Annotated in this window: 66 protein-coding genes and 1 tRNA gene (1 of these 67 cut by a window edge); 22 read left to right on the top strand and 45 right to left on the bottom strand. The window is 34.3% G+C overall.

Annotated elements, in window-relative coordinates:
* The 22 genes from infA to rplC all read right to left on the bottom strand — a co-directional run.
* On the bottom strand, window positions 1-12 hold the 5' end (the start) of the coding sequence (infA, locus tag AC0NBN_RS06450; protein WP_029297754.1) for a translation initiation factor IF-1. It extends 204 nt beyond the left edge of the window; only the first 12 of its 216 coding nucleotides appear in the window; the start codon lies at window positions 10-12; its stop codon lies beyond the left edge, outside the window.
* Between the two features lie 3 nt (window positions 13-15).
* Window positions 16-1,395, bottom strand: a complete 1,380-nt coding sequence (secY, locus tag AC0NBN_RS06445; RefSeq protein WP_089745109.1) for a preprotein translocase subunit SecY — start codon at window positions 1,393-1,395, stop codon at window positions 16-18.
* A gap of 9 nt (window positions 1,396-1,404) precedes the next feature.
* A complete protein-coding gene (gene rplO / locus AC0NBN_RS06440; protein WP_143884923.1) occupies window positions 1,405-1,854 on the bottom strand; it encodes a 50S ribosomal protein L15 in 450 nt (149 codons plus the stop codon).
* Between the two features lie 19 nt (window positions 1,855-1,873).
* Complete coding sequence (gene rpmD, locus AC0NBN_RS06435; RefSeq protein ID WP_007839493.1) at window positions 1,874-2,050, bottom strand: 50S ribosomal protein L30; 177 nt, start codon at window positions 2,048-2,050, stop codon at window positions 1,874-1,876.
* 11 nt (window positions 2,051-2,061) lie between these two features.
* Complete coding sequence (rpsE, locus tag AC0NBN_RS06430) at window positions 2,062-2,583, bottom strand: 30S ribosomal protein S5 (protein ID WP_034678028.1); 522 nt, start codon at window positions 2,581-2,583, stop codon at window positions 2,062-2,064.
* A gap of 18 nt (window positions 2,584-2,601) precedes the next feature.
* Complete coding sequence (gene rplR, locus AC0NBN_RS06425; protein WP_089745111.1) at window positions 2,602-2,955, bottom strand: 50S ribosomal protein L18; 354 nt, start codon at window positions 2,953-2,955, stop codon at window positions 2,602-2,604.
* Between the two features lie 14 nt (window positions 2,956-2,969).
* The gene (gene rplF, locus AC0NBN_RS06420) at window positions 2,970-3,515 is read right to left on the bottom strand and encodes a 50S ribosomal protein L6 (RefSeq protein ID WP_143884924.1); all 546 of its coding nucleotides are present in this window, start codon (window positions 3,513-3,515) and stop codon (window positions 2,970-2,972) included.
* A 17-nt stretch (window positions 3,516-3,532) separates the two neighbouring features.
* Window positions 3,533-3,931 (bottom strand): 30S ribosomal protein S8, encoded by a 399-nt coding sequence (gene rpsH, locus AC0NBN_RS06415; protein WP_089745113.1) that lies wholly within the window; start codon window positions 3,929-3,931, stop codon window positions 3,533-3,535.
* A gap of 145 nt (window positions 3,932-4,076) precedes the next feature.
* A complete protein-coding gene (gene rpsN / locus AC0NBN_RS06410; protein WP_027383308.1) occupies window positions 4,077-4,346 on the bottom strand; it encodes a 30S ribosomal protein S14 in 270 nt (89 codons plus the stop codon).
* Window positions 4,347-4,349: 3 nt separating this feature from the next.
* Window positions 4,350-4,901 (bottom strand): 50S ribosomal protein L5, encoded by a 552-nt coding sequence (gene rplE / locus AC0NBN_RS06405; protein WP_143884925.1) that lies wholly within the window; start codon window positions 4,899-4,901, stop codon window positions 4,350-4,352.
* Window positions 4,902-4,914: 13 nt separating this feature from the next.
* The gene (gene rplX / locus AC0NBN_RS06400; RefSeq protein ID WP_089745115.1) at window positions 4,915-5,241 is read right to left on the bottom strand and encodes a 50S ribosomal protein L24; all 327 of its coding nucleotides are present in this window, start codon (window positions 5,239-5,241) and stop codon (window positions 4,915-4,917) included.
* An 18-nt stretch (window positions 5,242-5,259) separates the two neighbouring features.
* Window positions 5,260-5,628 (bottom strand): 50S ribosomal protein L14, encoded by a 369-nt coding sequence (rplN, locus tag AC0NBN_RS06395; RefSeq protein ID WP_007839504.1) that lies wholly within the window; start codon window positions 5,626-5,628, stop codon window positions 5,260-5,262.
* 2 nt (window positions 5,629-5,630) lie between these two features.
* A complete protein-coding gene (gene rpsQ / locus AC0NBN_RS06390; protein WP_029297775.1) occupies window positions 5,631-5,885 on the bottom strand; it encodes a 30S ribosomal protein S17 in 255 nt (84 codons plus the stop codon).
* Window positions 5,886-5,897: 12 nt separating this feature from the next.
* Window positions 5,898-6,083, bottom strand: a complete 186-nt coding sequence (gene rpmC / locus AC0NBN_RS06385; protein WP_089745117.1) for a 50S ribosomal protein L29 — start codon at window positions 6,081-6,083, stop codon at window positions 5,898-5,900.
* Between the two features lie 12 nt (window positions 6,084-6,095).
* A complete protein-coding gene (gene rplP / locus AC0NBN_RS06380; protein ID WP_089745118.1) occupies window positions 6,096-6,521 on the bottom strand; it encodes a 50S ribosomal protein L16 in 426 nt (141 codons plus the stop codon).
* Between the two features lie 104 nt (window positions 6,522-6,625).
* Window positions 6,626-7,360 (bottom strand): 30S ribosomal protein S3, encoded by a 735-nt coding sequence (gene rpsC, locus AC0NBN_RS06375; RefSeq protein ID WP_089745119.1) that lies wholly within the window; start codon window positions 7,358-7,360, stop codon window positions 6,626-6,628.
* Between the two features lie 8 nt (window positions 7,361-7,368).
* The gene (gene rplV / locus AC0NBN_RS06370) at window positions 7,369-7,767 is read right to left on the bottom strand and encodes a 50S ribosomal protein L22 (protein ID WP_089745120.1); all 399 of its coding nucleotides are present in this window, start codon (window positions 7,765-7,767) and stop codon (window positions 7,369-7,371) included.
* 2 nt (window positions 7,768-7,769) lie between these two features.
* Entirely contained in the window at window positions 7,770-8,048 is a 279-nt protein-coding gene (rpsS, locus tag AC0NBN_RS06365) for a 30S ribosomal protein S19 (RefSeq protein ID WP_002983209.1), read from the bottom strand.
* Between the two features lie 2 nt (window positions 8,049-8,050).
* Complete coding sequence (gene rplB / locus AC0NBN_RS06360) at window positions 8,051-8,872, bottom strand: 50S ribosomal protein L2 (RefSeq protein WP_072953574.1); 822 nt, start codon at window positions 8,870-8,872, stop codon at window positions 8,051-8,053.
* Window positions 8,873-8,894: 22 nt separating this feature from the next.
* Window positions 8,895-9,185: a 50S ribosomal protein L23 gene (gene rplW, locus AC0NBN_RS06355; protein ID WP_089754637.1), complete on the bottom strand. Its 291-nt coding sequence runs from the start codon at window positions 9,183-9,185 to the stop codon at window positions 8,895-8,897.
* Between the two features lie 3 nt (window positions 9,186-9,188).
* Window positions 9,189-9,818 (bottom strand): 50S ribosomal protein L4, encoded by a 630-nt coding sequence (gene rplD, locus AC0NBN_RS06350; protein ID WP_143884927.1) that lies wholly within the window; start codon window positions 9,816-9,818, stop codon window positions 9,189-9,191.
* On the bottom strand, window positions 9,809-10,435 hold the full coding sequence (gene rplC / locus AC0NBN_RS06345) for a 50S ribosomal protein L3 (protein WP_042720943.1): 627 nt from the start codon (window positions 10,433-10,435) through the stop codon (window positions 9,809-9,811). Before rplC ends, rplD begins: the two co-directional genes overlap by 10 nt.
* A 246-nt stretch (window positions 10,436-10,681) precedes the next feature.
* On the opposite strand from rplC, the gene AC0NBN_RS06340 reads away from it, so the two are divergent.
* Together AC0NBN_RS06340 and AC0NBN_RS06335 are read left to right on the top strand one after the other, a co-directional pair.
* Complete coding sequence (locus AC0NBN_RS06340; protein ID WP_160813158.1) at window positions 10,682-11,653, top strand: hypothetical protein; 972 nt, start codon at window positions 10,682-10,684, stop codon at window positions 11,651-11,653.
* A 132-nt stretch (window positions 11,654-11,785) separates the two neighbouring features.
* Window positions 11,786-14,494: a hypothetical protein gene (locus tag AC0NBN_RS06335; protein WP_160813159.1), complete on the top strand. Its 2,709-nt coding sequence runs from the start codon at window positions 11,786-11,788 to the stop codon at window positions 14,492-14,494.
* 27 nt (window positions 14,495-14,521) lie between these two features.
* Here AC0NBN_RS06335 and AC0NBN_RS06330 read toward each other — a convergent pair whose 3' ends face one another.
* The 8 genes from AC0NBN_RS06330 to AC0NBN_RS06295 form a co-directional block, all read right to left on the bottom strand.
* Complete coding sequence (locus AC0NBN_RS06330; RefSeq protein WP_160813160.1) at window positions 14,522-15,022, bottom strand: low affinity iron permease family protein; 501 nt, start codon at window positions 15,020-15,022, stop codon at window positions 14,522-14,524.
* Window positions 15,023-15,077: 55 nt separating this feature from the next.
* Window positions 15,078-15,911 carry a GLPGLI family protein gene (locus tag AC0NBN_RS06325; RefSeq protein WP_160813161.1) on the bottom strand — a complete coding sequence of 278 codons (834 nt, stop codon included), beginning with the start codon at window positions 15,909-15,911 and terminating at the stop codon, window positions 15,078-15,080.
* 100 nt (window positions 15,912-16,011) lie between these two features.
* Window positions 16,012-16,833, bottom strand: a complete 822-nt coding sequence (locus tag AC0NBN_RS06320; RefSeq protein ID WP_160813162.1) for a GLPGLI family protein — start codon at window positions 16,831-16,833, stop codon at window positions 16,012-16,014.
* Between the two features lie 110 nt (window positions 16,834-16,943).
* Complete coding sequence (rpsJ, locus tag AC0NBN_RS06315) at window positions 16,944-17,249, bottom strand: 30S ribosomal protein S10 (RefSeq protein ID WP_002661363.1); 306 nt, start codon at window positions 17,247-17,249, stop codon at window positions 16,944-16,946.
* A gap of 18 nt (window positions 17,250-17,267) precedes the next feature.
* Entirely contained in the window at window positions 17,268-19,385 is a 2,118-nt protein-coding gene (gene fusA / locus AC0NBN_RS06310) for an elongation factor G (protein ID WP_144283676.1), read from the bottom strand.
* A 6-nt stretch (window positions 19,386-19,391) separates the two neighbouring features.
* Complete coding sequence (gene rpsG, locus AC0NBN_RS06305; protein ID WP_042722989.1) at window positions 19,392-19,868, bottom strand: 30S ribosomal protein S7; 477 nt, start codon at window positions 19,866-19,868, stop codon at window positions 19,392-19,394.
* Window positions 19,869-19,891: 23 nt separating this feature from the next.
* On the bottom strand, window positions 19,892-20,305 hold the full coding sequence (gene rpsL, locus AC0NBN_RS06300) for a 30S ribosomal protein S12 (protein ID WP_002983146.1): 414 nt from the start codon (window positions 20,303-20,305) through the stop codon (window positions 19,892-19,894).
* Between the two features lie 109 nt (window positions 20,306-20,414).
* Window positions 20,415-21,992 carry a glycosyltransferase family protein gene (locus AC0NBN_RS06295; protein ID WP_160813163.1) on the bottom strand — a complete coding sequence of 526 codons (1,578 nt, stop codon included), beginning with the start codon at window positions 21,990-21,992 and terminating at the stop codon, window positions 20,415-20,417.
* Window positions 21,993-22,174: 182 nt separating this feature from the next.
* Between AC0NBN_RS06295 and AC0NBN_RS06290 the strand changes: the two genes are divergently transcribed.
* The 5 genes from AC0NBN_RS06290 to AC0NBN_RS06270 all read left to right on the top strand — a co-directional run bounded on the left by AC0NBN_RS06290 (window position 22,175) and on the right by AC0NBN_RS06270 (window position 25,865).
* Window positions 22,175-22,651 (top strand): Dps family protein, encoded by a 477-nt coding sequence (locus AC0NBN_RS06290; protein ID WP_160813164.1) that lies wholly within the window; start codon window positions 22,175-22,177, stop codon window positions 22,649-22,651.
* An 87-nt stretch (window positions 22,652-22,738) separates the two neighbouring features.
* A complete protein-coding gene (gene pncB, locus AC0NBN_RS06285) occupies window positions 22,739-23,917 on the top strand; it encodes a nicotinate phosphoribosyltransferase (RefSeq protein ID WP_143884936.1) in 1,179 nt (392 codons plus the stop codon).
* Between the two features lie 11 nt (window positions 23,918-23,928).
* Window positions 23,929-24,456 (top strand): YciI family protein, encoded by a 528-nt coding sequence (locus AC0NBN_RS06280; protein WP_474467573.1) that lies wholly within the window; start codon window positions 23,929-23,931, stop codon window positions 24,454-24,456.
* 2 nt (window positions 24,457-24,458) lie between these two features.
* A complete protein-coding gene (locus AC0NBN_RS06275; RefSeq protein WP_160813165.1) occupies window positions 24,459-25,049 on the top strand; it encodes a hypothetical protein in 591 nt (196 codons plus the stop codon).
* A gap of 60 nt (window positions 25,050-25,109) precedes the next feature.
* Complete coding sequence (locus AC0NBN_RS06270) at window positions 25,110-25,865, top strand: DUF5995 family protein (RefSeq protein WP_160813166.1); 756 nt, start codon at window positions 25,110-25,112, stop codon at window positions 25,863-25,865.
* Window position 25,866: 1 nt separating this feature from the next.
* Here the strand turns inward: AC0NBN_RS06270 and AC0NBN_RS06265 are convergent, their stop codons facing one another.
* A complete protein-coding gene (locus AC0NBN_RS06265; RefSeq protein ID WP_160813167.1) occupies window positions 25,867-26,526 on the bottom strand; it encodes an SGNH/GDSL hydrolase family protein in 660 nt (219 codons plus the stop codon).
* 162 nt (window positions 26,527-26,688) lie between these two features.
* Between AC0NBN_RS06265 and AC0NBN_RS06260 the strand changes: the two genes are divergently transcribed.
* Window positions 26,689-28,140 carry a DNA recombination protein RmuC gene (locus AC0NBN_RS06260; RefSeq protein ID WP_160813168.1) on the top strand — a complete coding sequence of 484 codons (1,452 nt, stop codon included), beginning with the start codon at window positions 26,689-26,691 and terminating at the stop codon, window positions 28,138-28,140.
* Window positions 28,141-28,173: 33 nt separating this feature from the next.
* The gene (locus tag AC0NBN_RS06255) at window positions 28,174-28,947 is read left to right on the top strand and encodes a TrmH family RNA methyltransferase (protein ID WP_160813169.1); all 774 of its coding nucleotides are present in this window, start codon (window positions 28,174-28,176) and stop codon (window positions 28,945-28,947) included.
* A 57-nt stretch (window positions 28,948-29,004) separates the two neighbouring features.
* On the opposite strand, the gene AC0NBN_RS06250 is transcribed toward AC0NBN_RS06255, so the two are convergent.
* On the bottom strand, window positions 29,005-29,235 hold the full coding sequence (locus tag AC0NBN_RS06250; protein ID WP_474467567.1) for a hypothetical protein: 231 nt from the start codon (window positions 29,233-29,235) through the stop codon (window positions 29,005-29,007).
* A 185-nt stretch (window positions 29,236-29,420) separates the two neighbouring features.
* Here AC0NBN_RS06250 and AC0NBN_RS06245 point away from each other — a divergent pair, with 185 nt between their 5' ends.
* Window positions 29,421-30,587 (top strand): hypothetical protein, encoded by a 1,167-nt coding sequence (locus AC0NBN_RS06245; RefSeq protein WP_160813170.1) that lies wholly within the window; start codon window positions 29,421-29,423, stop codon window positions 30,585-30,587.
* Window positions 30,571-31,146, top strand: coding sequence for a hypothetical protein (locus tag AC0NBN_RS06240; RefSeq protein WP_160813171.1), 576 nt, complete (start codon window positions 30,571-30,573; stop codon window positions 31,144-31,146). Before AC0NBN_RS06245 ends, AC0NBN_RS06240 begins: the two co-directional genes overlap by 17 nt.
* On the opposite strand, the gene AC0NBN_RS06235 is transcribed toward AC0NBN_RS06240, so the two are convergent.
* Window positions 31,098-31,670 carry a 5-formyltetrahydrofolate cyclo-ligase gene (locus AC0NBN_RS06235; RefSeq protein ID WP_160813172.1) on the bottom strand — a complete coding sequence of 191 codons (573 nt, stop codon included), beginning with the start codon at window positions 31,668-31,670 and terminating at the stop codon, window positions 31,098-31,100. The two genes, AC0NBN_RS06240 and AC0NBN_RS06235, sit on opposite strands and share 49 nt — an antisense overlap.
* 11 nt (window positions 31,671-31,681) lie before the next feature.
* Window positions 31,682-33,043, bottom strand: a complete 1,362-nt coding sequence (trhO, locus tag AC0NBN_RS06230; RefSeq protein ID WP_160813173.1) for an oxygen-dependent tRNA uridine(34) hydroxylase TrhO — start codon at window positions 33,041-33,043, stop codon at window positions 31,682-31,684.
* A 307-nt stretch (window positions 33,044-33,350) separates the two neighbouring features.
* On the opposite strand from trhO, the gene AC0NBN_RS06225 reads away from it, so the two are divergent.
* The gene (locus AC0NBN_RS06225; protein WP_143884946.1) at window positions 33,351-34,877 is read left to right on the top strand and encodes a trypsin-like peptidase domain-containing protein; all 1,527 of its coding nucleotides are present in this window, start codon (window positions 33,351-33,353) and stop codon (window positions 34,875-34,877) included.
* A 69-nt stretch (window positions 34,878-34,946) separates the two neighbouring features.
* On the opposite strand, the gene AC0NBN_RS06220 is transcribed toward AC0NBN_RS06225, so the two are convergent.
* The 3 genes from AC0NBN_RS06220 to AC0NBN_RS06210 form a co-directional block, all read right to left on the bottom strand.
* On the bottom strand, window positions 34,947-35,396 hold the full coding sequence (locus AC0NBN_RS06220) for a hypothetical protein (protein WP_160813174.1): 450 nt from the start codon (window positions 35,394-35,396) through the stop codon (window positions 34,947-34,949).
* Window positions 35,397-35,399: 3 nt separating this feature from the next.
* Window positions 35,400-35,780, bottom strand: coding sequence for a RidA family protein (locus AC0NBN_RS06215; protein WP_160813175.1), 381 nt, complete (start codon window positions 35,778-35,780; stop codon window positions 35,400-35,402).
* A gap of 194 nt (window positions 35,781-35,974) precedes the next feature.
* Window positions 35,975-38,563, bottom strand: coding sequence for a putative LPS assembly protein LptD (locus tag AC0NBN_RS06210; RefSeq protein WP_160813176.1), 2,589 nt, complete (start codon window positions 38,561-38,563; stop codon window positions 35,975-35,977).
* A gap of 53 nt (window positions 38,564-38,616) precedes the next feature.
* Between AC0NBN_RS06210 and AC0NBN_RS06205 the strand changes: the two genes are divergently transcribed.
* Together AC0NBN_RS06205 and AC0NBN_RS06200 are read left to right on the top strand one after the other, a co-directional pair.
* Window positions 38,617-39,909 carry an N-acetylmuramoyl-L-alanine amidase gene (locus AC0NBN_RS06205; protein ID WP_160813177.1) on the top strand — a complete coding sequence of 431 codons (1,293 nt, stop codon included), beginning with the start codon at window positions 38,617-38,619 and terminating at the stop codon, window positions 39,907-39,909.
* Window positions 39,910-39,964: 55 nt separating this feature from the next.
* Window positions 39,965-40,036: transfer RNA gene (locus tag AC0NBN_RS06200), tRNA-Glu, on the top strand.
* 256 nt (window positions 40,037-40,292) lie between these two features.
* Here the strand turns inward: AC0NBN_RS06200 and AC0NBN_RS06195 are convergent.
* From AC0NBN_RS06195 to AC0NBN_RS06170, 6 genes are all read right to left on the bottom strand, one after another.
* A complete protein-coding gene (locus tag AC0NBN_RS06195; protein ID WP_474467559.1) occupies window positions 40,293-41,870 on the bottom strand; it encodes a BamA/TamA family outer membrane protein in 1,578 nt (525 codons plus the stop codon).
* A 160-nt stretch (window positions 41,871-42,030) separates the two neighbouring features.
* Window positions 42,031-42,825 (bottom strand): SDR family oxidoreductase, encoded by a 795-nt coding sequence (locus tag AC0NBN_RS06190; RefSeq protein ID WP_160813179.1) that lies wholly within the window; start codon window positions 42,823-42,825, stop codon window positions 42,031-42,033.
* 90 nt (window positions 42,826-42,915) lie between these two features.
* Window positions 42,916-43,494 carry a Uma2 family endonuclease gene (locus AC0NBN_RS06185; protein WP_160813180.1) on the bottom strand — a complete coding sequence of 193 codons (579 nt, stop codon included), beginning with the start codon at window positions 43,492-43,494 and terminating at the stop codon, window positions 42,916-42,918.
* Between the two features lie 39 nt (window positions 43,495-43,533).
* Window positions 43,534-44,760 (bottom strand): 3-phosphoshikimate 1-carboxyvinyltransferase, encoded by a 1,227-nt coding sequence (locus AC0NBN_RS06180; protein ID WP_160813181.1) that lies wholly within the window; start codon window positions 44,758-44,760, stop codon window positions 43,534-43,536.
* Window positions 44,761-44,819: 59 nt separating this feature from the next.
* The gene (locus AC0NBN_RS06175; protein ID WP_160813182.1) at window positions 44,820-45,146 is read right to left on the bottom strand and encodes a nucleotide pyrophosphohydrolase; all 327 of its coding nucleotides are present in this window, start codon (window positions 45,144-45,146) and stop codon (window positions 44,820-44,822) included.
* Between the two features lie 46 nt (window positions 45,147-45,192).
* Window positions 45,193-46,608: a hypothetical protein gene (locus AC0NBN_RS06170; protein ID WP_160813183.1), complete on the bottom strand. Its 1,416-nt coding sequence runs from the start codon at window positions 46,606-46,608 to the stop codon at window positions 45,193-45,195.
* Window positions 46,609-46,872: 264 nt separating this feature from the next.
* Between AC0NBN_RS06170 and AC0NBN_RS06165 the strand changes: the two genes are divergently transcribed.
* The 7 genes from AC0NBN_RS06165 to guaB all read left to right on the top strand — a co-directional run bounded on the left by AC0NBN_RS06165 (window position 46,873) and on the right by guaB (window position 53,321).
* Window positions 46,873-47,124: a type B 50S ribosomal protein L31 gene (locus tag AC0NBN_RS06165; RefSeq protein ID WP_089745156.1), complete on the top strand. Its 252-nt coding sequence runs from the start codon at window positions 46,873-46,875 to the stop codon at window positions 47,122-47,124.
* A gap of 178 nt (window positions 47,125-47,302) precedes the next feature.
* Window positions 47,303-48,463, top strand: coding sequence for a GlmU family protein (locus AC0NBN_RS06160; RefSeq protein WP_160813184.1), 1,161 nt, complete (start codon window positions 47,303-47,305; stop codon window positions 48,461-48,463).
* A 252-nt stretch (window positions 48,464-48,715) separates the two neighbouring features.
* Complete coding sequence (locus AC0NBN_RS06155; protein WP_143884958.1) at window positions 48,716-49,225, top strand: RNA polymerase sigma factor; 510 nt, start codon at window positions 48,716-48,718, stop codon at window positions 49,223-49,225.
* Window positions 49,200-49,862, top strand: a complete 663-nt coding sequence (locus AC0NBN_RS06150; RefSeq protein ID WP_160813185.1) for a hypothetical protein — start codon at window positions 49,200-49,202, stop codon at window positions 49,860-49,862. Before AC0NBN_RS06155 ends, AC0NBN_RS06150 begins: the two co-directional genes overlap by 26 nt.
* A gap of 61 nt (window positions 49,863-49,923) precedes the next feature.
* The gene (locus AC0NBN_RS06145; RefSeq protein WP_160813186.1) at window positions 49,924-51,207 is read left to right on the top strand and encodes a DUF4252 domain-containing protein; all 1,284 of its coding nucleotides are present in this window, start codon (window positions 49,924-49,926) and stop codon (window positions 51,205-51,207) included.
* Window positions 51,208-51,219: 12 nt separating this feature from the next.
* The gene (locus AC0NBN_RS06140) at window positions 51,220-51,717 is read left to right on the top strand and encodes a DUF4252 domain-containing protein (protein WP_160813187.1); all 498 of its coding nucleotides are present in this window, start codon (window positions 51,220-51,222) and stop codon (window positions 51,715-51,717) included.
* Window positions 51,718-51,860: 143 nt separating this feature from the next.
* The gene (gene guaB / locus AC0NBN_RS06135; RefSeq protein WP_160813188.1) at window positions 51,861-53,321 is read left to right on the top strand and encodes an IMP dehydrogenase; all 1,461 of its coding nucleotides are present in this window, start codon (window positions 51,861-51,863) and stop codon (window positions 53,319-53,321) included.
* 53 nt (window positions 53,322-53,374) lie between these two features.
* Here guaB and AC0NBN_RS06130 read toward each other — a convergent pair whose 3' ends face one another.
* Both AC0NBN_RS06130 and AC0NBN_RS06125 read right to left on the bottom strand, forming a co-directional pair.
* Window positions 53,375-53,572: a KTSC domain-containing protein gene (locus tag AC0NBN_RS06130; protein ID WP_160813189.1), complete on the bottom strand. Its 198-nt coding sequence runs from the start codon at window positions 53,570-53,572 to the stop codon at window positions 53,375-53,377.
* A 64-nt stretch (window positions 53,573-53,636) separates the two neighbouring features.
* Complete coding sequence (locus AC0NBN_RS06125) at window positions 53,637-54,707, bottom strand: DUF4407 domain-containing protein (protein ID WP_160813190.1); 1,071 nt, start codon at window positions 54,705-54,707, stop codon at window positions 53,637-53,639.
* A gap of 153 nt (window positions 54,708-54,860) precedes the next feature.
* On the opposite strand from AC0NBN_RS06125, the gene AC0NBN_RS06120 reads away from it, so the two are divergent.
* The gene (locus AC0NBN_RS06120; protein ID WP_160813191.1) at window positions 54,861-55,265 is read left to right on the top strand and encodes a hypothetical protein; all 405 of its coding nucleotides are present in this window, start codon (window positions 54,861-54,863) and stop codon (window positions 55,263-55,265) included.
* Window positions 55,266-55,489 lie beyond the last annotated feature (224 nt).

The following is a 55,489-nucleotide window of genomic DNA, read 5'->3' as shown; positions in this document are numbered from 1 at the left end:
TTGTTTTGCCATAAATTAATATCCTGTCGATCTTGATAATTTTGACTGCATTAAGCCATCATAATGATGATTCAGCAGATAAGTGTTAATCTGTTGAACAGTATCAAGTACTACTCCAACCATAATTAGCAACGATGTACCCCCGAAAAACAGGGCAAACGCATCTGTCTGAACAAGACTTCCATGCACTATTGCCGGAAGGACTGCAAAGATAGATAAAAATATTGCACCTGGCAAGGTAATTTTTGATAAAATATCATCAAGGTAATCTGCAGTCTCTTTACCAGGTCTTACTTTAGGTACCAAACCACCGTTTCTCTTAAGATCATCGGCCATCTGGTTTACCGGAATTGTAATTGCGGTATAGAAAAATGAGAAGATAATAATTAATAAAGCAAACAATACATTGTATTGCCAGCTGAATACATTTTTAAAACCTGCAAGAAAAGTATTTGATTCATCAAACTTTGTTAATAATCCCGGTACGAACATCAATGCCTGAGCAAAGATAATCGGCATTACACCGGCAGCATTTACTTTTAATGGAATCCACTGTCTTGCTCCCTGCATAAGATTTCTGTTTACACCTCCTCTTGCCTGAGCTCTGCTCACATACTGGATAGGTATTTTTCTTACAGCAACAGATAATACTACTGCTAAAAGAACCACCAACATCCAGAATATAACTTCAACAAGAATCATGATAGAACCTAGTCCTCCTTTTCCGTTTTGTACTGCAACTTCCTGTACAAATGCTTCTGGTAATCTAGACAAAATTCCAACCATAATAAGGATAGAAATACCGTTACCGATACCTTTGTCTGTGATTTTTTCACCTAACCACATTGCAAATACTGATCCTGCAACCAAGATTACAATACTCGGTAACCAAAACATTACTGAGTTCGGATCAATAAGATAAGCAGACTGGAACTGAGCATAAGGTAAAAATAACCCTGTAATAGATCCAAGATACGAAGGCGCCTGTACAAGACAAACACCAATAGTTAACCATCTGGTAATCTGATTAAGAGTATTTCTTCCTGATTCTCCGTCTTTTTGAAGTTTCTGAAGATAAGGAATTGCCATCCCCATCAACTGAACAATAATAGAAGCAGAAATGTAAGGCATGATTCCTAACGCCATTACAGAAGCATGACTGAAAGCCCCTCCTGTAAACGACGAAAGCAAGCCAAGGAGACCTGCTCCTTGCTTGTTACCGCCCTGACTTTTATAATGCTCTAAGAGATCTCCCACCTCTGCAAGGTTAATTGCAGGAAGAGAGATAAAAGATGCGAATCTATACACAAGGATAATACCTAAAGTAAATAGAATTTTATCTCTAAGTTCCTTAAGGCTCCAAATATTTTTGAGGGTTTGTATAAATTCTTTCATTAGTAATTATTATAAGGTAATTGCTTTTCCACCTGCTTTAGAAATTAATTCTTCAGCAGATTTAGTGAATTTGTCAGCAGAAATTGAAACCGCAGATTTCAATTCTCCTCTCCCCATAATTTTCACTAATTCATTTTTAGAAGCTAATCCGTTTTGTACCAAAACTTCTTTTGTAATATCTCCTGTAATAGATTTATTCTCAATTAAAGTCTGAATACTGTCTAGATTAATTGCTCTGAATTCTTTTCTGTTTACGTTTTTGAAACCAAATTTAGGTAGTCTTCTCTGTAAAGGCATCTGACCTCCCTCAAAACCGATCTTCTGAGAATAACCAGCTCTTGCTTTCTGACCTTTGTGACCTTTCGTAGAAGTACCACCTTTTCCGCTACCTTGTCCTCTACCAATTCTTTTTGAATTGAAAGTAGATCCTGCAGCTGGCTTTATGTTGTTTAAATTCATTTTAAAATTATTTTAAAAATTATTTCTGAACTTCAAGTAAGTGACTAACTGCAGCTATCATTCCTAAGATAGAAGGAGTAGCTTCGTGCTCTACAACTTGGTGAAGTTTCTTAAATCCTAATGCTTCAAGCGTTCTCTTTTGGGTTTTTGTTCTACCAATAGCGCTTCTTACTTGTTTTACTTTAATTGTTGCCATTGTTTTAATTATTAACCGTTAAACACTTTAGTTAGAGAAACTCCTCTCATTCTTGCGATTTCTTCTGGTCTTCTGATGTCTAACAATGCTTTGAAAGTTGCTTTTACCACATTGTGAGGGTTTGAAGATCCTTTAGATTTTGAAAGGATATCGTGAATACCAGCAGATTCTAGTACCGCTCTTACCGCACCACCGGCGATAAGCCCTGTACCATGAGAAGCAGGTCTCAAGAAGATATCTGCACCACCGTATCTAGCAGTAGTCTGGTGAGGAATCGTGTGGTTCATTACAGGAACTTTTACTAAGTTTTTCTTAGCATCTTCTACCGCCTTAGCAATAGCAGAAGCAACTTCCTTAGATTTTCCTAAACCAAAACCGATAGTTCCAGCTTCATCTCCTACCACAACGATAGCAGAAAAACCGAAAGCTCTACCTCCTTTAGTTACTTTTGTTACTCTATTAACAGCTACGAGACGATCTTTAAGTTCTAATCCTCCCGGTTTTACTCTTTCTATATTATCTAGTCCTAACATATTTCCGAAATTTAATGATTAGAATTTAAGTCCACCTTCTCTCGCACCGTCAGCAAGAGCTTTCACTCTACCATGGTAAACGAATCCGTTTCTATCAAATACAATATTTTCAATTCCTGCAGCAAGAGCTTTAGCAGCAATTGCCTTTCCTACAGCCGCAGAAACTTCAGTTTTTGTTCCGTTAGCATCTACTCCTTTCTCTCTTGAAGAAGCAGAAACTAAAGTTTTACCGTCTTTATCGTTGATTAACTGAGCGTAAATTTCTTTATTACTTTTATATACAGATAATCTTGGCAATTCAGAAGATCCTGAGATTTTTCCTCTTACTCTTCTTTTTATTCTTATTCTTTTTTCTAACTTACTTAGTGCCATTTTCTTAAATTTTATTAAGCAGATTTACCAGCTTTACGTCTAACATTTTCACCAACGAATCTCACACCTTTTCCTTTGTACGGCTCAGGCTTTCTGAATGAACGGATTTTTGCAGCCACCATTCCAAGAAGTTGCTTATCGTAAGACGTTAAAGTAATAATTGGGTTTTTACCTTTTTCAGTCAATGTATCAACTTTCACTTCGCTTGGAAGCTCTAATACGATACCGTGAGAGAAACCTAAAGCCAACTCAAGTTTTTGACCTGAGTGAGAAGCTCTGTAACCTACTCCCACTAATTCTAGTTTCTTTTCGAAACCTTCAGATACACCAACAATCATATTGTTGATTAACGCTCGGTATAAACCGTGAAGCGCTCTGTGTTGTTTAGCATCAGATGGTCTGTTAACTGTAAGTTCTCCATCTTTCTGCTCTAAAGTAATTCCCTCTGTAAGCTCCTGAGAAAGTTCTCCTTTAGAACCTTTTACCGTTACTACACCTTCTTTCTCAGTGATGGTAACACCAGCGGGAATTGTTATAATTGCTTTACCAATTCTTGACATTTTCCTTTGATTAAAAATTAATAAACATAGCAGATTACTTCACCGCCTACTTTTTCTTCTCTAGCTTTCTTGTCAGTCATTACTCCTTTGGAAGTAGAGATGATAGAAATACCCAAACCGTTCAATACTCTTGGAAGTTCCGCAGAACCTTTGTACTGTCTTAAACCTGGTCTAGAAGCTCTTTGAATAGACTTGATAGCCGGTTTGTTGGTTTGCTTGTCGTACTTTAAAGCGATTTTGATCGTTCCCTGAACAGCGTTATCCTCAAACTTGTAGTTTAAGATATACCCCTGATCAAATAAGATCTTAGTAATCTCCTTTTTGATTTTCGATGCAGGAATTTCCACCACTTTGTGGCCTGCGCTTTGTGCGTTCCTTACTCTTGTTAGGAAATCTGAAATTGGATCTGTTACCATTTTTCTATTTTAAATTATTGGTTAAAGACAATCAGTATTGAAAGGACTTGAAGATAAAATATCAGACTTCAGAAAACTTAGGTCTGATATTTTTATTCTTTAGTATCCAGACAACTTAATTGCCCCGATTTTTAATTAGTAATTATTACCAACTGGCTTTTTTAACTCCCGGGATAAGACCGTTGTTTGCCATTTCTCTGAAAGTTACTCTGGAAATTCCGAACGTTCTCATATATCCTCTTGGTCTTCCTGTCAATTTACATCTGTTGTGTAATCTTACAGGAGAAGCGTTTTTAGGCAACTTCTGAAGAGCTTCATAATCACCTGCTTCTTTCAAAGCTTTTCTTTTTTCAGCGTATTTAGCTACTGTAGCTTCTCTTTTGCGCTCACGCGCTTTCATTGATTCTTTTGCCATTTCTTAGTTCTTTTTGAATGGTAAACCGAAGTGAGTTAATAATGCTTTAGCTTCTTTATCTGTCTTCGCAGTTGTAACAAAAGTAATGTCCATCCCTTGGATTTTCTTTACTTTATCAATTACGATTTCAGGGAAGATAATTTGCTCAGTAATACCTAAGTTATAATTACCTCTACCATCGAAACCTTCAGCCTTGATTCCAGAGAAATCTCTGATACGTGGCAAAGCAGAAGAAGTCAATCTGTCTAAGAATTCGTACATTTTGTTTGCTCTAAGAGTTACCTTAGCACCTACAGGCATACCTTTTCTTAATTTGAAAGCAGCTTCATCTTTCTTAGAGATCGTACCAACAGCCTTTTGACCAGTGATATTCGTTAATTCTTCAACAGCATAATCGATGATTTTTTTATCAGCAGTAGCGTCTCCTAGACCTTGAGATAAGATAATTTTCTCAAGTTTTGGTACCTGCATTACTGATTTGTATCCGAATTCTTCCATCATTGCAGGAACAATCGTTTCTTTATATGCTTTTTTGGGTCTTGCTATATATTCCATGTGTTATTTAAAATTATAAAGTTTCACCCGTTTTCTTGTTGATTCTTACTTTCTTATCTCCTTCGATTTTGTAACCTACTTTGATAGCTTTTCCGTCTTTACCAACTAAAGCTACGTTTGAGATATGAATAGAAGCTTCCTTCTCAGTGATTCCTCCTTGAGGATTAGAAGCTGAAGGCTTAACGTGTTTTTTAACGATATTAAGTCCTGCAACGATAACTCTAGGGTCTCTTCCTTCTTTTTTGATCACTTCAATAACTTCACCAGTTTTACCCTTGATCTCTTTTTTACCAGTGGTAATGATTACGTTATCTCCTCTTTTTATTTTTAACTTTGACATTTTTTAAAATTTTAAATATTAAAGTACTTCAGGAGCTAATGAAATGATTTTCATATATTCTTTGTCTCTCAACTCACGGGCAACCGGTCCGAAAACACGAGTTCCTCTCATTTCTCCCGCTGCGTTTAGCAATACACAAGCATTGTCTTCGAATTTGATGTACGAACCATCTTTTCTTCTTACAGCTTTTTTAGTTCTTACTACTACAGCTTTAGATACCTGACCTTTTTTAGCGTTTCCTGATGGTGTAGAATCTTTGATAGTAACAACGATTTTATCACCAACTGAAGCATATCTTCTTCTGGTTCCTCCCAGAACTCTGATAACCAATACTTCTTTAGCACCTGTGTTATCAGCAACTTTTAATCTTGATTCTGTTTGTAACATTATTACTTAGCTTTTTCAATGATTCTTACTAATCTCCATCTCTTGTTCTTGCTCAAAGGTCTAGTTTCCTGGATCAAAACTGTATCTCCTTCTGCGCATTCGTTGTTTTCGTCGTGTGCAGTATATTTTTTCGTTTTCAAAACGAATTTACCGTACATCGGGTGTTTTACTCTCGTAGTTTCGCTAACAACAATAGTTTTTTCCATTTTATTGCTGGAAACCACTCCGATTCTTTCTTTTCTTAAATTTCTATCCATTGTAAAATGAAATTATTGTTTGTTAGTTAACTCAGTGTTTAATCTTGCGATTGTTTTTCTCAAATCTCTGATTTGAATCGGGTTCTCAAGCGGACTGATTTTGTGAGCCAATTTCATTTTTGTGAATTCAGCTTTAGCTTCAGCCAGTTTATTTTGAAGATCTCCCGCGCTTAGATTTTTAATTTCAGCTTTTTTCATTGTATTCAGAGATTAAAGAGGTTTAACAAAATCGTTAGCAACTACAAATTTGGTCACTACAGGTAATTTTTGTGCAGCAAGTCTAAGAGCTTCTTTCGCTACTTCGTAAGGAACTCCGCCTACTTCAAACATAATTTTACCAGGTTTTACTACAGCTACCCAATATTCCACAGCACCTTTACCTTTACCCATACGTACTTCCGCAGGTTTTTTAGTAATTGGCTTATCCGGGAAGATTTTGATCCATAGCTGACCTTCTCTCTTCATATATCTTGTCGCAGCGATACGCGCAGCTTCAATTTGTCTTGCAGTGATCCAAGCACCTTCTGTTGCTTTGATTCCGAAAGTTCCATAAGCAAGTTGATTACCTCTTTGGGCATTCCCCTTCATTTTCATCTTATGAACTCTACGGAATTTGGTTCTTTTTGGTTGTAACATAATTTAATAAGATGTTAGATGTTAGATGTTAGATGTTAGATAAAATTTAAATCAGTTCTTGTAACGGAAGATCTAATTTCTAATTCCTATCTTCTAACTTCTAATTAATTATTTTTTTTATCTCTTGAAGGTCTTCTGTTTTCTCTATCTCCTCTGTTTCCACCTCCTGAAGGCCCTTTCTTTTGTTGTCCCACTAATGGAGAAAGTTCTCTTTTACCATAAACTTCTCCTTTCATGATCCAAACTTTAACTCCCAACTTACCGTACTGAGTCAATGCCTCACCGATATGGTAATCAATATCTGCTCTGAAAGTTGATAATGGAATTCTTCCGTCTTTGAAAGACTCAGATCTTGCCATTTCAGCTCCGTTTAATCTACCAGAGATCTGAACTTTAATACCTTCAGCACCCATTCTCATCGTAGAAGCGATTGCCATCTTCACAGCTCTTCTGTAAGAGATTCTGTTTTCGATTTGTTTAGCAATGCTGTCAGCAACTAATACTGCATCAAGCTCAGGTCTTTTGATTTCAAAGATGTTGATCTGAATATCCTTTTTAGTCAATTTTTTCAACTCTTCTTTCAATTTATCAACTTCCTGACCTCCTTTACCGATGATTAATCCCGGTCTTGCAGTAGTGATCGTTACGGTTACTAATTTTAATGTTCTTTCAATATAAATTCTTGAAATCCCACCTTTAGATAATCTTGCTTCAAGGTATCTTCTGATTTTGTAGTCTTCCGCGATTCTGTCTCCATAATCGTTTCCGCCAAACCAGTTAGAATCCCATCCTCTGATGATACCTAATCTGTTACCAATTGGATTTGTCTTCTGTCCCATACCTTGAATTAATTTTCTTTATTACCTAAGATTAATGTAACGTGGTTTGATCTTTTTCTGATTCTGTACCCTCTACCTTGTGGAGCTGGTCTCAGTCTCTTCAATTGTCTTGCACTGTCCACGAATATTTCTTTCACGATTAGGTTTGCTTCCTCAATGTCAGCTCCTTCGTTTTTCACCTGCCAGTTTGCCATAGCAGAAAGAAGTAATTTCTCCAATTTGTTAGAGGCTTCTTTTTTAGAATATTTTAGGATGTAAAGTGCTTTATCAACCTGCTCTCCTCTGATGATATCCGCTACTAATCTCATTTTTCTCGGAGAAGACGGGCAGTTGTTTAATGAAGCTTTAACAACGTCTTTGTTAGCTTCTTTTCTTGCGATTGCGCTATCTTGTTTTCTAGATCCCATGATTATCTACTTCCTTTGTTTTTGTTACCACCATGACCTCTGAAAGATCTTGTTGGAGAAAATTCGCCTAACTTGTGACCCACCATGTTTTCTGTAACATAAACAGGGATAAAAGATTTCCCGTTGTGTACAGCAATAGTTTGTCCTACAAAGTCCGGAGAGATCATAGACGCTCTAGACCAAGTTTTGATAACTGTCTTCTTACCAGACTCTATATTTGCCTGAACCTTCTTATCTAAAGTATGATGAATGAATGGTCCTTTTTTAAGTGATCTTGCCATAATTATTTTCTTTTAGATACGATGTAACGGTTAGACACTTTATTTTTCTTTCTAGTTTTGTAACCTTTAGATGGCTTACCGTTTCTAGATCTTGGGTGACCTCCGGAAGAACGTCCTTCACCACCACCCATCGGGTGATCTACAGGGTTCATTACTACCGCTCTTGTTCTTGGTCTTCTACCTAACCATCTGCTTCTACCAGCTTTACCTGATACCGTTAATTGGTGATCAGAGTTAGAAACCGAACCAATCATTGCCATACATTCAGTAAGGATCATTCTGGATTCTCCTGAAGGCAATTTGATGATTGCATATTTTCCGTCTCTTGAAGTCAATTGAGCTGAAGAACCAGCACTTCTTGCTAAAATAGCACCTTGTCCAGGCTTCATTTCAACACAAGAAATCACAGTACCCAATGGAATATTTTTCAATTTCATTGCGTTACCTACATTTGGTTCTACGCTTTCACCTGAAACTACTTTCTGATCTACTTTGATACCGTTCGGAGCGATGATATATCTCTTCTCTCCGTCTGCGTATTCTAATAAAGCGATAAATGCAGTTCTGTTTGGATCGTATTCTACAGATTTTACAGTTGCTTCAACGTTTGCTTTGTTTCTTTTGAAGTCAATAATTCTGTATTTCTTTTTGTGTCCACCTCCGGTGTAACGCATGGTCATTTTACCTGTTTGGTTACGTCCACCTGACTTTTTAATACCAACTGTAAGAGATTTCTCTGGTTTGTTGGTAGTAATTTCCTCAAAATTGTTTACAATTCTGAATCTCTGTCCCGGGGTGATAGGTTTTAATTTTCTAACAGACATTACTATTATTTATAATTAATAATTAATTTACAGCAAAAATATCGATAACCTCACCTTCAGCAAGTTTGATTACCGCTTTTTTCAATTTGTTTGTCTTTCCTACTTGAAGACCTTTTTTAGTGTATTTTGAAGAAACCTTCGGAGCATAAATCATTGTATTAACGTCTGCTACTTTTACACCGTAAGCCGCTTCTACAGCCTTTTTGATCTGGATTTTATTCGCCTTAGTATCTACCAAGAAAGAATAAGAACCTCTTAAATCTGTAAGGTAATTAGCCTTTTCTGAAATAACTGGTTTAATAATAACTGACATGATTTATTTCTTTAAATTTTCCTGGAATTTTTCAACTGCACCTTCAAAGAATACAATCTCACCTGCATTGATCAAATCGTAAGAACTAACTTCATTGAAGTTCATTACTTTAGTTTTAGGTAAGTTTCTTGAAGATAAATATACATTCTTGTTAGCTTCAGGAAGAATGAATAAAGATTTTTTACCGTTTAGTGTCAATGCATCTAATAAAGTAATGAAATCTTTAGTCTTAGGAGCATTTAAGCTCATATCTTCTAAAACTTTAATGCTGTTATCTCTCATTTTCTGAGATAAAACAGATTTTTTAGCCAATCTCTTAAGAGCTTTGTTCAATTTGAATCTGTAATCTCTTGGTTTTGGCCCAAATACTCTACCCCCACCTCTGAAAGTTGGAGATTTAATATCACCATATCTAGCAGAACCAGATCCTTTTTGCTTCTTAAGTTTTTTGGTAGAAGCAGTAATTTCGCTTCTTTCTTTTGCTTTATGAGTTCCTTGTCTTTGTGCAGCAAGGTACTGTTTAACCTCTAAGTAAACCGCGTGCTGATTTGGCTCAATTCCGAATACTGATTCGTCAAGAGTTACTTTTCTTCCGGTCTCTTTTCCTGATGTATTTAATACTACTAGTTCCATTTTCTGATAATTACATAAGAATTTTTAGCTCCCGGAACAGCACCTTTTACTACTAAAAGATTTTGTTCTTGATCCACTTTTAACACCTGAAGGTTTTGTACAGTTACCTGCTTACCTCCCATTCTTCCAGCCATTCTCATCCCTTTGAATACTCTTGAAGGGTCTGAACCAGCACCGATAGAACCTGGAGCTCTAAGTCTGTTGTGCTGACCATGAGTTGCCTGCATTACACCTCCAAATCCGTGTCTTTTAACAACACCCTGAAAGCCTTTACCTTTTGAAGTACCTGTTACGTCTACGAATTCTCCTTCGTTGAACAAGTCTACCTTTACTTCTTCTCCTACTTTTACTTCGTCTACGAACTCTCTGTAGAATTCTACCAACTTAGCCTTAGGAGCTGAACCAGCCTTTTTGAAATGACCAGCTAACGCTTTACCAACGTTCTTCTCACTCTTGTCATCGAAACCTAACTGAACTGACTTATAACCGTCTTTTTCAATGGTTCTGACCTGTAAAACCGAGCACGGACCAGCCTGAATAACTGTACAAGGAATGTTTTTCCCTTCTTCGTTAAACAAAGATGTCATACCGATTTTTTTACCAATAATACCTGACATTATTTATATAATATGTTATAAAATTTTCTTGTATCTGTTCTCATTTTTCGAGTTCTCAAGTAATTACTAAGTCTGAATTAGGCATACTCCTCCCCTAAAATGAGTGTGCAAATTTATGAATAATTTTTAATCTGACAAATATTTGAGCTAAAATATTTTGATTTATAGAAAGTTAAACGATTTTAGATCTTATTTGGAAAAAAATGATGACAGTATTTTGTAAATTTAAAACCTGAAAGTAAACTCATGAAAAAACACATCACCTGTCTTTTGCTGTTTCTATTTATCTCCTGCTCAAAAAAACCAAACCATCCCTATACTTTTTATTACTGGAAAACAAATCTCAGTCTGAATACTACCGAAAGAGAAAACTTAAGTAAAGCTGACATACCGCTTTTGTACACAAGGTTTTTTGATGTTGATAAGATTAATAATAAATTTGAGCCTGTAGCTGTTATTACTAAAGACAAAAGCTTTAAAGAACAAAAAAAAATTGTTCCGACGGTTTTTATCACCAATCGAAGTTTTATAAACATTGAAAAAGGTGAAATTACCTTTCTTGCAGAAAAAGTAAATGATTTAATAAAAAAGAAAATCGATGATTACAATCTCAAAGTCAATGATGAAATACAAATTGACTGCGACTGGACTTTGGGAACCAAAGACGATTATTTTGAATTCTTACAACAATTAAAAAAGATTTCGAAAAAACAAATTACCTGTACCTTACGCCTCCATCAGGTAAAAGATAAAGATCTCACAGGAATTCCACCGGTTGAAAAAGTATACTTAATGTGCTACTCTACTTCTTCACCTTTAGAACATTCAGATAAAAATTCTATTCTTGATTTGAATATTATGAAAAGCTATCTGGCTCAGCTTGAAAATTATCCCATAGAAAAAATTGATGTCGCGCTTCCCATTTATTCATGGGGAATTGTTACCAATCATTTGGGAAAACACAAACTCATTAATGCGCTTTCTACAAAGGATCTTGATCATGCAGGTTTCAAAAAAATCTCTGAAAATAAAATTGAAGTTATAAAAGACGGTTTTTATTTTGGACATTTTCTCAGCAAAGGTTTTACCGTAAAAGTGGAAGAAATTTCTGAAAAACACTTGGATGAAGCGATCCAGCTTTTAGATAAAAAAATCGGTGAATATAATATTATATATTATCAATTAGATGCTAAATTTGTGGAAGGACGAAATTTTTGAGCGAAACCGAATGATAGATTTAAAAGTTTAGTTTCACAAACAAAAAAATTGTAAATCCGGGCATAATTTTTTCACACTTACCAATGCTTGAATGCATTAAAAAAATAAGAACAATAAAAACACCTGAACAATATGAAAAAGTATATACTGAGCATTGCAGCTGCATCGCTATTCTATACAAGTACTGAAGCCTGCGCTTGGTCTGATCCTGATTATGATTACTTTAATCTTTTTACTCAAAGCATTATAAAAGACAAATCATATCTTCCTTTTTTACATAATTATTCATCAAGATTTTATACTGATTTCAAAGCATCACAGAATCCCAATGAAAATATAGAATCGTGGCGGAAATTTTTTGGTAATCAGCTAAGCTACCCGGAAACCGACTATCTTGTGAATACTCTAAGCATGAATGATCTGAATGCCTTAAAAAAAGGAACACCAAACAATAAGCTTTTAAATAAACTAGGAACAGGTTTTTATGCTAAATACAGAGAAGCCATAGATTATTTAATTGAAGCAAAGTATCTGGAACCTTACATGAGAATCAATTATGTAGAAGGAGCAGACTCATTTTACTACAGAGAAAATGAAAATGATAAAAATGCGACCCAGCTAGATTACAACAAAACAATTTCTGCGCTTACTTCTTTATATAATGCTGCAAAAAATCCTGAAATCAAACAACGTTACGGCTATCAGCTGGTAAGATTGAATCATTATACAAGAAATTACGACGCTGCGGTTAAGGCATTCCAAACTTACGTCCAGCCGATTAAACTAAAGGGCGCACCTTATTATATGGCACTTGATCAGCTTGCCGGAGCACAAAGAGGACTACAGTTATGGAATGAAGCAAACTGGAATTTCTTTCAGGTATTTATGAATTCTAAAAGCCGTAAAGAATCTTCTTTTGTTTCGATGAAACTTTCGGATTCTGCCTCTTTTAACAACATATTAAAAAGAGCCGGAACCAATGAAGAAAAAAATATGGCGTACTTTCTTTTAGGATACGAAGATTTTACCAATCCTATTCCGATGATGGAAAAGATGTACGAAATAGATCCTGATTCTGAAATTCTGAAAGTAATGGCAGCCAGAAGCATTAATGAATTAGAAAGAAATTATCTTCCAACTTATTACTATGCTTCAAAAAATTCTGATAAAACTTCAGATAAAAAAGATAGTACTAAAACAACGCCGAAGACTGAGATAAAGAAAAAAGAACTCAGTTTCTGGCAGAAAATTGTTCTTTTCTTTAAAAATCTCTTTGGTGGAAAAAAATCTGACAAAACAGAAGACAAATCAGCACAAAGTAATGATGAGCTCTTTGAAAATCCTTACAGAATTCCTACTTACATCAAAAATAACGCTTACTATTACGATCAGAATGAAAATCAAAAAGATTTTTTGGACGATCTGGAAAAATTCACCTCAAAAACCAAAGGAAAATCTAAAGATGAATATTGGCAGATTGCTGATGCTTATTTAAAATTTCTGAAAAAAGATTATCAGCAAAGCAGTGAAATTTTGGCAGAAATCAAAACTAATAACCCTGAATATCTTGAAGAAATCAAGCGAATGAAAGTCTTGAACGATATTGTTTCACAGCCTAAAATTGATGCAGAATATGAAGATCATTTAATGAAAAATTATGCGGAATATTTCATAGAAAAACCTATCGCAGAAAAAGACAGCACAGAGATTAACAGATATGAATATTACGGTAAAGTGCCCTCAACCGCTGAATTCCTGAAAGATGTTTTGGCAAACCGATATTTTCTTCAGGGTGAAGACGGCAAATCTTTCCTGATGAATAATACACTTTCCGACTTACAGTATAACCCAAATTCCAGTCTAGTGAAGAGCGTTGAGGCATTTTACAGAAAGCCTGATAAAACGGAATTTGAAAAGCAGATCATTGCTAAAAATCTTAATAATGTAGGAAATATCGAAGCCTTTTTTGTAAATATTTATGGCGACAGAGCAATGAAAATGGCAGATTTTGATAAGGCTAAAATGTATTATCAAAAAGCCCAAAAGTTTTCCGGAATCCCGAGAGACAGCTATCAACGATATAATCCAGAAACCGGAAACTATGAAAAGCTGATTTATAATGGTGAAACTTATGACGGCTTCAACAATATTCCGAATTTTGTTTTCGGACATAATGTTTGGGAAAGCTTTCAAAGTGCTGACGCGGAAAGTATGAAAGCAGAAGATTACGCAGCTTTTCCTTTCATTAAATCTAAAATGAACAAGCTTGAATTAGCAAATGCTCTGATTCAACTTAAAAAAATAGGGAACGGAAAAGATCTTAAAGCTTCCAAAGCAAATCAACTGATCGGAAATGTGTTGTACAATACGTCAATTCTTGGCTATTACCGACATCTTTTTGTAATGGATGTTGATAACAGCAATGGCGGCAAATACGATTTCTGGACAACAGAAAAAGAAACTCCATATCAGTATTATTACAAGAATTTTGCTTATACAACTTTTATTGAGCCTGATAATTTTGATCTAAGCCTGAATTATTATCAGAAAGCACTGAATCTCAGTAACGACAGAGAACAAAAAGCCAGAATTCTCTTTCAGATGGCAAGCGCAGAACAAGGCAAGTATTATCAGTACGAGACGAAACATCCTGGCAATATAGATTACGCTGATCCGAAATGGTCTGAAAAAAATGATGCCCATGAAAAGCAAATGGCTCAGCTTAAAAATCAAAAATACCGTAATTATTTTACCCAGTTGAAATCACAGTACTCAGATACTGAGACTGCGAAAGCACTGATGGGAAGCTGCAGCTACTTTGAGTATTTTATGAAAAGATAAGTTTATTGCCATAAGTAAAAAAAGGAATCAAATTGATTCCTTTTTGTTTTTCTGGGTTTGAAGCCATTGCTCGTGTTTTTCCCTGAAATATTCATGTTTTTTATCCTGATTTCTTTTTGCCTCATCAATAGAATGGGATGCGTGGATATCTGAATCTTCTTCAGCAAAATCTGCCAGTTTTTCGTAATAACAATGCAATTGATCCAACTCTTTTTCGGTAAGATCTTCAATATCTACAATTCTGTTACTGGCTTTTTCATTCGCAGCAATCAGTTCATTCAGCTTAATCTGAATTGCTTTTGAATCTTTATTTTGAGATTTCTGAATGAGGAAAACCATTAAAAAAGTAATGATTGTGGTTCCCGTGTTAATAACCAATTGCCAGGTTTCAGAATATTTAAAAAACGGACCTGAAACAGCCCAGATTATCACGATGGAAACTGCTATAAGAAAAGCAAAAGAACTCCCGGTAAACTTTGTAGCCCAGTTCGCAAATTTTTCAAAGATTGATTTATCCGATTTTTTCATTTCCTTAATTTTAGAAGCAATTTAAGGAAAAACTTTATCAGAGTGAATAATGAATTTATTTTTTAGGATACACTATAGCCTTATTAAGCTCTATCGGATTATTATGCTTTCTTAAATGATCCTGCAGTTTATCAGAAAGTTCTTTAATCTGTTCCGGACTTTTTACTTCAATTCCCATCACCATAAAATGCGCAGTTGGATCTGTATTGTTTTTGTAATGTTCTTTAAACTCACGCAACGGATCATTAAAATTATCCATGATCATTTTGTTAAGTCGTGATTCCGGAATTTTAACCGGTTTTTGTCCTGCAAAATTTTCAATAATATTTCTGGTTTCATACGTTTTTGCTAATTGATAACTTTTAACTAAAGAGAATTTAAACTGGTCTTTATCATCAGATAATTCGAAGATCATTCCGGGCAAGCCACGAAACTTGTACGGTCCTTCACTTAAATTGATGTCTTTGTTAAACCATGCCGTCCAGTTTCTTCCGCCAAAATCAGTTGTTGCTTTTTGCAATTGGTAGTTGCCAGAAGCCTTGGTTTCATTAGTAAGTTTCCACTGTACCCGATCTTCAGTTTCAACAATAAACATATTCTGTAGATTAATGTAATTGTTGTTAATGTTCGTATTTCTTTTTCTTATCACAACAGGAGTATCATCCCAAATGATATGATTTCTGCCTTTTGTAATATTAGCAGAATCGGTTTTTACAAATTCGTAATTGTAAAATTTCACATCTGATGGATTAACATCCAAGACCATATTCGTCTTTCTATGTTCTAAATAAGTAGAATCAGTTTTATAATGGTACTCATAAATAAAACGGTGAGTTTGTGCAATCGCAGTCGCAGAGATAATTAAAAAAAGTAGAGCAAATATTCGCATAAGTTTTTATTTTTTACAAATTTATAAATAAAATAGAACCTTGCAATACATAATACTATTTTATATAAAAATCTTGTGACAATAATTATATTTAGTTCTATTAAGGATATTGTACTGCTTTATCAAGTTCAATAGGATTATTGTATTTGCGGATCAACTTTTGTTGTTCTTGAATCACTTGTTTATGGTTTTCACGTGTGACTTTTGTACCATCTTTCAGGAAAACACCTTCATAATCCTTCATATCCATCATTCCGTTTTTTAAGAAACTCAGCGGATCCTGATAATGAGAAATTTTGATTTTATAATATTTTTGCAGAGAAACCGGTGCCGCATTTTTCAGAAATATACCGAACATATCCTTATTCTGAACAATATCTAATTTATACGACCTAATCACTTTAAAAGAATAGTTATTTTGATCGTCTTTCAGTTCCAGAATCATTCCCGGCAAACCGGAAAATTTGTACGGTCCTTCCTGAAAAGGGATTTCAGTGGTAAACCACGCAGTCCACTTTCTTCCGCCCCAAAACGTCTCTGCTTTTTGCACATTGTATTGGTCAATCTGCTTTTTATCATTGAGAAGCTTCCAGTTTTGCTTATTTTCCGATGTAAGTTTGATCATATCATATTCTAACAATTCATATTCATCATAATTGCTGCTTCCGTTTTTATGAATGGTAATATTTGTTAAGCTCGGCATCGTTTTAAATTCAATAGGCAGATTGTTTTTCCGCAGAGAATCCAACACAAAATAATCTTTTCCATAATAGAAAATTTCTTCTGAACCAATATCTAAAAAATAAAATTCATTTGCGTGCAGATTCTCTGTTGAGTCCTTTTTAAAATTTACCTCATAAATAAAACGGTGATTTTGGGCAGAAAAAAATAATGGCAACAAAAGCAGAAGAAATTTATACATGAAATTGGTTTCAGTAAATATATCAATAATTTTGGAATTAAAGCTTACGATAACATAAAAAATCCCTCTTCTTGCGAAAAGGGATTATATAATCATGACAATTTAAATTATCACACTTTAATTTCTACGTCAACTCCTGAAGGAAGTTCTAATTTCATTAGAGCATCTACAGTTTTAGAAGAAGAAGAGTAAATATCCATCAATCTCTTGTGAGCTGATAACTGGAACTGCTCTCTTGCTTTCTTGTTTACGTGCGGAGATCTCAACACTGTGAAGATTCTCTTGTTTGTTGGCAATGGAATCGGTCCGTTTACAACAGCACCGGTAGCCTTTACCGTTTTTACGATTTTCTCTGCAGATTTATCTACTAAATTGTAATCGTAAGATTTAAGTTTTATTCTGATTCTTTGTGACATTTTAATCTAATTTAAATATTAACCTTTAGCCTTAGCGATTACGTCTTCAGCAACGTTAGAAGGAGCAGCTTCATATCTTTCAAATTCCATTGAAGATGTTGCTCTACCTGAAGATAAAGTTCTAAGAGAAGTTACATAACCAAACATTTCAGAAAGCGGAACGAAAGCTTTGATAACTTTAGCGTTATTTCTGTCATCCATACCGTTTACTGTACCTCTTCTTCTGTTAAGGTCACCTACGATATCACCCATATATTCCTCAGGAGTTACTACTTCCAGCTTCATGATCGGCTCCATGATTACTGCTTTAGCAGCTCTACCAGATTCTTTGAAACCTAATTTTGCAGCCAATTCGAAAGATAACTGATCTGAGTCAACCTGGTGGTAAGATCCGTCTTTTAAAACAATTTTCATTGCCTCAACTTCAAATCCAGCCAAAGGACCGTTCTTCATTGCTTCTCTGAATCCTTTTTCAACAGAAGGAATAAATTCTTTTGGAATGTTACCCCCTTTAATTTCGTTGATGAATTCAAGACCTGTTTTTCCTTCATCAGCAGGACCGATAGTAAATACAATATCTGCGAACTTACCTCTACCTCCAGATTGCTTTTTGTAAACTTCTCTGTGGTTAGCAGTTTGTGTAAGAGCTTCTTTGTATTCTACCTGTGGCTGACCTTGATTAACTTCAACTTTAAACTCTCTTCTCATACGGTCTACGATGATATCCAAGTGAAGCTCACCCATACCAGAGATAATAGTTTGTCCTGAAGCCTCATCAGTTTTAACTTGGAAGGTTGGATCTTCTTCAGCTAATTTAGCTAAAGCATTACCCATTTTATCCTGGTCAGCTTTAGTTTTAGGCTCAACAGCGATACCAATTACCGGATCTGGGAAGATCATTGATTCAAGAACGATTGGGTTCTTTTCATCAGATAATGTATCCCCTGTTTTAATATCTTTAAATCCTACAGCTGCACCGATATCTCCAGCTTCGATATACTCAACTGGATTTTGTTTGTTAGCGTGCATCTGATAGATTCTTGAGATTCTTTCTTTGTTTCCAGATCTTGTGTTTAGAACATAAGAACCAGCATCCAATCTTCCTGAATAAGCTCTGAAGAATGCTAATCTACCTACGAAAGGGTCAGTAGCAATTTTGAAAGCTAATGCAGAGAAAGGCTCATCAACAGATGGTTTTCTTTCGATTTCAGCATCAGTTCTTGGGTCTGTTCCTGCGATATTATCCTTATCTAACGGAGAAGGAAGATATTTACAAACAGCATCCAACATAAACTGTACTCCTTTATTCTTGAAAGAAGAACCACAAGTCATTGGAATGATAGAAAGATCAATAGTAGCTTTTCTTAATGCTTCGTTGATTTCCTCTTCAGAAATTGAATCTGGATCTTCGAAGAATTTCTCCATCAAAGTCTCATCGTAATCAGCTACAGCTTCTACTAATTTCTCTCTATATTCAAGAACTTCATCCTTCATATCTTCAGGAATCGGAACTACTTCATAAGTAGCACCTTGTCCTGCTTCATCCCAGATGATCGCTCTGTTTTTAATTAAGTCTACAACTCCTTTAAAATCTTCTTCAGCACCGATTGGCAAAACGATTGGAACTGCATTAGATCCTAACATTTCTTTTACTTGTTTTACAACGTTCAAGAAGTCAGCACCTTGACGGTCCATTTTGTTTACGAATCCCATTCTCGCAACTTTGTAGTTGTCAGCCAATCTCCAGTTGGTTTCAGACTGAGGCTCTACTCCGTCTACTGCAGAGAAAAGGAATACCAAACCATCCAATACTCTCAAAGATCTGTTTACTTCTACGGTGAAGTCAACGTGTCCCGGTGTATCAATAATGTTGAAGTGGTAAGGTTTTGTTTCAGGTAATTTCTTACCTTGATCTGTTGGGAAATTCCAGTTACAAGTAGTTGCAGCAGAAGTAATTGTAATACCTCTTTCTGCTTCCTGTTCCATCCAGTCCATTGTAGAAGCACCATCGTGAACCTCTCCAATTTTGTGGTTTACACCTGTATAGAATAAAATCCTTTCTGTAGTGGTAGTCTTACCTGCATCAATGTGAGCAGCAATACCGATATTTCTTGTAAATTTAAGATCTCTTCCCATTTCAGATTAGAATTTGAAGTGTGAGAAAGCTTTGTTAGCTTCCGCCATTTTGTGAGTATCAGATTTCTTTTTGAAAGCAGCACCTTCTTCTCTTGAAGCAGCTACAACTTCATTAGCCAATTTTAAAGCCATAGACTTATCATTTCTGGCTTTAGAATATTTGATCAACCATTTCATTGCCATAGAAATCTTTCTATCTGCTCTGATTGGCATAGGAATCTGGAAGTTAGCACCACCTACTCTTCTAGAACGTACTTCTACGTGAGGCATAACGTTAGTTAATGCATCTTTCCAGATTTCAAGGGCTGTTTTCTCAGTATCTCCTTTTTTAGTTTCTACGATATCCAATGCATCATAGAAAATTTTGAATGCGATTGACTTCTTACCGTCAAGCATTAAGTTATTAACGAATCTCGTTACCAATTGATCATTAAATTTCGGATCTGGTAACAACGGTCTTTTTTTCGCTTTTGTCTTTCTCATTGTTTCTGTACCTTATTTAATGATTATTTTTTCTTTCCTTTTGCTGGTGCAGCCGCAGCTTGTCCTGGTTTAGGTCTCTTAGCTCCATACTTAGATCTTCTCTGCGTTCTTCCATTTACACCTGCTGTGTCTAATGCACCTCTTACGATGTGGTAACGTACTCCCGGTAGGTCTTTCACCCTTCCGCCTCTAACCAATACTATCGAGTGCTCTTGAAGATTATGTCCTTCGCCCGGGATGTAGGCGTTGACTTCTTTACCGTTAGAAAGTCTTACCCTTGCAACTTTTCTTAGTGCAGAGTTAGGTTTCTTAGGAGTGGTAGTATATACTCTCGTACATACACCTCGTCTTTGTGGACAAGAATCAAGGGCAGCCGATTTGCTCTTCTTGGCAAGTGTGGCTCTTCCTTTTCTTACTAATTGTTGAATAGTAGGCATTTAATTGCTTTTTATTTTAGGGTGCAAAAATATGAATAATTTTTTAATCTACAAGCAGTTATACTAAATATTCTTTTTTTGTTAAAAATTAATTTTCAGGAATTTAAGATTAGTCAATCACTACAACTTTTACATTACTGTTCCAACTGAAATTTTTAATATTGCGCCTAAGCTGATCCACATTATCATCTACAGCATAAACAGAAACTGAGTCTTTTGCTACCATCACTCCATCTTGTATAGTAAGCACAGCAACCTTTTTCCATGTTTTAGGAACAAAACCGTTGAGCCATTCATCATAAATAATAGCGATTTCGTATTGATGATCTGATGTGTATTGAGTAAGAAACTTTTCAAAGTTTTTGTCTGCTTTTTTCTTATTTTCATTAAAATGTATTGTCTCTTTTGAGCCTAATCCGGCAGTATCCAACAAATGAATGTCTGTGTAATAGCTGATTGCACCAATATCATTAGCCACAACTTTAGAGGTATTATAATACGTATGCAGAAATTTTGCAGACTGCATCTGCTGTTCATAAATATTTTTACCGCCTTTATCAAGCATTCTGTGAGCGTATACAGTTTTATAGCATAAAAGCAAAACATTCATCAAAACTAATACAGACAAAATTTTTTCTCTTTTAATGTAAGCTTTGAAATCACAAAAAATACCACTTATCTTTGGAATTATAACCATTGAAAAACCGGTAAGAATATAAGCTTCATATCGGAAGCTGCCTTTAAGCTCTGCAAAAAGAGAATGACAAATCATTAACAGCGAGAAAACAATCAGCAGAAAATTAGTCTGAATTATATTATACATCTTCTTTTTGTAAATTTCTCTGCCAACAATGAAAATACTCATTAAAATGGGAAAGACACCAATTTTATAAAAACTGATATTCAACAGCAACTGATCCAGAAAAATAACTTTTAACTGATGGAGAAAGCCGTCTTCAAAATTGAATTTTGTGCCTTTTACAACAACAGAATTTGGAAAAAAATATCCATCCTGAAGATAATTAAAATAACAGAAAATAAGTATAGGAATAAAACCAGCCAATAACACAGCTAGTGATTCTTTCCATTTTTTAGCGAGGAGAAAAACAACTGAAAGAATAGCAAAATAAAACATACTCTCAAATCTTACCAATCCCATCAACATTAACGATAAATAGAAACCGGCAACAGCAGATTTTAAGCTGCTCATTCTGGAAAAACACCAGATATTTATAACAATCAGCAATACATGAAAGATATGCTCCATTCCGGATAGCAGCTGAACATGGAGAACAGAAAAAAAGAGTGTAAACAAAACAGACGACACAACAGGAATTACCGTATCAAAAACCGTCGAGAAATATTTAACCAAATAAATAACAATCCCAAAGCCGCAAAATATGTTAAAATATAAAGGCAGCAGGTCATTATCACCAAAAATCCTGATAAAAGCATTTATGATAAAAGTAAACAATGGTGATGATGAAGTAGATGAAAACTGATATTGTGTAATTCCCCAAACTTTGTGAAGAGCAAAATTCTTAGCCATTGCCAAATGAATATAGGCATCATCAATAAGATAAGTATAAGAGCCTTCTGTCTGCCTAACTGAATTGAAATAATATCCCAAACAAACCGCAGCAAAAAAAGAGATAACAAAAAATAAACTTTTATTCTTAAATACCATTATTTATATTCATTATAAAAATACCAAAGATAAGTATCATCAATCATGCAAACCTATTTTCGGCACAATATTTCCATGAATTTGATTACTGTAAAATATATTCAATTATAAAAGAGCGCAACCCTTAAAAAATACCACTTTTACAGAAAATTTAAATTTAAACCAATATATTATAAAGAAGTATGAAAAACGCATCATTTATCGGACTCAAAGAAGACGACTGCCAAAAAATTTCAGAGAAATTAAATATTTTATTAGCCAATTACTCCGTATTCTATCAAAATACAAGAGGCTCGCACTGGAACATCAAAGGTGAACAGTTTTTTACGCTTCACCCGAAATTTGAAGAACTGTACAATAATCTTGTCCTTAAAATTGATGAAATTGCTGAAAGAATATTAACATTAGGAGCTACTCCTGCACACAATTATTCTGATTATCTAGATGTTTCCACAATTAAAGAGAGCAAAGAAGTTACGGATGGAAATAAAAGCGTTGAAATCATTCTTAATTCATTTAAAGTAGTAATTGAACTTCAAAGAGAATTATTAGACATGAGCGAGAAAGCCGGAGATGAAGGAACCAATTCCCAAATGAGCGATTATATTACCGAACAGGAAAAAGAAGTTTGGATGTACAGTTCATTCTTAGGTAAATAATCATTAGACTTAAATATTTCAAAAATCGTCTTACATTTAGACGATTTTTATTTTTAAATAATTAAATTTGCGTTAAAATTACACAATATGCAAAACATTCATCTAAATTCGATTCTTGATAACGATTTCTATAAAATAACCATGCAGAATGCCGTGGTAAAACTTTTTCCAAGCCAGATTGTAAAATATGAATTTATCAATCGCGGAAAACATCATTTTCCTAAAGGTTTTGATGAAGCTTTACGGGAAATCATCAATCAGATGGCGGAATTAAAACTAACCAGAGACGAAAAGAAATTTCTGGCAAAAACCTGCCCTTATCTTGACCTTCCTTATCTTGATTTCTTGGAAGGATACCAATATGATCCTTCAGAAGTAAAAATAACCCAAACCGGAAATGACTTATCCGTAACCGTTGAAGGACTTTGGTACAGAACGATTTTGTGGGAAGTTCCGCTTTTGGCTATTATCAGCGAGCTGCACTATGAGATGAATCATCTGGAAAGAGATTCCAACGAAATCGTCATGAACAAAACGCTTGAAAAAGCAGAATCATTAAACAGATTAGGAGTTACATTTGCCGAATTCGGAACCCGGCGAAGACATTCTTATAAAGTTCAGAATCTCGTCATGGAAGCATTGACCCAAAAAAGAGAGTCAACTTTTATCGGAAGCTCTAACGTTCATTTTGCAATGAAGTATGGTGTAAAGCCAATCGGAACTCATGCACACGAATGGTTTATGTTTCACGGAGCCGAATTTGGCTTTAAAATGGCAAACCAAATGGCTTTAGAACACTGGGTAGACGTTTACAGAGGTGATTTGGGTGTTGCTCTTTCAGACACCTATACCACAGAGGTTTTCTTTCAGCAGTTTGATAAAAAATTTGCCAAGCTTTTTGACGGAGTCAGACACGACAGCGGCGATCCACTGGAATTTGCAGATAAAACCATTGCACATTATCAAAACAACGGAATCAATCCTTTATTCAAATACATTATTTTTTCAGATAATCTCAATCTGGAGAAAGTAGAAGAAATTACCAATTACTGCAAAGGAAAAATCGGGGTTTCTTTCGGAATCGGAACCAATCTCACCAACGATGTTGGTTTAAAACCAATGAATATCGTTATGAAACTAATCGGCGTACAATCCTTAAATAAAGAATGGATACCAACAGTAAAGCTTTCTGACGAAAAAGGAAAATACACCGGTGATCCGAAAATGATTGAGCTGGCTAAAGAATTTTTAAGAATTAAAGATTAATAAAATATAAAATGATGAAAAAACTGATTACCTTAATTTTAATTTCATCTACCTTAGTGTCTTGCGTTATTTATACAAGAGGTGAAGACGGAAAACCTGGTGAAGATGGAAAACCCGGACAAAACAGTTCGGTTGCAAAAACAACTTCAGGTTTTAATCAAAAATTGGCAGATTCATTAGGAGCAGACAATTACGGGATGAAAGCCTACACAATTGTCATGCTCACAACAGGCTCAGCGAAAATTGAAGACAAAGATAAAATGGACGAACTCATGAAAGGTCACATGAGCAATATCGGAAGATTAGCCAAAGAAGGAAAAATAGTAGTTGCAGGACCTTTTTCCGAAAAAAACAATCGAGATTATCGTGGAATGTTTATTTTTAATACAAAATCTAAAGAAGAAGCCGAATCTTGGGTGAAAACAGATCCCGCTGTTGCTGCAGGAGTTTTCAGTTATGAAATTTTCCCTTGGTACGGTTCTGCAGCATTGCCATTATACTTGAAACATCATGATGAGATTGCAAAAGAGAATCCTTAGATATGGGGTTTTATAGTAAATTTTCCGGACAGGATCTAATAGAATCCTACAAAAATCAGCTTGATTATCAAGGTGAGGCAAGTCAAGAACTTTTGGATGAAATAGAAAGAAGAGGGTCTCTCGAAAACTTCAAAGCTGAAATTAATAATCAGGCTATCAGATTGAATGAGTGTAATAGAATTATCAAAGAAATCCACAATCATTATCGCCTGAAAACTCCTAAAGATGAAGTATCAACGACAATAGAGTCAAATATTTTTTCACAGAAAGAAATTAAAATTATTGTTAATGAAAAATATGACATCATTCATAAAACCACTGAGAATTTGAATACAGACCATGAAACAATTTTAAAAAGTTTTATCGGATTAATGATATCCCCTATAGTAAGCTCAATATTTATTTTTATCCTATTAATATGTATTAAGCAGTTAATTGTGTTTCATTTTTTTCTTCTTATACCTGCATACATCATCAATTACTTAATCATTAATAAGATTACTGGAAAAACCAGAAGTAATTTAGCTGTCTTTATCGCAACATTCATAGCAACTGTTATTAATCTTTTGATTTTTGTAATGCTAATTATTTAACAACCTAAAAATCAAGCCAATTATGAAAGATTTCTTATCTTTAATGAAACCTAAACAGCCATGAAAACCATTGAAGACGTTCTGAGAAAATTAGATGAAATAATTATCTGGGCAAAACAAAATCAAAGTCCGGCGGGATATTTTGCCTGCACTTACCGAATAATGACCGCTCAGGTTTTAAAAGGAATTCAACAGAATAAATTTGAAGATAACCCGAGAATGATTCTTCTTGACATTGCATTTGCCAAAAGATATATTACCGCATGGGAAGCGTATCAGAAAAGCCAAAAATGCACAAAATCCTGGCAAATGGCTTTTGATGCAGCAAAAAATAAAGATTTACTGATTCTTCAGCATATTTTTCTGGGAATGAATGCGCACATCAATCTTGATCTGGGAATTTCCGCAGCATCTGTTATGCCTTACCAAAAGATAAATCCTTTGAAAAAAGATTTTGAAAACATCAACAATGTGATCGCTTCTATCAACCAAAAGGTTCAGGATTCATTAAACAAAATCTGTTATCCTGTCGATCTCATTGACAAACTGTCCAACGGAAAAGACAACGCTGTTTTAGATTTTGCCATTTCAAAAGCCAGGGAAACTTCCTGGGCTACGGCAGTTATTGTTTCTAATACACCCCAAATTTTAAAAGAAAATGTTATAGGAATTGTAGATTACGCCGCTGCTAAAGTAGCTTCGCAGATTCTTCATCCAAAATTACTTTCGTCAAAGCTGGCAAAAGAATTGAAAAAGTGTGAAAGCAATGATGTGGTGAGAAATATTGAAATTCTTTCCTCAACAAAAAATATATAAATCAGTTCTTATTCAGTTTTTTCATAAGAATGGTTTCCATTTTTTCGTACCCTTTTGCTGTTGGGTGGATTTCATCTTCAGTGTACATTTCATCAAGACCGTTACGGGAATCTTTCATCTCAGAATGATAATCAACGTAAGGAATATTATGTTTTTTTGCATAACCTTCAATCATTTTGTTGAGTGCGATCACTTTTTCCGCCGGATGCATTTCTTTTTTCCAACCAAAATCATAAGCAGGAAGAACGGAACACAAAACAACTTTGATGTTATTTGCTTTAGCAAGTTCCACCATAGAAACAATATTTCCGAAAACTTTATCTAAATAAATCGGACCTTGATTTTCCGCAATATCATTCGTTCCTGCAAGAATTATGACATTTTTCGGTTTTAAATTGATTACATCTTCTCGGAATCTTAAAAGCATCTGCGATGTTACCTGTCCACCGATTCCTCTTCCGACAAAATTATTTTTTTTGAAAAATGCAGGATCGGTCGAAAACCAGCCTTCCGTAATAGAATCTCCCATCAAAACCGAATTCGGAGCTATTTTTTGGGCTAAAATTTCCTTATTTTGTTTTTCATATTTTGCATAATTGGCAAAATCCTGTCCTGAAAGTATCGCTGAAAAAATCATGGCTGCAATGCTTAAAAATTTCATTTGAGATCTATTTTAATTTGGAATGATGAAATAACGTAAAACAAATTGATTCTGCAAATTTACATTTGGGAAAATTCTGAAATTTACTTGAAAATTATTTCCATAACAAAACTTACGGTTTCCCATAAAACAAATCAGCATGCCTTTTTGTAATTTTGAAAAATGGAGACTACTTATTTAATCATCGGATTTATTTCCGGAGGAATTCTTGGCGCTGTAATTTTATATTATATCTTAAAATCTTCTTCTGTTTCGAGAAGTTCTTATGATGAACTCAATAACTTATATATTAAAAACAGTTCCGATTTAGAAAATTCAAATCTGAAAATTCAGGAACTGTATCAAAATATCAATAAAGAAAAAGAACAAAATCTTCAGCAGACCGATTTGCTGAATGATCTGAAAAATGAATTTTCAAAAATTTCTGCTGAAAACAATTTTCTTCTGACTCAAAACAATCAACTGGAAAAAATATCTGCCGAAAGACAGGATTTAATTATTAAAAATTCTGAATTAAAAGCTCAAAATGAAAGTCTTGTGCAATTGTTGGACAATCAGAAAGAAGAAATAAAAAAAATTCAGGAAGAAGGAAAACTTCAGTTTGAAAATTTGGCCAGTAAAATTCTTGAAGAAAAAACGGAGAAATTTACTCTCACTAATAAGCAAAACCTAGATACACTTTTAAAACCTTTAGGCGAAAATCTGGAAAGCTTCAAGAAAAGAGTGAATGAAGTCTACGAAAATGAAGCCCGTGAAAGACATTCATTAAATAGTACAATCAAATTAATGCTTGAGCAGACTACAAAAGTGAGTCAAGAAGCCAATAATTTGGCAAATGCTTTAAAAGGACAAACCAAAACTCAGGGTGATTGGGGTGAAATGATTTTAGAGAGAATTCTTGAAGATTCTGGATTGACAAAAAACCGAGAATATTTTAAACAACAAACCATTAAAAATGAAGACGGAGATAGTTTGCGACCAGATTTCACTTTAAAACTTCCCGGAAATCAATTGGTCATCATTGATTCTAAAGTTTCTTTGAATGCTTATGAAAAAATGAACTCCTCAGAATCCGCGGAAGAAAAAGCACAATTGATAACACTTCACATTGGCTCAATTAAAAGGCATATAGACGATTTAAGTAGAAAAAGATACGATCACATCAGTGAATCTTTGGATTTTACGATCATGTTTATTCCTATTGAACCAGCTTTTTTAGTTGCTGTACAACACGATCAAAATTTATGGAATTATGCTTATTCAAGACACGTTATTTTGGTAAGTCCGACAAACTTAATTGCATTTTTAAAACTGATTTCAGACTTATGGAAAAGAGATAACCTAAGTCAAAACGCTTTAAAAATATCAGAAGCAGGAGCAAAATTATACGACAAACTGGTTGGTTTTGTAGATAATTTAGAAAAAGTAGGTAAGAATATGGATATGGCACAAAAATCTTATTCCGATGCTTTTTCACAGTTGTATACAGGCAGAGGAAACCTGATTAAGCGTGCCGAAGATCTTAAAAATATGGGATTGCAAAATAAGATCAACAAATCTCTTCCACAAAATCTAATTGACACTTCTGAAAATCAAATTGATCTTTCCGAATAAAGCATTATGCTAAATTTTGCATAATTTTGCGAAATGCTAATAGAAAGTTTCCAGAACGAAAAAATAAAGAATATTTCCAAGCTTTTAACGGACAACCGATTTAGAAAAAAATCGGGTGTTTTCGTGGTTGAAGGGCAACAGGAAAACGAAAGAGCTCAAAAATATAATTTTGAACCGGTAGAATTTTTTATTTGTGAAAATATTTTCCAGAAAGAACTCCCGAAAGGGAAAGTTCATCTGGTCAGCGATAAAGTCTATGAAAAAATTGCCTATCGCGGAACTTCAGAAGGAATTATTGGCATTTACAAAACAAAAGAAGCAGATTTATATTCATTTAAGCCTAAAGATGATTCTACAATCATCGTTGTAGAAGGAGTGGAAAAGCCTGGAAATTTAGGAGCCATTTTACGCAGCTGTGAAGCTTTTGGTATTGATGCTTTGATTGTTGCAGACGGGAAAACCGATTTTTACAATCCAAATGTAATCCGTTCCAGCGTAGGCTGTCTTTTTGGAATGGAAATCTTTCAGGCAGAAAATACCGCAGTATTTGAATTCTTACAAGAAAACAGATTCAACATTTACACCACCATTATGGATGAGTCTGCAGAAGATATTTATAAAAGAGATTTCAGGCAGAAATCTGCAGTTTTATTCGGAACAGAACATTCAGGATTAAGCAATTTCTGGATCGGAAAAGGAAAAAATAGCTTGATTCCAATGACGGGAAGTATAGATTCTTTAAACCTGAGCAATGCCGTTGCAATCACCTGTTATGAAAGTTTAAAACAGAAAAAATCTCAGTTATGATAAAGAAAAAACCGTCTCGCTGAGCGAAACGGTTCTTTTATTGTAAGTCGTAGTTAATTACTTTACTGCAGCTTTAGCAGAATCAGTTTTAACCTCAACGCTGTCTTTCTTCATGTTAGTTGCAGCATCAATAGAATCTTTCTGAGAGTTAGCAGCTGAATCCATATTGTTTTGGATTGAATCAGCGTTGTTCTCGATAGAATCTTTGTTAGTTTCAGTAGATTCACCTTTTTTACAAGCAACTAGAGAGATTGCAGCGATAGCAGCTACGAATAATGACTTTTTCATAATCAATTAAATTTAATTTTGTTAATATTGTTTTTTAAAATCTTTCTTTCTGTTCTGTTATTTGAACATGACAAAGGTATAGCAGATAGAAAGTTTGTGTATGAAAATTAATTGTAATACCTTTGTAAAACAGTTTTACAATTTATTATTACTGAAAATCAATATTTTAACTACTTTTGAATAAAGTGACTGATTTAGAACTTTTACATTTTGAACAGCTTAAAAAAGATGTTCAGGCTCAATATTTAAAAGATCACTCTCCATCTTATGATGAAATTTCTAAGTGGAAAGGGATTGATATCATTTATTTTCAGGAAGACCTTAGAAAAAAGGCGAAAGGAAACATCAGCGAGAAATCTTTTTACACCTATTTTAAATCTTCTCCCGTTACAAAGTTACCACGTATTGATATGCTTAATTTATTGAGTATTTATGCGGGTTACAGCTCTTGGTACGAATTTAAAAAGAAGCATCTTTTTGCCAACGAAGTGCTTACTGAAGACGACGATTTGAGTGAAGAAGAATTGAATGATCTTGAAAAAACAATTTCTGCCCTCACAGAATTATCTAAAAGTGAAAATCCGCCTCAAACGCATCCAATCACAATACCTGAAAATACTGTTTTACAAAAAAACAATACTGAAAATGAATTAATTGAAGAAATTTCAAATAAAAAAACTACACTATCAGAAACAGATATAAAGCCACAGAAAAAATCATATCAAAAAGCAGTTTGGATAGCAGTAAGTTCTGTATTTGTAATATTATTAGGACTTTTAGGTTTCAAAGATGAATTATTTCAAAAAACGTATACCTATTGCTTTACTGATGCGGACAGAAACCTAAGCGTGCAGCGCGATATTGAAATTAAAGTAATTAAAGAAAATGAATCTCCTATTTTCTACCGTATTAAGCCGGGAGAATGCTTTGTGTATCCTTCCAAAGACAAAACGCTGAAAATGCAGATCAGCTCTACGGTTTATGAGAATCTGGAAATTAACAGAAATCTGGAAAACGCACCTGAAAATGAAACCATTGCTCTGAAACCTGATGATTATAAAATGGCAGTATATTATTTTTCGATAAAAGATATTCAGGGAGCCAACACAGAAGAGCTGATTAAGCAAAAACGAAAACAGCTGGAAAGCCGTATAAGCAATGATGCGATAATTACTCAGATCTACGATAGTGACATCTATGGAATTGAGACTTTGGATAAACAAAAGTACATCACTCTGGTAACCACTCCTACAACTTCACTCAAGAATCTGAAGTTAATTGAAATGAAAAAAGATAAAGGAAAAATTGTTTCGATAAAATTTAAAATTTCTGCCAATGAAAACAATCAGTAAAATTTTGTTTCTCAGTATAATCATTAGCCTAGCTGTACTCTCTTGTGTAAAAAAGGAAACAGAACCGGTAAGCGATCTTCAAAAACTGAGAAATACCAACAATAAAACTGTACAAATGGACAGCGCACAGGCTATCAATACCATTACACAGCAAAAAATCCAGGAAGTGCTTGATCTTTCGACTTTATATTTGTCCGGAAGCAGAAATACGGAAATAGATACTGCTATCTATTCTCAGATAGAAAAGTATTTTCAAAAACCGGATTCTCTCACTTTCAAAAACCTCTTCAAGGAACTGGAGAGCCTTAAAGTGAAGAAAGCAATGGTAAACAACATTAATGTATACAAGGAAATCAACAATAACGACACCTTGAATCTTGCAAAATTCAATGTAGAATATTTTGACAGTAAAAATCAATCTATTGGAGTTTTTGAAAAAAAAGCACAGTACACTTTAGTTTCAAAAGAAATCCAGTTTAAAAAAGAATTCAAGTTTTATTTTACCAACTTTTATTTTTCGCCAAAAAAAGACAGTACAGCAGTAGGGGTAACCAAATAATCTAACGGAATATCATTGTCACGAACATCATCAATATTTTCATCGGGGTTAAAATAATTAACTCCGATTTTTTTGGTTTTGGCGAGAATATTTTCAAAAAATTGATCGTAGAAACCTTTTCCATACCCCACTCTATTTCCTTCAGAGTCGCAGTACAGTAAAGGCGTAACGATAAAATCAAAATCAAGAACACCGGAATCAAGATCAGAAACTGGTTCAGATATTCCCCAATCATTCGTGCTGAAAACAGTATTTTCAAATATTTCAACAGAAATCAGGTTTTTTCCTATTACTTTCGGAACAAAAACCCGAATGTTATTTCTAAAGCAATACTGAATAAAAATTTCGGTTCTTATTTCTCTAAATTTATCAATAGGAATAAACAAGTGTATTTTATTTCCGCTTACGGGTTGAAAATATTCGGTAAAATGGCTGAAAATTTTCTCGGATAACAAGAAAACCTCATCATCTGACAAGGTTTCTCTTTTTACTAAATATTTTTTTCTGAGATCAGCTTTAAGCATTGCCTCACAGATTAAGCGGGTTGAATAATTTTATAAAGTTTATCAGACAATCTGGTTCTGAAAGGAACTTCAAATGTAATCTGATCACCTTTTTTAGCTGTTTCGGAAGGCATACCATTTACAAATAAATTAGTGATGGTAACTTCTTGTTCTCCGGTTGTAGGACCACTTATCAAAACTTTATCACCTAATGAAAGATCTTTATTACTGATGATAAACTGAGCCACTTTAGCATTTTTAAAATAATGTTCAGATTTACCAATAAGAACTTTTTTAACTTTGATTTTCTGACGAATATCTGTAGTTTCTGCTTTTGCTAAAGGCTGATCTGGTAAATTTCCTGACTTTTTAAATAATAATGCATCAGATTTCCCTTTTCTGAAAACTTTATTCCCGACCTGTCTACCTTTTCTTATTCTTTTCTGCTCATCAACCGGTAAATGAATAATGTTCAGGCATTCTGTAGAGCAGCAATTTTCCATCGCTGTTTTACACTCGTCACACTGAATGAAAAGTAAATGACATGCGTCATTAGCACAGTTGGTGTGATTGTCGCAAGGTTTTCCGCACTGATGACATTGTGCTATAATATCATTGGTAATTCTTTCTCCTAACCTGTGGTCGAAAACGAAATTTTTTCCGATAAATTTGCTTGGAATGCCTTCTTCTTTTATCTGACGGGTATATTCTATAATACCACCTTCCAACTGGTATACATTCTTAAAACCCTGATGTTTGAAATATGCACTTGCTTTTTCGCATCGAATTCCGCCTGTACAATACATCAGAAGATTTTTGTCATCCTTATAATTCTGCAGCTGCTCGTTGATGATCGGCAGACTTTCTCTGAAATTTTCTACATCAGGAGTGATTGCACCCTCGAAATGTCCGACTTCACTTTCGTAATGATTTCTGAAATCTACAACAATAGTATTTGGATCTTCCAGAAGCTGGTTAAATTCTTTAGCCTTTAAATGGATTCCTTTATTAGTAACATCAAAGGTTTCATCATTGAGACCATCTGCAACAATTTTATTTCTTACTTTAATAGTTAATTTCAGGAAAGAGTGGTCATCCTGCTCTACGGCAACATTCAGACGAATGCCTTTCATAAAATCATATTCTTCAAGCGTAGCCCGAAAAGCCTCAAACTGATCAGCAGGAACACTCATTTGAGCATTAATACCTTCATGTGCAACATAAATACGACCCAATGCATCAAGAGCATTCCAGGCTATAAATAAGTCATCACGAAATTTTTTAGGATTTTCAATTTTGGCGTACGCATAGAAAGATAGTGTAAGACGCTCCTGTCCGGCTTCGTCGATAAGTCTGGCTCTTTCTTCTGCGCTTAAAGTGTTGTACAGTTGCATGCTATAAACTTTTTAAGTGAGAAAAATTTTTGCAAAGATAAGATTTAACTTAATTCTGTAAACCTGTTTTTTCGCATATTTTCAAATTGTTATTTAACTTTTTGACAGCAATCACCAGCTTAACTGATGACATTTTGTCTTTAATTATTTTTTAAGCAGTGTTAAACTCACCGCAAAATTATGGTTTAAACTGTAAAATGGCATAATTGTCGTTAAATTTTAGTTAAAATTGAAACACTTAAAACTAATTGAATACTTATTTAGCATTAAATTTGTTTATATAAAAAATAAAATTAACAAGAAGACAATGAAGAGTACATTTAAAAAACTATTACCATTTGCTGTCGTTGGCGTGATTTCAGGAGCAACCACAGTCGGCGTACAACAATATATTGGTCACGATTCTAATACTTCTGACCAATCATACTTCACAAAATCAAGTAATGTTTCTTTTGTAGGAATGAATACTGCCGCTGTAGGTGACGATTTTGTAAAAGCAGCCAAAACTACTGTTCCGGCAGTGGTTACGATTAAGAATTATCAGACCAGAGCTTCAAGCAGAGCTTCTGAACAAGATATTTTTGATTTTTTCTTCGGAGATCCATTTGGTGGAGGCAGAAATCAGAGAAAACCTCAACAGCAGGCTCCGGAAAATATGCCATCGGGATTAGGTTCTGGAGTAATTATTTCCCCGGATGGTTATATCATATCCAATAATCACGTGGTTGCAGGAGCCAACAAACTTGAAGTCGTTTTAAGTAATAAAAAATCTTACATTGCCACTTTAGTTGGCACAGACCCAAATACGGATATTTCTTTACTTAAAATCGAAGAAAAAGGGTTGCCTTATCTTAATTTTGCCAATTCAGACAATGTGGAAGTCGGACAATGGGTTTTAGCAGTAGGAAATCCGCTTGGACTCAATTCTACCGTAACCGCAGGAATTATTTCAGCTAAAGGAAGAGGAATCGGGATTTTGGGCGGACAAGGAAAAGCAACCAATCCTATTGAGAGTTTCATCCAGACTGATGCAGCGATCAATCCGGGAAATTCAGGAGGTGCTTTAGTAAATGTAAACGGAGATTTGATTGGAATTAACTCTGCCATTTCGTCAACAAACGGTTATTATCAGGGATATGGTTTTGCCGTTCCAGCAAATCTTGCCAGAAAGATTATTGAAGACATTAAGAAATTCGGAATCGTACAAAGAGGATTTTTGGGTGTAACTTCTATTGATTTATCTAATGATCAGTTGGTAGCTGCTTATAACCGAGATAAGAAGACAAACCTTAAACCAGGAATTGGTGTATACGTAACCGGTTTCTCAGAAAACAGCGGCGCACAGGATGCTGGAATTAAAACAGGAGATATTATCACAAAAATTGATGGTGCTGTAGTTACGGATTTTGCTGATCTGTCTGTATTTATAGGAAGTAAAAGACCGGGAGATAAAGTACAGGTAACGTATATGAGAAATGGCAAAGAAAACGTAACTACTGTTACACTTAAAGATCAAAAAGGAGGAACATCTACCAGAACTAAGGCAGATTTGAGCGTTACTGAAAAAATCGGAGCTGAATTTGAACCTCTGAACGACAGATTTAAAACTGAATATGGTCTGAACAGCGGTGTTGTAACTAAAAATGTGATTGAAGGAAGTGAAATGGCTAAAATTGGAGTTGTGGACGATTATATCATCATAGAAATCAACGGAAAGCCCGTAAATTCACAGAAGGATATTGAAAAAATACTTGACGGATACAAAGGTAATGTTCAGGTAAAATTTGTTGACAACTATGGACGAATTTATACAAAAGGATTTAAAATGCCATAGTTAATCTATAAAGAAACTTAAAAACGCTGCATTTCTGCAGCGTTTTTTATTATAATAATTTTGAACATTTTACTGATTTATTTTATGGGCAGTTCGTCTCTTTTTCTTTCGTTCATAAATTACCTCAACGATTTTGCCTCCCATCCATGCAAAGGGAAAGAAAACAAGAAAAATCGAAATCTTATAGAAAGTAGGATGGTAAGGGAAAATAATAACATCAAGCATGGCTATAAACAGCATGATAAAGCCAATAAGAATAGCATAGGCTACTTTGGCATATTTTACGATAATTGCCGTTACAACTCCACCTATCGTTGTTCCTAAACCAGATATGAACAAGAGAAAACCAAAGAAAGCATCATCGTTTTTCATACTTTGAAGAAACTTTTCCCAATGCTCAAAAGGAGCAAATGCTTCAAAAGTAATCCATTGCGGAAATGCTCTTATACCAAGAGTAATGATGAGACCAGCAATTGCAAGACCCATTAAAACCGCAAATGTATTTCTTAAAAAATTCATTATTTAGTCCTGATGTGCAATCATTGAAATTTCGATATCAACATTTTTTGGAAGACAGGAAACCTGTACCGTTTCGCGCGCAGGAAAGCTTTCAGCATCAAGATATGAAGCATAAATATCATTCATAACTGCAAAATCATCCATATTTTTAAGGAAAATACTCGCTTTTACGACGTTTTTAAAAGTCATTCCGGCTTCTGTAAGAATGGCTTCAAGATTTTTCATAACCTGATGGGTTTCTTTTTCAATTCCTTCCACAAGTTTCCCAGTTGCCGGGTCTACCGGAATCTGACCTGAAATATACAATACACCATTGGCAAAATTTGCCTGTGAATAAGGTCCGATTGCTGCAGGAGCATTTTCTGTGTTGATAATTTTCTTCATATAGATATTACTTTTTATAGTTCGTCTGTGTAAAAATCAATTAAATAATTTACAATTAAATACGCATTTACTATTGATCATTATCTAATTTTAAGACAATCAGAATATCATTGCAAAGTTTTGACAGCAATAAATATTCCTAGATTTATTTCGGGTGCAAATATAAAGTTTATATTCTAAAACCAAATATGATTTTAGAAAGGTGCATTAGGCTGAGTGAAACTTCTGTCCTTATATTTCAGTGCATCGCTTAAAATATTTGCTTTAATTCCTATAAAGAAGTCATACACCTTATATTGTCCGAAAGGCACCCAGTTAAAATTGATGGTGAAACTTCTTTGATCTCTGGAAAAACCAATCCTTGTATATGCCAATTCTTTGGTTACCAAATCATAATGCGTACTTCCTGTAATGTTCCAGAACGGAGTTAGCTTGATGCTTCCGTCTAATCCGATGGAAGCAATTTTAGTAGGAGTTCGGGAAAGGGTTTTGGTATAAGCGTAATTGGCATTTACATTTAACGTCCAAGCCTGATCAAAATGAGCATAATTATCATCATCAAAATAATAATTTTCATTTCGGATCTCCCCTTTCTGCGAATAGACTTTATCAAATTCTTTTTTCTCACCGAAAATTTCACTGCTTAAAGGATAAGAAAGCTGTACATTGAATGCCTGAATACTAAAGCTTCCAAAATCTTCAGTTCTGATTCCAGTTTCTGAACCGGGGGCAAATAAAATTTTATACGGCTCAATTGCTAAGCTTGTATTCACGCTCAGTTTATTTTCAAAAAACGAGGATTGTCCGTTTACTGTAATTACAGACCACGGATGAGATTTTGCTGCAAAATTGTAGTTACCACTTATATTCAATGACTCAAAGATTTTTACTTTTTTTATTCCTGTAGAATCATTTTTAGATCTCACTTTCATTTCAATATTGTTTCCGATGTTGTAAGACAATGCACCCACCATTCCGGTTGTTGGCGTTCCTACAATTCCGTTATCAAAAATAGAATAAGGAGTAAGCGCTCCGTTGGCGTCATAATAATTCCTGAAGTAACCAAATTTTTCGTCCCCAAAATCAGGAGAATAAGTAAAACCGATACTCGGTGTCATCATATGTCTGATTGCCTCAATAGTATTCCCTTTTTTGAAATTTGCCTGTCCGTAGAGCTGTGTCTGAACACTTGCCGTTGTTGAAAAAATACTGTATCCTGCCAATTTTTTATTAACCTGATCCACTTGCTTATTTTGTATCGGATCGTAAAATTTCGTAAGCGTTTTGGTTGTTAAAGCATTATCGATTGTTGCTCCTAAGCTAAATGTAAAATATTTTGCAAAAGTAGTATTGGTTCCTAAGGCGATATTGTTTTTTAAGCCAGTCTGCATTTTATCCCACATCGCCTGTGTAAAAAGCTCTCCTTCATCTGTACTTACAAAATTGGTAAGATTTAGGCCTGTATTCACGGTAATATTTTCCAGTAAGCCGCTTCTTGTACCGGTTTTTGATTTAAAAAGATAGAACTGATTGATTGCTACATTCATTTGCGGTAATCTTAAATCTGAAAGACCCGTTGCAAAATTTTGCGAATATGATGCTGTTCCGGTAATTGTTGCAGGAAGCTTCAGAAATCTTTTGGTGAGCGTAAGGGTAGAGTTCTGCTGAGTTCTGAGAACACTCTGATCCATAATATAGTTATTATTAACCGTATTATTATAAAATGTCTGACTCGTTACATCTACCGAAGCAGAAAAGTTGAGAAAAGGATTAGCTTTGGCATCTTGTGTATGTCTCCATGCGATTCTGTAAGTACCCGTTTTACTGTAGTCATCCAAACCTTTAATTCCTCTTACCGTACTTCCTATATCTGCAGAAAAATTCCCTGTATAACGGTATTTTTTGAGATAATTCATTTCAGGTCTCAGGTTCCAGCTTCCTTTGGTATAAATATCAGCAAGAATTTTGAGATCGAAATGCTCTCCAATGGGCTGATAATATCCTAATCCGTTAAGAAAAAAACCTACATCTTCTCTTTCCCCGAAACTCGGAATCAAAATTCCGGCAGAACGCTTGTCTGAAAAAGGCAGAATAGCAAACGGCATAATTAACGGAGTAGGAACATCTTCTATATACATCTGTACCGGTCCGGTGATGAGGGAAGAACTGTTTTTACCCTTTTGCATTTTGATATGAGATGCTAAAAGGTGATAATCCGGACGGGTGTCTTTTTTATCAATATAATAAGTATCGGTAGTAAATTCCCCTCTTCTCATTACAAAAACCGAATCGTTGTATTTTTTGGTTTTCTGAGCAACAATCAAACCTTCACTTTCTTCTGTTCTGGCGTTATATGCTATTGCCTGTTTGGTTTTTGTATTGTAATTAAAATTATCTGTTTCATAATCTTTTCCTCCCTGATTGACTTTTACCAGTTCGGTATATTTACCTAAAGAATCCTGCTTTCCTCTTGCATAGAAGATATTGCGCTCTTCATCAATAGAAATATAATCTGCATCAATCTGCAGATCCTGATACTTTACCTGTGCATTTTTATTAAGGTAAATCATTCTTTTAGGAACATCTCGGCGAATATCATCTGCTTTGGTATCTAAAATATCTTCCAGAGACTCTTTCGCTGCAATCACTGTATCTTTTTTGGTGATGCTATCATTAATTACCGTTGCCTTAACTGTTTTTTTAGGATTTTCCTGTGATAAAAAACTGTTAAAAATTAGGATAATTAAAATTTGTAATATATTTTTGAAGACGGTTTTGTCCAATTTTATTTATGTATAATTTGGCTCAAAATTACTATAATTTTTAAAACTGAAAGATGTACAAACCAAATTTTAAAATAATTTTAGCATTTCTTCTCATATTTTCCTCAACATTCATTTTCGCTCAAAAAAAATTCACAGTAGTTTTGGATGCAGGACACGGAGGAAGCGATCACGGAGCCAACCGCAGTTATCCGGATATTGGTTTGGTAGAAGAAAAAAATGTAACGCTTGCAATTGTCCTGAAACTGGGAGCAATGCTTGAGAAAAATAAAGACTTTAAAGTAATCTATACCCGAAAAATTGATGAGTATCCATCATTAACCGACCGAACAAATACCGCAAACCGAAGCAAAGCAGACTTATTTATCTCTGTACACGTTAACTCATCACCCAGCAGATCTGCTACCGCAAGAGGAACCGAAACTTTTGTACAGGGACCGGCACAAAACAGAGAAAACCTAGAAGTGGCAAAGCAGGAAAACAACGTAATCTATCTTGATGAAAAAGATAAGGAAACCTTCGCTTCTTACGATCCTTCATCTCCTGAATCGTTGATCGCCTTAAAACTACAGCAAAGCAAATATCTGGAGAACAGCCTTATTGTAGGAAGTTTTGTAGAAGCCAATTTTGAAAAAAGCGGTCGCTTTTCCAGAGGAGTAAAACAGGAAAACCTTCATATTTTGAGGAGAAGCGCCATGCCTTCCATTCTTATCGAAACAGGATTTGTAAATAATTATGATGATGCGCTTTATCTAAGCTCAGAAAAAGGACAGGAAGAAGTGGCAGAAAATATTTACAAAGCCATCATAGATTATAAAAAAGCAAAAGACAGAAAAGCAGGAGTAGAAATAATAACTAAAAAACCAGAGCCGAAAAAGCCTGTAGAAGTTCCTTTGAAAAATGATTTCAGAATTCTTCTGATGACTGTTCCGAATAAGTACAATCTGAATGATCCTGAACTTCGTGGCCTGAATTACATCCTTCCGATTAAAGAAAACGGAATCTACAAATATTACTATGGAGTAACCAATATGGCTTCTGTAAAAGATATTAACCTTAAAACTGCCAAAGATGCAGGCTTCAAAAATGCATACGCAGTTGGTTTTATGCCAAACCAAAAGCTAGTGACTGGTTATTATAATATTGAAGTGTATGCCGGGAAAGATAAATTAAGCGCAAACTCTTATATTCTTCAGACTCTGAAAGATGTTGAAAGAGATAAATCTAACGGTATTTTCTATTACACTTATGGAAAAGTGTATACTTTGGAAGACGCTGTAAAACTACAGAAAGATCTGGAAGACAAAGGCATAAAAAATACTGTCATTCAAAAGAATTTTAAATAGGTACTAAAATTTTGAAGTTTCAAAGATTATTAATATTTTTGCAACCTCAAAATTTGGCCTATTCGTCTAGTGGTCAGGACTCAAGGTTTTCATCCTTGCAACAGGAGTTCGATTCTCCTATAGGCTACTTATAACAACAAAAAAGCTCTTAAAAAGAGCTTTTTTTGTTTGTAAACTATTTCGTTTTAAAGAGATTTGCTCCTTAAAAAAAGAGACATCTGTTACTATTGAATTAATTTATTGAATCTCCGTCGCGGTTCTTAGCCCGGATAGCAGCGGTTACCCCGCAGTGAGGCGGCGGAGCATAGCGGAGCCGACCGAGCGAGGAGTATGAGCGAATAGCCGGAAAAAGCTCCTAAAAATAAATTATGCAAAAAACATGATCAGAAACGACTAAGAATTCCCCAATGAATTTTGATGTCATTGAATTTGAAAGGATTCCCAAACTCGTTCCCGTTAGAAAGCTGAAAACTCATTAACCCTAACGGAATAAAGAAGTTGAAACCGAGACCGACACTATACAGTTTGGGTTTCACATTTAAAGATTTGTTGTTGAGCTGCCCGTATTGCCCGAAGACATCAAAAAACGCCTGATTACCTATAAGATAACGGTATTCTACCCCTGCATAATAGAAAAAATCTGCCGCAAGAGAATTTTCATTAAAGCCCCGAAGCGAATTCCAGCCTCCGAAACGATACAATTCATTGGCAGAAAAGTCTATCTTAGAATCCATCATTGCACCTTCGCCTTTTATATTGAGAAAATGGTTGCCATTGATGTTATAATTGTATTCTCCGAAAAAGTAAAACTGATTCTGATTAGCTTTTATATTGTCAACCGTATATCGTGTAGCCAGGAAATCGTACCCTACATTGAGCTTTGATTTGTAAAGAAAAAGATCAATTTCGGAAGGTTCTGTCATATCAAAGAAAATCCCAATACCTTTTTTGTTGTAATCTTTTCCCTGAATATAAAGGCTATCGAGAATGGTTGATGATTCGAAAGTTCCTCTAAGTCCTATTCTCTGTCTGTTGTTGATGTGATAATAAAACGCCGGCAAAGCTTTTACATTGGCAAATGTGGAATCCTGTCTGAAGATGTTGACTTTCATATTCAATCCCACATTAGAACTGAATAAATACGGAACATCTGCCTGCAAATCGAAAGTCTGACCTCTATCCGGATTTCGCTGCCAGTATAAATTGACGGTTTCAAAACCATTAAACATATTTCTGAAATTCACATTCAGCGTTCCGTTGAGTGTAAACTTGTCTGTTTTATCATTCCCAAAGCCTATCACTCCATCAAATGTATTGGTCTTTTTCTTCTCCATAAACAGATAAATCTGCGTAGAGTCTTTGGTGAAAAGAGTTTGCGGCTGCCTTTCCAGGCTTACAAAAGGATGACTTTGAAAGTTTTTATTGATGGCAATAAGGTTCTTGTCATCGTATGTTTTCCCTTTGAAATCTTTATCTAAATTCCTGATGAATCTTTTCGGAACTCTGGTGTAACCTTTTACCACAAATCCGTCGATGGTACGTTTATCATTTTTGTTGATATCAAGCTCAACAATTGGATAGCCTTTTTTCTGTCCTTTAAATTTTGACTTTATTCTGCTGAATGCAAAACCATCGTCTATATATTTTTTATTGATGTTTTTTTTAACGGAATCTAAATTTTTAGTAAAAAACTCTTTTTCCAGTTTCAGTTTATCCGCAATAGAATCTGAAAGATTAACATAGGTTTCGTTAAAGTTTTTTCCTTTATCGTAGTAAATTTCCGTGCTATCACCTTTTATTTTTACGTCTTTCAGCTCGGTAAAGAAATAATTGCTTTGCGCAAGAGAATCAAGGAATTTTGCAGCAGAAAGCGAGTCTTTCACTTTTTTTTTAGCCTTGGTTTCTGTATCAATAAGAAAATACTGTTTCTTCTGCGCTTGTACAAAAACGCAAAACAACACAAAAAATATGTTTAAAAATAACTTCAATGCAAGTTTTTATTAACCCTTTAAGATTAAATTATTAAAAATTTCTCAATATTATCTTTGATTTAAAGTTTAAGAAAATACAATCTTAATGGTTTAGAATATTTTCTATATAAATTTGTTTTAATAACTTAATTTAAGCCAGTTTATTGTACTTCTTCATCAGATTTTCATAAGTTCCCTGCGGAAGAATCCATTTCAAAGGAACACCAATTTTCTGTCCGAATTTACCAAAATAGTAATGAGCTTTCCACTTATTTTTACTTAAAAGTGTATCGACATATCCTGCCACTTCCAAAGGTTCGGTTCCATCGCCTACATGAGAATTCATAAGAGCATATACTTTGTCAAAAACATTTTTATATGGCTCAGAAACTTTTGTTCTTACCCTATTTTCTGCAATATTGGTTTTAATATCGCCTAAATGAAGGGAACAAACATTAATATTCCAGGGATAAACTTCGTAACGCATCGCTTCAGTTACTTTATCCAGAGCGGATTTTGAAGCTGAATAAAACCCACGGAAAGGCAATCCCATCTCACTTCCGATGCTGGAAACATTGATGATCTGCCCAAATTTATTTTCACGCATTTTCGGCATTACGGCACTCATCATCTGAACTGCACCGATAAGATTAAGATTGAATAATTTTAAAATATCTTCTTTTGAAGAATCTTCCACAGCTCCTACCATTCCCATTCCTGCATTGTTGATGAGAACATCAATTTTGGTTTCTGTTTTTAGAACTTCTGCAATAGCATTTTGAACGGCTTCGTTATCCGTAATATCGGTTGGAATTGACTTGAAATACTGACTTTCAGTGAATTTTCTGCTTAAGCCATAAACTTTATGACCTTTTTTTCCAAAATATTCTGCTAAAACGAAACCAATTCCTGATGAAGTTCCGGTGATGATGATGGTTTTATTCAATGTTTTAATTTTTAAATAGATGATTTCAAAAATAAAACTTTGCCAGAAAATTGACAAAGTCTTTTATTTGTTATTAGACAACAAGTTTTATTAAAATTCATACAAATCCTGTGTAGAAAATGTCAGATCTTTAAATTTGACAGACTGCAGCATTTCGCCGTCTGCGACAGGTTTTCTGCTAATATATTCACCATTTTCCAGACTGTAAATCAAAATAAATTTCTCACTCGGATCTACCACCCAATATTCTGAAACACCTGATTCTTCATATAAACTGAATTTTAAATTCATTTCTTTTTTTGAATTTCCGGGTGACAAAATTTCTACGATCAGATCGGGTGCCCCAAGACAACCCTTATCATCAATCTTATTTCTGTCACAAATCACACATAGATCAGGCTGCACAACGGTAATGATTTCTCCGGTTTTGCTTGGCAAACGCACATCGAAAGGAGCATAGAACAATTCACAGGGACTTTTTTCAAAATAAGAATAAAGAACCTGATTTATCTTCTGAGATATTCTTTGATGCATCGGAGACGGAGCAGGACTCATTTTCAAAATTTTCCCTCTGAATAGCTCTACCCTTTCCTTGAGTTTCCACATAAGATAATCTGCATAGGTGTAAGATGCATTCATATCAAGTTGGCTGAGACTTGTAATTTCCATAGGTCTAATTTTATTGATAAACTGATAAAACAAATTTAATCATTTTAAAGTTAGCAGTTCAGACAAATCCTTCCAAAACAGCGGATAAGATTTTTCTACAACACTTTCATCTTCAATGTTCAACTCTTTAATCAAACAAAACGGCGCAAAACTCATTGCCATTCTATGATCCTGATATGTTTTAATAGAAATATTTTCCTGCGGACTTTTAAAACTTAGTGATTGTATTGTAGAGTCTGAGATTTCAGTTTCTACACCCAGTTTTTTTAATTCGTTGTGTAACGCTGAAAGACGGTCAGTTTCTTTTACTTTTAGAGTTCCCAAACCTGAAATTTCAAAAGGAATTTTCAAAGCTGAAGCTGTTACGCAAAGTGTCTGAGCAATATCCGGGCAATTGTTCATATCCAGAATAATCTTTTCCGGTAACTGAAAATCTTCAATTGGCTGAATGGTTAATTGATGTTCTTTTTTTGTAAAAGCTGTTTTAATTCCAAAAAAATCTTTGTAAATTTTTGCAATTGCAGAATCTCCCTGCGTTGATTCTTTATTGAAGCTTTTTAAATGAACAGTTTCTCTTCCAATGGCTGCAAACGAATAGAAATAAGAGGCAGAACTCCAATCGCTTTCCACTTCGTAATAGATGGTTGATGAATGATTATTGATGAATGGTTCAACTTTAATAATGTTTCCAACGAAGCTGTTTTTAATTCCGAATTTGGTTAAAACATCCAAAGTCATTTCGATATAGGATCTTGAAGTCACTTCGCCAACTAAATTAATTTCCAAACCGTTTTCCAGTTTTCCTGCAATCAGTAAAAGAGACGTGATAAACTGGCTCGAAATATTGGCGGGAACGTCTACTTTGGATTGAATTATTTTTCTACCCGTAATTTTCAAAGGCGGAAAACCTTCATTTTCCAGATACTTAATTTCTGCACCGAGACTTTTCAGTGCGGTAACTAGATTTTTAATGGGTCTCTCTTTCATTCTTCCTGATCCGGTAAGAATTGTTGCTTTTCCTTCCTGAATAGAGAAATAGGAAGTCAAAAAACGCATTGCTGTTCCTGCATGGTGAATGTCAATGGTTTCAGATTCCGAAGACAATGCTTTTTTAAGCAATTGTGTATCCTGAGAATTGGATAAATTTCCGATTTTTATGTTTGAAAATAAACTTTCCAAAATCAACAAACGATTCGAAATACTTTTCGAACCGCTTATTTGTATGGTTTGATTTCTTTGTAATTTTGATTTTTCTAGCTTCTTCATTGTTCCCCCTTATTTAAAAAAGATTTGAATATTTATAACCTATAATTCATCATTGTTCACTATTTCAATTTTTCGTTATTTTGATGACGATCCTTATCCCGATCAGTCTTCAAATTCATTTTTTTATCAAAAGCTTCCTGTAAATTGACTCCGGTTTGATTGGCTAAACATAAAGTAACGAATAAAACATCTGCCAATTCCTCACCTAGATCTTTGCTTTTATCGCTTTCCTTTTCGCTTTGTTCACCATATCTTCTTGCAATAATTCTTGCCACTTCCCCCACTTCTTCGGTGAGCATTGCCATATTGGTAAGTTCGTTAAAATAGCGGACACCAATAGTTTTTATCCATTCATCAACTTGCTGTTGAAGGCTTGTAATTTCCATATTTGAAAAACGGACGTAAAAGTTAAATTAAATTTTATTAAAAAATCTATTGATAAGCTCCCAATGTTGGATTGGATGTTCTTGAAACACCTACAATATCCGTTGGAACTGTTCCTGCTATCGTCACATTACCTTTGTTTCTTGCAGGTGAATCATTTTTTACCCGAAGATTCATTTGTGCCGCAAAATAATTGACGAATTTAGGATCCTCATTTTTGTAACTTTGAATAATGCTGTTGGTTGGATTGTTATCAAACATAAATCCCGCACCTGACAAGCCTGAATATTTAATTAAAGAATTTTGAATTAAATATTGAAACTGCTGACCGTTAATTGCTTCAAAATTCACCGAATCTCCCTGGTCAGAATACACAATACTGTTGAGAATATTCAAGTTCTGAAGAGCTCCAAAAACAATTTGTCCGTTTTCGTTTTTCCATTCATTGGTTGCAAAAATTCCCATTCTGTTCCGATTGAATAACACCTGAGAATAATTAGCTATAGTCACATGAGTATATGAGTGATTTCCTCCTCTGAATATCCCAATCGCAGATTCTCCGCAGTTATTCATTACCAGGTTATTTGCATTCACAGTACATTCTACCGCATAAATTCCATATTCCTGAAAGGTATTAATAAATGAATTTCTGATATTGGCGTTTGCCTTTTTCATCTCAAGACCTGTAGTTCCACCAAAAAGTCTTGCATGGTTCATGTTGAGCGTAGAACCTTCTTCCATTTTTATAGACTTCCAGTTTCTTGGAATTGTGTCATAATACGTATCATTTCTGTCACCACGAAGAATAACCTGATTATCTAATGTTCCGTTGATATTGAGAATTGCTCCCTGAGAAACCTTCATGCCGCTGTTTTTATGGAAATAAACTTTTGTTCCCGGTTCAATGCTTAAATTGATATTTTGGTCAACCGTTAAATTCCCATAGATAATTTTAGCCTTGTTGTTAGTCCAGGTGGTATGATTGGTAATTACATTAGGGTTTGACGGTGTCTGTATAAAAAATTCGGCATCCTGCACTACAGAAAATAAAGTAACATGCTGCTGCCCTACTCCTGTCGTAAACAAAATTCTGTCTTCCGCAATTGCTTCTGGTCCTGTAGCCTGAGGCGCAATTTCTACATATATATACATGCTGTCTTTTTTTCTCAAAGGAACATTTTGAAAATCATGCCCTGCCTTTCCGTCCACATTGATTCTGTATAAAGATGACGCACCTTTTTCCAGATGAATTCTCGGGATCATTACATCTTTGTCTTCATTATTAAAAACTTTTACTGCGTAGGTTTCGGATCTTACTTGATGATAAACAGTGTCACAAAAAACAGTGTCTCTGGAAAATCTAAGTTCCTGTGAAGGAGCATCGAAACTGATGTCATCCTGATTACACGAAACAGCAAAAATTAACATCAATACAGATAAAAAAAGTAATGATTTATATTTCATAAGTAGATATTTATTGTTTGTGAGTCATTTAAACACTGCCAAAATGTAAATATTAAGCAGTCACAACGGCTCCATTTAATTAAATTTATATAAGTTTCAAATTTAACGAAAATACTTCAATATTCTTATGCCAGAAAAAAATCTTAACTCAGTATTTGTATATAATAAAAATATTTGTATTTTTGCAACCTAAAATTTAGCAGAGAAATATCCATTACTATTTCGAAAGCAAAGTTTAATTTTTTAAATTATAAAAGTTTACACATGAAAAACGGAATTCACCCAGAAAATTATAGACTTGTTGTTTTCAAAGATATGAGTAACGACGAAATGTTTCTTTGCAAGTCTACAGCAGATACTAAAGACACTATTGAGTTTGAAGGTCAGGAGTACCCATTGATCAAAATGGAAATCTCTTCTACTTCTCACCCTTTCTACACAGGAAAAACTAAATTGGTTGATACTGCAGGTAGAGTAGATAAGTTCATGAACAAATACAAAAAATTCGCTAAGTAATTTTTTGTTCTTACAATATTTAAAAGTCTTTCGGTTTCCGGAAGACTTTTTTTATAGCCGGATTGAAAATTTAGTTTAAGTATTTGTATTTTTGCTTTTAGCTAGAAATTAAAGCTAAAACTGATTATTGAATAGAAATGATCAACTTTTCATCCTCTAACCTCTAACCTCTAATAAAATGCAGCTTGTATTCTCCGATGCACAATATTGGGAAGATTTCCTTCCGCTTACATTTACCCGTCCTGTTGCAGAAATGCGCTGCGGAATTCTTACTTTTTCCGAAAGATGGCAAAAAATTTTAAGTTCTGATGAAATCTCCTGGTTTACAGAATTGTATCTTCAGCAGAAATTCAGAGAACCTGAAAAAAAGGAAAGCCTTTTTCTAGTTCCTAATTTTTTACCGACAGAAACGGTAATTCAACAAATTAAAAATCTGAAACAGGGCGAAGCTTTGGTGTATGAAGATGAGTTGGTCGCCGCAAAAATTAATATGGAAGGCTTTTCATTAAACCAGATTGAAAAAATGACGGATATTAAAGAAAAACTCATATTTTTTAAAAAGCCAACCGATCTTTTCAGCTATAATAAAGAAGCCATTGATTTTGATTTCGAATTATTAACGAAAGGAAAAACGTCGCAGGAATTATCTTCCACCAACGGATTTTTAGGGAAGAAGGAAGATATTTTTATAGAAGAAGGAGCCGAAGTTGAGTTTTCAACGATCAATACTAAGACCGGGAAAATTTACATCGGAAAAAATGCAGAAGTGATGGAAGGCTGTAATCTTCGTGGTCCGATTGCACTTTGCGAAGGCTCAAAATTTAATTTAGGAGCAAAAATTTACGGGGCAACAACGGTTGGTCCGCACTCTAAAGTTGGTGGAGAAGTAAGCAACATCATTATTTTTGGATATTCCAATAAAGGACATGATGGTTTTGTTGGAAATTCTGTCATTGGTGAATGGTGCAATCTGGGAGCAGATACCAACTCTTCCAACCTTAAAAACAATTACGGAAACGTAAAATTGTGGAACTATAGAACCAAAGATTTTCAGGATACCGGTTTGCAGTTTGCAGGCTTAATTATGGGAGACCATTCTAAGACCGCAATTAATACTCAGCTGAATACCGGAACAGTCATTGGGGTGGCTTCCAATATTTTCAGAGAAGGTTTCCCTCCGAATCTGATTGAAAATTTTTCCTGGGGTGGGTTCAAAGATGATGAACGTTTCAAACTAGATAAAGCATACGAAGTTGCCGAAAAGGTAATGGCAAGAAGAAAAATGCCGTTAACAGACGAAGATAAAGGCATTTTGAAACATATTTTTGAGAATTATTAATACCATATTTAAAATATCTAAACCATTAAGATGATTTTAGCGGTTAAGTTTTTTAAGAAAGCATCTAAAAATTTTACGAGCAGACTTCTCAAAATGAGGCTTAACTTAAAATATGTAAAATTCTCAAACGCTTTAATGGGTAATAATTATTTCGTTATTCAAAATAAACTAAAACTTCAATTTTTGAAGTTTTTTTATTTTTAGTGTAATAAATTCTTAATTCCGGTTGTCTTATTAATAGAAACAAAACTTATGACTCAGGAAACTTTCAGGAATACGGTATTTATTCTCAGTAATGAGATGTTCCGTTTTGCGAAAAGATTTGTCCTGAGCAGCGATGAAGCCGAAGATATCGTACAGGATCTGATGATTAAATTCTGGCAGAAAAAAGACGAGCTGGAACAGTTTGGAAATTTAAAATCCTATGCTTTAAAATCAGTCAGAAATGAATGCCTGAACCGTCTAAAGCACCATGATGTAAAATTGGGCTTTGCAGATCTGCAGCTTCATCGTTCAGAACTATATAACATGGAAGTCAATAATCTGAAAGAACAGATTGTGGGATTCATCAATCAGCTTCCCGAAAAGCAAAAGATGGTCATCCATCTGAAAGACGTAGAAGAGTACGAAGTGTCTGAAATTTCTGAAATACTGGAAATGGAAGAAAACGCAGTAAGAGTCAATCTGATGCGGGCAAGACAAAAAGTAAAAGAACAAATCACTCAACTGATGAGCTATGAGCAAAGACAAATTTCAAGATAAATATAATGAAGTCTTCCAAAATCTGAAGGAAGATAAGATGAACTGGGATTTTGATGATTTTCTTAAAAAAGCAGAAGGTAAGGAAGAAACAAAGTCTTCAGCAAAAATTCCTGTTATTCCGATTAAAAACAGCAAACCTTCATTCCCAAAATGGCTCTGGATGGCTGCAAGTGCGATTATTGTATTCGGATTGGCTTTTATTTTTAATTTCAATCAAAACAAAATCACCGATAAAGAAAATTTTGTTAAAAATGAGGTTTTAAAACAGAAAAACGAATTTATTGCAGAAAATCATAATCATGATTCACAGGTTGCCGTTCATATTACCGATTCTGCTTCCGGCGCAAAAAAAGATTCTATTTTTCAGGAAAATGCAATAGCCGAAAATGATGTACTTGATGAACTTTTATCCAAAAAAAGCAGAATTAAAAAAGAAAGAAAACCAAAATACGTTTACAATAATTCTCAAAGAAACCTAGCAGATTCTCTGGGATATAAAGATTCTTATGTAATTGTGAACGGAAAAAGGATTGATAATGTAGAAGAAGCAATCAACGTAACCAAATATTCATTTCAGGTGATGGCAACGAATGTAAATCAGGCGCTGAAACCTAAAGTGATGGATAATGTAGAATAGATTATTAACAATAAGATTATGCAACTGATCAGGCTTATAATCAATTAAATTTAAGAAACCCATGAAAAAAATATTTTTTATACTCACCCTTTTTATAACCGCTTTTGGAAATTATTCTGCACAGACAGAAAAGCTTGATAAATTTTTCGATTCGTTTGAAAATAAAAGCGGCGTAACCTCTATCAACATCAAAAAACCTATGTTTGACTTGTTGGATAGAATTGATATAAGCAACGAATATATCGGAAAAATAAAACCAATCATGCGTGATGTAAATGGTTTGAAGCTTCTGGTGTTTTCTAAAATTACTTTTCCGGATGATCTGAAATCTGAAAACCAGGGGCAGATAAAAATGAACCAGGAAAAAAGCGAGAGAGTAGCAAAACTTTTGAAAGATCTGAAACTGAATGAATTGATGTCCATCAAAAATGATGATGTTCAGATGAAATTTTTAGCAGAAAATGCTAAAGACGGCATTCTTGAAAATCTGATCTTTAATGTGGATTCAAAAGATGAGATTGCCATTTTTATCCTTAACGGAAAAATGAAAATGGATGATGTGAATAATATTATTAATTCAACAGAAATAAAAACTACTTCTGCAAAAAGCTCATCCAGAAACAGTTTTAATTCAGAAAATACTTCATCTTATCTTAACGGAGAAAACAGAAATGTAGGTGAGTTTTCTAAAATTGACGTTAGCATGGGAGTGAATGTAAATTATAAACAGGAAAATGCAACCAGCATAAAGGTTTTGGCAGATGCAGACAAATTGCAATATGTCATTACAAAAAATGAAAACGGAGTTTTAAAAATTTATATTGATAACAAGGGTGTAAAAAATCTGAGATTTAAAAATCTGACAGTAAATGTTTCATCTCCAGAAATGAATTCTATTGAAACTTCTTCAGGCGCATCATTTACTGCAGTAAATACGGTAAGAGAAAACAATCTGGAAGTTAATGCTTCATCCGGCTCAAACATCAAGGGAAAATTTGATACAGATAATGCCAACTTTGATATTAATTCAGGTTCTAGTGTGAAGGTTGATCTTACAGCACAGAAATTAGTTTTAAAAAATTCGAGTGGTGCAAGCTCTACTATTGAAGGAATGGCAAAAACAGCGTTTATAGATTTGAGCAGCGGAGCATCATGTAAAGCTGATGGATTAATAATCAACACAGCTCAGGCTGAATCAACTTCCGGAGCAAGCCTTTCTTTGCACGTAAAAGACAAATTAAAGATAAGGGCATCTTCCGGAGGATCAGTAAGACTAAAAGGAAACCCTGAAATGGAAGCAAAAGTGGATAAAGTTTCTGGCGGAAGTCTGAGCAAAATAAACTAAAAATCAATTGCCATGAAAATCTTAAAAAACATTTTTCTCTTTTGCTGCACTTTTTTCCTGCTACAATCCTGTATTGTTTCTGATAAGCCAAATATTGCATTTTTTTCTGGTGATAATGATTTTGAAAATGCAAGATTCACAAGTTTTAATGTTCCGCTGTTTTTAGCGAAGCCTTACATTAAAAGGGCTTTGAGAGAAGACGGAGAAAGTGAAGCTGCGATAAATATGGTAAAAAAAGTTTCCAAAATTAAAGTAATGACCGTTGAAAACGGAAGCCAGAAACTGTTTAATGATTATACAAATTACCTTAATTCCAATCATTATGAAGACTGGGCAACAATAAAACATAATGGGGATAACGTCAATATAAGAGTTAAGCAGAATGGTGATAGGATCAAAAATATGCTGATTTCAGTAAATTCAAAAAAAGAAATGGCATTTGTAGAGATTAAAGGCAATTTTTCAGCAGATGATATTTCCAGAATGATCAATTCATTTGAAGACCGGTAATCCATATTTAGCTATATTAATTTTGTAAAGTCACTATTTTAGTGGCTTTTTAATTTATAGCATGAATTATTAATTTTTATTTAAACTATTGCTGCTGATTTTCGTATCTCATCTAAAAGCCTTAATTTTGCAAGAAAGTAAAGATGTCTATTCATAACAAAATTGTAGAGACAGCCATCACTTTCGATGACGTGCTTCTAGTTCCTTCTTATTCTGAAGTTTTACCAAATCAGGTTTCCCTAAAATCCCGACTTACCGATAAAATCACGCTGAATGTACCTATAGTCTCCGCTGCGATGGATACTGTAACTGAAGCTGACTTGGCAATTGCTCTGGCAAGAGTGGGAGGTTTGGGCTTCATCCACAAAAATATGACTATTGAAGAACAGGCGGCTCAGGTAAACCGTGTAAAACGTTCTGAAAACGGAATGATTTCAGATCCCGTAACACTTTCAAAAGATCATACTTTGGCTCAGGCTAAAGAAACAATGGCAAAATATAAAATCTCTGGTCTTCCTGTTGTAGATTCTGATAATGTCTTGATTGGAATAATCACCAACAGGGACGTAAAATATCAGGAAAATCTTGATATGAAAGTTGAAGAGATTATGACTAAAACTAATCTCATCACGTCTGATAAAAATACCAATCTGGAAAAAGCCAAAGAAATTCTTCTTAAAAACAGAGTTGAAAAACTTCCTATTGTTGATAAAGAGAATAAGCTTGTTGGTTTGATTACTATTAAAGATATTGATAACCAGCTTGAATATCCAAACGCAAACAAAGATGAAAACGGACGACTTATTGTGGGAGCCGGAGTTGGAGTTGGTGAAGATACAATGGACAGAATTGCTGCATTGGTAAAAGCCGGAGTAGATATTGTTGCTATTGATTCTGCACACGGACATTCTAAGGGTGTTTTAGATAAAATTTCAGAAATCAGAAAAGCATATCCGGATTTAGATTTGGTTGGCGGAAATATTGTAACGGCAGATGCTGCAAAAGATTTAATCAATGCAGGCGCAAATGTTCTTAAAGTGGGTGTAGGACCGGGTTCTATCTGTACAACAAGAGTTGTTGCAGGTGTTGGAGTTCCGCAGTTATCAGCAATTTACAATGTTTATGAATATGCTCAATCTAAAAACGTTACGGTAATTGCAGATGGCGGCGTTAAGCTTTCAGGCGATATTGTGAAAGCAATTGCAAGCGGTGCAGGAGCAGTAATGGTAGGTTCTCTTTTAGCTGGAACAGATGAATCTCCGGGAGAAGAAATTATTTATCAGGGAAGAAAATTTAAAGCTTACCAGGGAATGGGAAGTCTTTCTGCAATGAAAAGAGGTGGTAAAGAAAGATATTTCCAAAGTGAAGCGAAAAAATTCGTTCCTGAAGGTATTGAAGGTAGAGTTCCACACAAAGGAAAGCTGGAAGACGTTATTTTCCAGTTAACAGGAGGTCTTAGAGCCGGAATGGGCTACTGCGGAGCAAAAGATATTGAAGCTTTACAAACCGAAACTAAAATGGTAATGATTACCGGAAGCGGATTGAAAGAATCTCATCCTCATGATGTTATTATCACATCAGAAGCTCCGAATTATTCTTTATAATTAAAATCTATATAATAAAATTCGGCGGTTGCATAGCGACCGCCGAATTTTTGTTACTTTACTCTCTTGTAGTTAAATCTTACTTTAATTACACGATTCAAAAACTGACCTTTAGATCTTGCCTCCCTGAACTTTTCCGAAATATCAAAAGGAACATTCAGATAATCATATATTGCTCCCGACTGATAAATTACTCTTAATATTTCAGTTTCAGGAAAATAAATATAATTATTGACAACACTTGAAGGCATATTACAGGAAATCAAAAAACATTCCTATCAATACTATCGTGAGTTTTTCAAAAATTATGGCTATTTACTCATCCAGTTTTCTCTTGAAATCATCAATTCTGAAATCAGTTAATGCATTGCCTTTTTCAACTTTTTCTTTAGAATACAATCTGAAATCATTTTCAGTTTTTTCTAAAAGATAATCATAGGGTCCTACATAAGAAATCAATTTAATCAAAACAGGAGAAATCTCAAGGCAAACAAACAAACCCATAATAAATGCAGCTGCAGTTGCTATAATCGCAGAATTCTCACCAAGTTCATCCAACGCTTGCAGTCTTGCTGCAAAACCATTATACTTATCCTCAAAAGTTTCGGTAGATTTTCTTTCAGTTTCGAGATTGGTGTACACTTTAGAAATTTCTTTATCCAGATATTCCAGCCTTGGAGCCATTTGCTTCTGATAATTTTCCAGATCTTTTCTTCTCTGTTCTTTTAGTTCCTGTTTCCTTTTTGCATTGGGACCAAATCCTTCCTTTCCACTTGTTAAGTTTGACTGTTTACCTAAAATCTCTTTTTCAAGATCTACAGCTGCCGAATCATATGACTTCTGATATTGACTAATTTTTAAGGTAATCTGTTTTTTTTCCGTCTCAAAAGGTCCGCTTTGTTGAAGAATTCTGCCATTCATTTGAGATTGCAGATCTTTTTTATTTCGTTGAATAATTGTATTAAGTTGTTTATTGACTTCTTTTTCAAAGATTTTAAGCTCTAAAGGTTTAGATATAATAATTCCTAAAAATGTAGCCAAGATTAATCTAGGAATGGACATTAAAATCTGATTCCACCACGTTCCTGTTTTTTTTATCGAAGAAACAATATATCTGTCAAGATTAAAGATCATCAATCCCCAAAGAATACCAAACCCAATAGAAGCCCAAATATCATCAAAAATTGTGAACATAGCATAAGCAGCCGATAATGTAGCAAAGACTGCAGTAAAAAGTACAATTCCTCCTATTCCGGCAAATTTATTCCATTCACTTGGTGTTTTTTTGATGATGTGAATATTTGCACCTGAACAAATCAGAAGAAATTTTTGAAACCAGTTAATCGCATAGTTGTTATCTTGTATAGTTGATATGTTTTTTTTCATTTTTAAATTTTATACAAAATTAGTATTTATAATGATAACTTTGTTACAAATAGTAATAGGTTTAACAAAGTAACTTTTATTTATATAGAATCAAAAACATTTTTGGCTTAATTTATGTTGAATACCATAAGATTAATCAATTAAATATTATATATGAAAAATTATCTTACCATCTCACTTACGATCACTGCATTTTTTCTATCCTCTTGCAGTAAAGAAAACAAGATAGAAACAGAACTAAAAGAAGCTGCAACAAGCATGAATAAAATTACACCGCAATTACTTAGTGAAGGAGTCAGATTAGATAGTGTCTCAGTACATAACAATACCACTCTTCAGTATAATTATACATTAACAGACGATAGTAAAGACGATCTGACACCTGATGAAATTAATGATTATAAAATTGCGGCTAAAGAAGAAGCATTGAAAAGCATAAAAAACTCTCCGGATATGAAAAACTTTCGAGATAAAAATGTTACATTGAAATATATGTATTATGATAAAAATGGAAAATCAACAACAGATTTTTCGGTGACCCCTTCAGAATATAAATAATTATTAATACACTATTATGTTCTTTAGATACAACCGCTTTGTCATTAAGGCGGTTTTTTATTGGGATTAATACTGTTTTTGAGTGTTTATACGACTTGATAAAGAATCTATTTTCAGATAAATCCATGCTATAGAAAATGTCCAATAATATATTACTTAATCTCATTCTGATTCAAAGGCTCGTATAAATTTTGAATTAGCTTCTTAAACTTCAATAAATCTTG

It is taken from the genome of Chryseobacterium sp. L12, assembly GCF_056133985.1.
This window is presented reverse-complemented; position numbering and strand designations above follow the sequence as displayed.

Bases quoted from the DNA above. Each gene is read 5' to 3' on its own strand.
- secY (WP_089745109.1), bottom strand. From the start codon at position 1,395: ATGAAAGAATTTATACAAACCCTCAAAAATATTTGGAGCCTTAAGGAA.
- rplO (WP_143884923.1), bottom strand. From the start codon at position 1,854: ATGAATTTAAACAACATAAAGCCAGCTGCAGGATCTACTTTCAATTCA.
- rpmD (WP_007839493.1), bottom strand. From the start codon at position 2,050: ATGGCAACAATTAAAGTAAAACAAGTAAGAAGCGCTATTGGTAGAACA.
- rpsE (WP_034678028.1), bottom strand. From the start codon at position 2,583: ATGTTAGGACTAGATAATATAGAAAGAGTAAAACCGGGAGGATTAGAA.
- rplR (WP_089745111.1), bottom strand. From the start codon at position 2,955: ATGGCACTAAGTAAGTTAGAAAAAAGAATAAGAATAAAAAGAAGAGTA.
- rplF (WP_143884924.1), bottom strand. From the start codon at position 3,515: ATGTCAAGAATTGGTAAAGCAATTATAACAATTCCCGCTGGTGTTACC.
- rpsH (WP_089745113.1), bottom strand. From the start codon at position 3,931: ATGGTAACAGATCCAATTTCAGATTTCCTAACAAGAGTAAGGAACGCA.
- rpsN (WP_027383308.1), bottom strand. From the start codon at position 4,346: ATGGCAAAAGAATCAATGAAAGCGCGTGAGCGCAAAAGAGAAGCTACA.
- rplE (WP_143884925.1), bottom strand. From the start codon at position 4,901: ATGGAATATATAGCAAGACCCAAAAAAGCATATAAAGAAACGATTGTT.
- rplX (WP_089745115.1), bottom strand. From the start codon at position 5,241: ATGTCAAAGTTAAAAATAAAAAGAGGAGATAACGTAATCATTACCACT.
- rplN (WP_007839504.1), bottom strand. From the start codon at position 5,628: ATGTTACAAACAGAATCAAGATTAAAAGTTGCTGATAACACAGGTGCT.
- rpsQ (WP_029297775.1), bottom strand. From the start codon at position 5,885: ATGGATAGAAATTTAAGAAAAGAAAGAATCGGAGTGGTTTCCAGCAAT.
- rpmC (WP_089745117.1), bottom strand. From the start codon at position 6,083: ATGAAAAAAGCTGAAATTAAAAATCTAAGCGCGGGAGATCTTCAAAAT.
- rplP (WP_089745118.1), bottom strand. From the start codon at position 6,521: ATGTTACAACCAAAAAGAACCAAATTCCGTAGAGTTCATAAGATGAAA.
- rpsC (WP_089745119.1), bottom strand. From the start codon at position 7,360: ATGGGACAGAAGACAAATCCAATTGGTAACAGATTAGGTATCATCAGA.
- rplV (WP_089745120.1), bottom strand. From the start codon at position 7,767: ATGGGATCTAGAAAACAAGATAGCGCAATCGCAAGAAAAGAAGCTAAC.
- rpsS (WP_002983209.1), bottom strand. From the start codon at position 8,048: ATGGCAAGATCACTTAAAAAAGGACCATTCATTCATCATACTTTAGAT.
- rplB (WP_072953574.1), bottom strand. From the start codon at position 8,872: ATGTCTGTTAGAAAATTAAAACCTATCACCCCGGGACAGAGATTCAGA.
- rplW (WP_089754637.1), bottom strand. From the start codon at position 9,185: ATGTCAGTTATTATTAAACCAGTTATTTCAGAAAAGGCTAATTACCTT.
- rplD (WP_143884927.1), bottom strand. From the start codon at position 9,818: ATGGAACTAGTAGTATTAAATACATCAGGAAAAGAGACCGGAAGAAAA.
- rplC (WP_042720943.1), bottom strand. From the start codon at position 10,435: ATGTCAGGTATTATTGGTAAAAAAATCGGTATGACATCTTTGTTTAAC.
- AC0NBN_RS06340 (WP_160813158.1), top strand. From the start codon at position 10,682: ATGAAAAAACACATCACCTGTCTTTTGCTGTTTCTATTTATCTCCTGC.
- AC0NBN_RS06335 (WP_160813159.1), top strand. From the start codon at position 11,786: ATGAAAAAGTATATACTGAGCATTGCAGCTGCATCGCTATTCTATACA.
- AC0NBN_RS06330 (WP_160813160.1), bottom strand. From the start codon at position 15,022: ATGAAAAAATCGGATAAATCAATCTTTGAAAAATTTGCGAACTGGGCT.
- AC0NBN_RS06325 (WP_160813161.1), bottom strand. From the start codon at position 15,911: ATGCGAATATTTGCTCTACTTTTTTTAATTATCTCTGCGACTGCGATT.
- AC0NBN_RS06320 (WP_160813162.1), bottom strand. From the start codon at position 16,833: ATGTATAAATTTCTTCTGCTTTTGTTGCCATTATTTTTTTCTGCCCAA.
- rpsJ (WP_002661363.1), bottom strand. From the start codon at position 17,249: ATGTCACAAAGAATCAGAATAAAACTTAAATCTTACGATTACAATTTA.
- fusA (WP_144283676.1), bottom strand. From the start codon at position 19,385: ATGGGAAGAGATCTTAAATTTACAAGAAATATCGGTATTGCTGCTCAC.
- rpsG (WP_042722989.1), bottom strand. From the start codon at position 19,868: ATGAGAAAGACAAAAGCGAAAAAAAGACCGTTGTTACCAGATCCGAAA.
- rpsL (WP_002983146.1), bottom strand. From the start codon at position 20,305: ATGCCTACTATTCAACAATTAGTAAGAAAAGGAAGAGCCACACTTGCC.
- AC0NBN_RS06295 (WP_160813163.1), bottom strand. From the start codon at position 21,992: ATGGTATTTAAGAATAAAAGTTTATTTTTTGTTATCTCTTTTTTTGCT.
- AC0NBN_RS06290 (WP_160813164.1), top strand. From the start codon at position 22,175: ATGAAAAACGCATCATTTATCGGACTCAAAGAAGACGACTGCCAAAAA.
- pncB (WP_143884936.1), top strand. From the start codon at position 22,739: ATGCAAAACATTCATCTAAATTCGATTCTTGATAACGATTTCTATAAA.
- AC0NBN_RS06280 (WP_474467573.1), top strand. From the start codon at position 23,929: ATGATGAAAAAACTGATTACCTTAATTTTAATTTCATCTACCTTAGTG.
- AC0NBN_RS06275 (WP_160813165.1), top strand. From the start codon at position 24,459: ATGGGGTTTTATAGTAAATTTTCCGGACAGGATCTAATAGAATCCTAC.
- AC0NBN_RS06270 (WP_160813166.1), top strand. From the start codon at position 25,110: ATGAAAACCATTGAAGACGTTCTGAGAAAATTAGATGAAATAATTATC.
- AC0NBN_RS06265 (WP_160813167.1), bottom strand. From the start codon at position 26,526: ATGAAATTTTTAAGCATTGCAGCCATGATTTTTTCAGCGATACTTTCA.
- AC0NBN_RS06260 (WP_160813168.1), top strand. From the start codon at position 26,689: ATGGAGACTACTTATTTAATCATCGGATTTATTTCCGGAGGAATTCTT.
- AC0NBN_RS06255 (WP_160813169.1), top strand. From the start codon at position 28,174: ATGCTAATAGAAAGTTTCCAGAACGAAAAAATAAAGAATATTTCCAAG.
- AC0NBN_RS06250 (WP_474467567.1), bottom strand. From the start codon at position 29,235: ATGAAAAAGTCATTATTCGTAGCTGCTATCGCTGCAATCTCTCTAGTT.
- AC0NBN_RS06240 (WP_160813171.1), top strand. From the start codon at position 30,571: ATGAAAACAATCAGTAAAATTTTGTTTCTCAGTATAATCATTAGCCTA.
- AC0NBN_RS06235 (WP_160813172.1), bottom strand. From the start codon at position 31,670: ATGCTTAAAGCTGATCTCAGAAAAAAATATTTAGTAAAAAGAGAAACC.
- trhO (WP_160813173.1), bottom strand. From the start codon at position 33,043: ATGCAACTGTACAACACTTTAAGCGCAGAAGAAAGAGCCAGACTTATC.
- AC0NBN_RS06225 (WP_143884946.1), top strand. From the start codon at position 33,351: ATGAAGAGTACATTTAAAAAACTATTACCATTTGCTGTCGTTGGCGTG.
- AC0NBN_RS06220 (WP_160813174.1), bottom strand. From the start codon at position 35,396: ATGAATTTTTTAAGAAATACATTTGCGGTTTTAATGGGTCTTGCAATT.
- AC0NBN_RS06215 (WP_160813175.1), bottom strand. From the start codon at position 35,780: ATGAAGAAAATTATCAACACAGAAAATGCTCCTGCAGCAATCGGACCT.
- AC0NBN_RS06205 (WP_160813177.1), top strand. From the start codon at position 38,617: ATGTACAAACCAAATTTTAAAATAATTTTAGCATTTCTTCTCATATTT.
- AC0NBN_RS06185 (WP_160813180.1), bottom strand. From the start codon at position 43,494: ATGGAAATTACAAGTCTCAGCCAACTTGATATGAATGCATCTTACACC.
- AC0NBN_RS06180 (WP_160813181.1), bottom strand. From the start codon at position 44,760: ATGAAGAAGCTAGAAAAATCAAAATTACAAAGAAATCAAACCATACAA.
- AC0NBN_RS06175 (WP_160813182.1), bottom strand. From the start codon at position 45,146: ATGGAAATTACAAGCCTTCAACAGCAAGTTGATGAATGGATAAAAACT.
- AC0NBN_RS06170 (WP_160813183.1), bottom strand. From the start codon at position 46,608: ATGAAATATAAATCATTACTTTTTTTATCTGTATTGATGTTAATTTTT.
- AC0NBN_RS06165 (WP_089745156.1), top strand. From the start codon at position 46,873: ATGAAAAACGGAATTCACCCAGAAAATTATAGACTTGTTGTTTTCAAA.
- AC0NBN_RS06160 (WP_160813184.1), top strand. From the start codon at position 47,303: ATGCAGCTTGTATTCTCCGATGCACAATATTGGGAAGATTTCCTTCCG.
- AC0NBN_RS06155 (WP_143884958.1), top strand. From the start codon at position 48,716: ATGACTCAGGAAACTTTCAGGAATACGGTATTTATTCTCAGTAATGAG.
- AC0NBN_RS06150 (WP_160813185.1), top strand. From the start codon at position 49,200: ATGAGCAAAGACAAATTTCAAGATAAATATAATGAAGTCTTCCAAAAT.
- AC0NBN_RS06145 (WP_160813186.1), top strand. From the start codon at position 49,924: ATGAAAAAAATATTTTTTATACTCACCCTTTTTATAACCGCTTTTGGA.
- AC0NBN_RS06140 (WP_160813187.1), top strand. From the start codon at position 51,220: ATGAAAATCTTAAAAAACATTTTTCTCTTTTGCTGCACTTTTTTCCTG.
- guaB (WP_160813188.1), top strand. From the start codon at position 51,861: ATGTCTATTCATAACAAAATTGTAGAGACAGCCATCACTTTCGATGAC.
- AC0NBN_RS06130 (WP_160813189.1), bottom strand. From the start codon at position 53,572: ATGCCTTCAAGTGTTGTCAATAATTATATTTATTTTCCTGAAACTGAA.
- AC0NBN_RS06125 (WP_160813190.1), bottom strand. From the start codon at position 54,707: ATGAAAAAAAACATATCAACTATACAAGATAACAACTATGCGATTAAC.
- AC0NBN_RS06120 (WP_160813191.1), top strand. From the start codon at position 54,861: ATGAAAAATTATCTTACCATCTCACTTACGATCACTGCATTTTTTCTA.